Source organism: Fannyhessea sp., from assembly GCF_986145555.1.
Map to the genome: position 1 here is coordinate 1 of NZ_CFRCNA010000005.1, position 57,671 is coordinate 57,671.

Annotated in this window: 48 protein-coding genes, 1 tRNA gene and 1 pseudogene (1 of these 50 running past the window's edge); 38 read left to right on the forward strand and 12 right to left on the reverse strand. The window is 43.8% G+C overall.

Translation table 11 applies throughout. From position 1 onward, the window contains the following. The 7 genes and pseudogenes from AC5GD6_RS01700 to AC5GD6_RS01730 form a co-directional block, all read left to right on the forward strand. Positions 1-420, forward strand: a pseudogene (locus AC5GD6_RS01700) (PRC-barrel domain-containing protein); the annotation flags it as partial. An 85-nt stretch (positions 421-505) separates the two neighbouring features. Then, positions 506-1,324: a ribonuclease PH gene (gene rph / locus AC5GD6_RS01705; protein ID WP_491846099.1), complete on the forward strand. Its 819-nt coding sequence runs from the start codon at positions 506-508 to the stop codon at positions 1,322-1,324. Positions 1,325-1,416: 92 nt separating this feature from the next. Further along, positions 1,417-2,061: an RdgB/HAM1 family non-canonical purine NTP pyrophosphatase gene (rdgB, locus tag AC5GD6_RS01710; RefSeq protein WP_416437160.1), complete on the forward strand. Its 645-nt coding sequence runs from the start codon at positions 1,417-1,419 to the stop codon at positions 2,059-2,061. A 325-nt stretch (positions 2,062-2,386) separates the two neighbouring features. After that, positions 2,387-3,124, forward strand: a complete 738-nt coding sequence (gene nagB / locus AC5GD6_RS01715) for a glucosamine-6-phosphate deaminase (RefSeq protein WP_061103130.1) — start codon at positions 2,387-2,389, stop codon at positions 3,122-3,124. A 308-nt stretch (positions 3,125-3,432) separates the two neighbouring features. Continuing rightward, positions 3,433-3,726 carry a Veg family protein gene (locus AC5GD6_RS01720; protein WP_006303335.1) on the forward strand — a complete coding sequence of 98 codons (294 nt, stop codon included), beginning with the start codon at positions 3,433-3,435 and terminating at the stop codon, positions 3,724-3,726. 18 nt (positions 3,727-3,744) lie between these two features. Next, the gene (locus AC5GD6_RS01725; protein ID WP_491846100.1) at positions 3,745-4,785 is read left to right on the forward strand and encodes a 4-(cytidine 5'-diphospho)-2-C-methyl-D-erythritol kinase; all 1,041 of its coding nucleotides are present in this window, start codon (positions 3,745-3,747) and stop codon (positions 4,783-4,785) included. Between the two features lie 57 nt (positions 4,786-4,842). Next, positions 4,843-4,919, forward strand: a tRNA-Pro gene (locus tag AC5GD6_RS01730). A 220-nt stretch (positions 4,920-5,139) separates the two neighbouring features. Here the strand turns inward: AC5GD6_RS01730 and pbp4b are convergent. From pbp4b to AC5GD6_RS01745, 3 genes are all read right to left on the reverse strand, one after another. After that, positions 5,140-7,212 carry a penicillin binding protein PBP4B gene (gene pbp4b / locus AC5GD6_RS01735; RefSeq protein WP_276790966.1) on the reverse strand — a complete coding sequence of 691 codons (2,073 nt, stop codon included), beginning with the start codon at positions 7,210-7,212 and terminating at the stop codon, positions 5,140-5,142. A 240-nt stretch (positions 7,213-7,452) separates the two neighbouring features. After that, positions 7,453-8,043, reverse strand: coding sequence for a PTS sugar transporter subunit IIA (locus tag AC5GD6_RS01740; protein ID WP_276790967.1), 591 nt, complete (start codon positions 8,041-8,043; stop codon positions 7,453-7,455). Then, entirely contained in the window at positions 8,036-8,911 is an 876-nt protein-coding gene (locus tag AC5GD6_RS01745) for a MurR/RpiR family transcriptional regulator (protein ID WP_061103092.1), read from the reverse strand. Before AC5GD6_RS01745 ends, AC5GD6_RS01740 begins: the two co-directional genes overlap by 8 nt. Positions 8,912-9,154: 243 nt before the next feature. On the opposite strand from AC5GD6_RS01745, the gene murQ reads away from it, so the two are divergent. The 3 genes from murQ (at position 9,155) to AC5GD6_RS01760 (ending at position 12,689) form a co-directional block, all read left to right on the forward strand. Continuing rightward, the gene (gene murQ / locus AC5GD6_RS01750) at positions 9,155-10,066 is read left to right on the forward strand and encodes an N-acetylmuramic acid 6-phosphate etherase (protein WP_276790969.1); all 912 of its coding nucleotides are present in this window, start codon (positions 9,155-9,157) and stop codon (positions 10,064-10,066) included. 102 nt (positions 10,067-10,168) lie between these two features. Continuing rightward, on the forward strand, positions 10,169-11,614 hold the full coding sequence (locus tag AC5GD6_RS01755) for a PTS transporter subunit EIIC (protein ID WP_491846101.1): 1,446 nt from the start codon (positions 10,169-10,171) through the stop codon (positions 11,612-11,614). Next, positions 11,607-12,689 (forward strand): MupG family TIM beta-alpha barrel fold protein, encoded by a 1,083-nt coding sequence (locus AC5GD6_RS01760; protein WP_491846102.1) that lies wholly within the window; start codon positions 11,607-11,609, stop codon positions 12,687-12,689. The genes AC5GD6_RS01755 and AC5GD6_RS01760 overlap by 8 nt, the downstream gene beginning before the upstream one ends. A 15-nt stretch (positions 12,690-12,704) precedes the next feature. Here AC5GD6_RS01760 and AC5GD6_RS01765 read toward each other — a convergent pair whose 3' ends face one another. Together AC5GD6_RS01765 and AC5GD6_RS01770 are read right to left on the reverse strand one after the other, a co-directional pair. Beyond that, positions 12,705-14,444 (reverse strand): amino acid ABC transporter ATP-binding/permease protein, encoded by a 1,740-nt coding sequence (locus AC5GD6_RS01765; protein ID WP_491846103.1) that lies wholly within the window; start codon positions 14,442-14,444, stop codon positions 12,705-12,707. Then, positions 14,444-16,222, reverse strand: coding sequence for an ABC transporter ATP-binding protein/permease (locus AC5GD6_RS01770; RefSeq protein WP_491846104.1), 1,779 nt, complete (start codon positions 16,220-16,222; stop codon positions 14,444-14,446). Before AC5GD6_RS01770 ends, AC5GD6_RS01765 begins: the two co-directional genes overlap by 1 nt. Before the next feature lie 334 nt (positions 16,223-16,556). Here AC5GD6_RS01770 and purE point away from each other — a divergent pair, with 334 nt between their 5' ends. The 10 genes from purE (at position 16,557) to purD (ending at position 27,067) form a co-directional block, all read left to right on the forward strand. After that, positions 16,557-17,114: a 5-(carboxyamino)imidazole ribonucleotide mutase gene (purE, locus tag AC5GD6_RS01775; RefSeq protein ID WP_201775011.1), complete on the forward strand. Its 558-nt coding sequence runs from the start codon at positions 16,557-16,559 to the stop codon at positions 17,112-17,114. Continuing rightward, positions 17,098-18,276 (forward strand): 5-(carboxyamino)imidazole ribonucleotide synthase, encoded by a 1,179-nt coding sequence (purK, locus tag AC5GD6_RS01780; protein ID WP_311438957.1) that lies wholly within the window; start codon positions 17,098-17,100, stop codon positions 18,274-18,276. Before purE ends, purK begins: the two co-directional genes overlap by 17 nt. 80 nt (positions 18,277-18,356) lie before the next feature. Next, a complete protein-coding gene (gene purC / locus AC5GD6_RS01785; protein ID WP_491846105.1) occupies positions 18,357-19,073 on the forward strand; it encodes a phosphoribosylaminoimidazolesuccinocarboxamide synthase in 717 nt (238 codons plus the stop codon). Positions 19,074-19,098: 25 nt separating this feature from the next. Then, positions 19,099-19,422, forward strand: a complete 324-nt coding sequence (gene purS / locus AC5GD6_RS01790) for a phosphoribosylformylglycinamidine synthase subunit PurS (protein ID WP_491846106.1) — start codon at positions 19,099-19,101, stop codon at positions 19,420-19,422. 10 nt (positions 19,423-19,432) lie between these two features. Continuing rightward, the gene (gene purQ / locus AC5GD6_RS01795; RefSeq protein WP_311444167.1) at positions 19,433-20,116 is read left to right on the forward strand and encodes a phosphoribosylformylglycinamidine synthase subunit PurQ; all 684 of its coding nucleotides are present in this window, start codon (positions 19,433-19,435) and stop codon (positions 20,114-20,116) included. Then, positions 20,113-22,329 (forward strand): phosphoribosylformylglycinamidine synthase subunit PurL, encoded by a 2,217-nt coding sequence (gene purL, locus AC5GD6_RS01800; protein WP_491846107.1) that lies wholly within the window; start codon positions 20,113-20,115, stop codon positions 22,327-22,329. The genes purQ and purL overlap by 4 nt, the downstream gene beginning before the upstream one ends. Positions 22,330-22,343: 14 nt before the next feature. Continuing rightward, on the forward strand, positions 22,344-23,912 hold the full coding sequence (gene purF, locus AC5GD6_RS01805; protein WP_082139625.1) for an amidophosphoribosyltransferase: 1,569 nt from the start codon (positions 22,344-22,346) through the stop codon (positions 23,910-23,912). A 51-nt stretch (positions 23,913-23,963) separates the two neighbouring features. Further along, positions 23,964-25,016 (forward strand): phosphoribosylformylglycinamidine cyclo-ligase, encoded by a 1,053-nt coding sequence (purM, locus tag AC5GD6_RS01810; protein ID WP_491846108.1) that lies wholly within the window; start codon positions 23,964-23,966, stop codon positions 25,014-25,016. A 3-nt stretch (positions 25,017-25,019) separates the two neighbouring features. After that, the gene (purN, locus tag AC5GD6_RS01815; RefSeq protein WP_353585270.1) at positions 25,020-25,616 is read left to right on the forward strand and encodes a phosphoribosylglycinamide formyltransferase; all 597 of its coding nucleotides are present in this window, start codon (positions 25,020-25,022) and stop codon (positions 25,614-25,616) included. A gap of 86 nt (positions 25,617-25,702) precedes the next feature. Next, a complete protein-coding gene (gene purD, locus AC5GD6_RS01820) occupies positions 25,703-27,067 on the forward strand; it encodes a phosphoribosylamine--glycine ligase (RefSeq protein WP_491846109.1) in 1,365 nt (454 codons plus the stop codon). A 115-nt stretch (positions 27,068-27,182) separates the two neighbouring features. On the opposite strand, the gene AC5GD6_RS01825 is transcribed toward purD, so the two are convergent. The 3 genes from AC5GD6_RS01825 to AC5GD6_RS01835 all read right to left on the reverse strand — a co-directional run bounded on the left by AC5GD6_RS01825 (position 27,183) and on the right by AC5GD6_RS01835 (position 30,776). Next, on the reverse strand, positions 27,183-28,583 hold the full coding sequence (locus AC5GD6_RS01825; protein ID WP_491846110.1) for a Y-family DNA polymerase: 1,401 nt from the start codon (positions 28,581-28,583) through the stop codon (positions 27,183-27,185). A gap of 195 nt (positions 28,584-28,778) precedes the next feature. Next, positions 28,779-30,071: a class I SAM-dependent rRNA methyltransferase gene (locus tag AC5GD6_RS01830; RefSeq protein ID WP_311444164.1), complete on the reverse strand. Its 1,293-nt coding sequence runs from the start codon at positions 30,069-30,071 to the stop codon at positions 28,779-28,781. A 96-nt stretch (positions 30,072-30,167) separates the two neighbouring features. Then, positions 30,168-30,776 (reverse strand): YfcE family phosphodiesterase, encoded by a 609-nt coding sequence (locus tag AC5GD6_RS01835; protein ID WP_491846111.1) that lies wholly within the window; start codon positions 30,774-30,776, stop codon positions 30,168-30,170. A 348-nt stretch (positions 30,777-31,124) separates the two neighbouring features. Between AC5GD6_RS01835 and dnaK the strand changes: the two genes are divergently transcribed. The 5 genes from dnaK (at position 31,125) to clpB (ending at position 38,429) form a co-directional block, all read left to right on the forward strand. Next, complete coding sequence (gene dnaK / locus AC5GD6_RS01840; RefSeq protein WP_491846112.1) at positions 31,125-33,038, forward strand: molecular chaperone DnaK; 1,914 nt, start codon at positions 31,125-31,127, stop codon at positions 33,036-33,038. Between the two features lie 79 nt (positions 33,039-33,117). After that, positions 33,118-33,957, forward strand: coding sequence for a nucleotide exchange factor GrpE (locus AC5GD6_RS01845; protein ID WP_416454376.1), 840 nt, complete (start codon positions 33,118-33,120; stop codon positions 33,955-33,957). Positions 33,958-33,999: 42 nt separating this feature from the next. After that, positions 34,000-34,983: a DnaJ C-terminal domain-containing protein gene (locus AC5GD6_RS01850; RefSeq protein WP_420027731.1), complete on the forward strand. Its 984-nt coding sequence runs from the start codon at positions 34,000-34,002 to the stop codon at positions 34,981-34,983. Further along, positions 34,958-35,383, forward strand: a complete 426-nt coding sequence (locus AC5GD6_RS01855) for a heat shock protein transcriptional repressor HspR (protein WP_006303304.1) — start codon at positions 34,958-34,960, stop codon at positions 35,381-35,383. The genes AC5GD6_RS01850 and AC5GD6_RS01855 overlap by 26 nt, the downstream gene beginning before the upstream one ends. 256 nt (positions 35,384-35,639) lie before the next feature. Continuing rightward, complete coding sequence (clpB, locus tag AC5GD6_RS01860; protein WP_491846113.1) at positions 35,640-38,429, forward strand: ATP-dependent chaperone ClpB; 2,790 nt, start codon at positions 35,640-35,642, stop codon at positions 38,427-38,429. Between the two features lie 25 nt (positions 38,430-38,454). Here the strand turns inward: clpB and AC5GD6_RS01865 are convergent, their stop codons facing one another. Next, positions 38,455-38,961 (reverse strand): hypothetical protein, encoded by a 507-nt coding sequence (locus AC5GD6_RS01865; RefSeq protein ID WP_491846114.1) that lies wholly within the window; start codon positions 38,959-38,961, stop codon positions 38,455-38,457. A gap of 233 nt (positions 38,962-39,194) precedes the next feature. On the opposite strand from AC5GD6_RS01865, the gene AC5GD6_RS01870 reads away from it, so the two are divergent. From AC5GD6_RS01870 to AC5GD6_RS01895, 6 genes are all read left to right on the forward strand, one after another. Beyond that, a complete protein-coding gene (locus tag AC5GD6_RS01870; RefSeq protein ID WP_006303301.1) occupies positions 39,195-39,623 on the forward strand; it encodes an Hsp20/alpha crystallin family protein in 429 nt (142 codons plus the stop codon). 243 nt (positions 39,624-39,866) lie between these two features. After that, positions 39,867-41,396 (forward strand): tRNA lysidine(34) synthetase TilS, encoded by a 1,530-nt coding sequence (gene tilS / locus AC5GD6_RS01875; RefSeq protein ID WP_491846115.1) that lies wholly within the window; start codon positions 39,867-39,869, stop codon positions 41,394-41,396. A gap of 76 nt (positions 41,397-41,472) precedes the next feature. Beyond that, the gene (gene hpt, locus AC5GD6_RS01880) at positions 41,473-42,024 is read left to right on the forward strand and encodes a hypoxanthine phosphoribosyltransferase (protein WP_491846116.1); all 552 of its coding nucleotides are present in this window, start codon (positions 41,473-41,475) and stop codon (positions 42,022-42,024) included. Between the two features lie 30 nt (positions 42,025-42,054). Then, entirely contained in the window at positions 42,055-44,208 is a 2,154-nt protein-coding gene (gene ftsH, locus AC5GD6_RS01885) for an ATP-dependent zinc metalloprotease FtsH (RefSeq protein WP_491846117.1), read from the forward strand. Between the two features lie 154 nt (positions 44,209-44,362). Beyond that, a complete protein-coding gene (locus AC5GD6_RS01890; RefSeq protein ID WP_491846118.1) occupies positions 44,363-45,550 on the forward strand; it encodes a pyridoxal phosphate-dependent aminotransferase in 1,188 nt (395 codons plus the stop codon). Positions 45,551-45,763: 213 nt separating this feature from the next. Continuing rightward, positions 45,764-46,591 (forward strand): phosphatase, encoded by an 828-nt coding sequence (locus AC5GD6_RS01895; RefSeq protein WP_484828547.1) that lies wholly within the window; start codon positions 45,764-45,766, stop codon positions 46,589-46,591. Positions 46,592-46,607: 16 nt separating this feature from the next. On the opposite strand, the gene AC5GD6_RS01900 is transcribed toward AC5GD6_RS01895, so the two are convergent. Beyond that, complete coding sequence (locus AC5GD6_RS01900) at positions 46,608-47,387, reverse strand: exodeoxyribonuclease III (RefSeq protein WP_491846119.1); 780 nt, start codon at positions 47,385-47,387, stop codon at positions 46,608-46,610. A 185-nt stretch (positions 47,388-47,572) separates the two neighbouring features. Here AC5GD6_RS01900 and folE point away from each other — a divergent pair, with 185 nt between their 5' ends. From folE to mgtA, 4 genes are all read left to right on the forward strand, one after another. Beyond that, positions 47,573-48,190 (forward strand): GTP cyclohydrolase I FolE, encoded by a 618-nt coding sequence (gene folE, locus AC5GD6_RS01905; RefSeq protein WP_491846120.1) that lies wholly within the window; start codon positions 47,573-47,575, stop codon positions 48,188-48,190. Positions 48,191-48,234: 44 nt separating this feature from the next. After that, the gene (folP, locus tag AC5GD6_RS01910; protein ID WP_276777335.1) at positions 48,235-49,665 is read left to right on the forward strand and encodes a dihydropteroate synthase; all 1,431 of its coding nucleotides are present in this window, start codon (positions 48,235-48,237) and stop codon (positions 49,663-49,665) included. A 1-nt stretch (position 49,666) separates the two neighbouring features. Next, complete coding sequence (locus AC5GD6_RS01915) at positions 49,667-50,275, forward strand: hypothetical protein (protein ID WP_276777332.1); 609 nt, start codon at positions 49,667-49,669, stop codon at positions 50,273-50,275. Between the two features lie 308 nt (positions 50,276-50,583). Further along, entirely contained in the window at positions 50,584-53,481 is a 2,898-nt protein-coding gene (gene mgtA / locus AC5GD6_RS01920; RefSeq protein ID WP_491846121.1) for a magnesium-translocating P-type ATPase, read from the forward strand. 77 nt (positions 53,482-53,558) lie between these two features. Here the strand turns inward: mgtA and AC5GD6_RS01925 are convergent, their stop codons facing one another. Then, positions 53,559-54,353 carry a type III pantothenate kinase gene (locus tag AC5GD6_RS01925; RefSeq protein WP_416437188.1) on the reverse strand — a complete coding sequence of 265 codons (795 nt, stop codon included), beginning with the start codon at positions 54,351-54,353 and terminating at the stop codon, positions 53,559-53,561. 108 nt (positions 54,354-54,461) lie between these two features. Beyond that, on the reverse strand, positions 54,462-55,322 hold the full coding sequence (panC, locus tag AC5GD6_RS01930; RefSeq protein WP_464359979.1) for a pantoate--beta-alanine ligase: 861 nt from the start codon (positions 55,320-55,322) through the stop codon (positions 54,462-54,464). A gap of 364 nt (positions 55,323-55,686) precedes the next feature. Between panC and rpmE the strand changes: the two genes are divergently transcribed. The 3 genes from rpmE to prmC all read left to right on the forward strand — a co-directional run. Then, complete coding sequence (gene rpmE, locus AC5GD6_RS01935; protein ID WP_006303286.1) at positions 55,687-56,142, forward strand: 50S ribosomal protein L31; 456 nt, start codon at positions 55,687-55,689, stop codon at positions 56,140-56,142. A gap of 209 nt (positions 56,143-56,351) precedes the next feature. Continuing rightward, positions 56,352-57,416 (forward strand): peptide chain release factor 1, encoded by a 1,065-nt coding sequence (gene prfA / locus AC5GD6_RS01940; RefSeq protein WP_006303285.1) that lies wholly within the window; start codon positions 56,352-56,354, stop codon positions 57,414-57,416. An 8-nt stretch (positions 57,417-57,424) separates the two neighbouring features. Beyond that, positions 57,425-57,671, forward strand: the 5' portion of a protein-coding gene (gene prmC / locus AC5GD6_RS01945) for a peptide chain release factor N(5)-glutamine methyltransferase (RefSeq protein ID WP_491846122.1). 1,334 nt of this gene lie beyond the right edge of the window; only the first 247 of its 1,581 coding nucleotides appear in the window; the start codon lies at positions 57,425-57,427; the stop codon falls past the right edge of the window.

Consider the following 57,671-nt stretch of genomic DNA (forward strand, 5'->3'; position numbering starts at 1 on the left):
ATGGATGTTGTATCGCAGGACAAGCAGATGATTGGCCATATTAGCGACGTGACGCTTAACGCTAGTTCGGGTGCTGTTTCAGAGTTTATTATCGACGATGGAAAAATTGCCTCGCGCTTAGTTGGACACATTAAAATTCCTTTTAGTGGTTATGAGTCGTGTGAAAAGGGACGTGTCGTCGTAAACACGCAAGGAATATCAACCGAACTTTCTAAAGGGTTGGCAGCTGACGCAGGTAAAAAATATGCCGAAGCAAAATACGCAGGTAAAAAGCTTGCCCAACGAGTTAATAACAAAATTGATGAGGTAAGCAGCTCGCAAGAATATACCAATGCGGCAAAAAGTGTAGGCCGTCAGATTAAAAAGAGCCGCTCGATGTTCGGCGACTTCTTAGATGAATACAAAAAAGCCAGTAAATAATGTATAGAAAAGTGGTTGTATACAAATAAAACACGTTTTTGCGCAGTTACTACTGGTGTCCGCAATTTTTTTAAAGTGAGCATATATGAATACAGATAATTTTTTAACGTCACCATTGCCAGAGGGTAAACCCTTGGCGGCGCGCGATCAAACGCACGCGCAAGCCATTTCGCAAAAATCCAATAGCGTACACGCGCGTTCGTATGGAAGATCTGCCTTTGAGGCGCGCCCCTGTACGCTTGAGCGCCAAGTTATGAAGTATGCCGATGGTTCGTGCCTTATTACCTGCGGAGATACGCGCGTGCTTTGTAGTGCAACGGTCGAAGACACGATTCCTGCTTGGCGAAAATTATCTCACCTGGGATGGGTGAGCGCAGAATATGCTATGTTGCCCGCTTCGGCAAAACGAAGAACACCGCGCGAATACAAGGGGAGAAAAGGCCGTTCGATGGAGATTGAGCGTTTGATTGGTAGAAGTCTTCGCTCGGTTGTTGATTTTTCTAAGTTAGGCGAGCACACCATAACTATTGATTGCGACGTGCTGCAGGCAGATGGCGGTACACGCACTGCGTCAATTGTGGGCGCGTGGGTGGCCTTGCACGACGCGTGCCGTAAGATGGTTGAAGCCGACAAGATTTCGCGTTGTCCACTTACGGGGCAAGTTGCTGCAATTTCAATGGGCATTGTGCATGGGGAACTGCTGGTTGACCTTGATTATCCCGAAGATAGCAATGCAGATGTTGATCTCAACGTTGTTATGCGCGACGACGGTGGACTTGTTGAAATTCAAGGTACTGGTGAGCGTGCAACTCTTTCGCGCCACGATCTTAACGCACTGCTTGATGCAAGTGAACCTGCGCTTACTAAGTTATTTGCACTGCAAAAATCGGTTACCAATTTTTAAGCGCTTGTGCTGATTTTTAGCGAGCTCACTGCCGGGTTAATTCTTTGTTAGGATAAGATATATCCTTGTGAATTTGTTGCAAAGGAGCTTGTATGGCAAGCGTTGTTGACTTTGATCCAAAATCTACCATTGTTGTTGCAACGGGCAATGCCCATAAAGTTATCGAGATCGAAGCAATCCTTAAGCATGTCCTTCCGCAGTTTTCTTTTGTGGCGCTTCACGACTTGGGCTCTTTTGATGATCCTGTTGAAGACGGCGCTACTTTTTATGATAACGCGGTTATTAAAGCACGTCATGCCCTTGATGCGGTTGGCTGTATGTATGCGCTTGCCGATGATTCTGGCATATGTGTAGATGCTCTGTCAGGTGCACCTGGTATTTATTCTGCGCGTTATGCGGGCGAGCACGGCAACGATAAAGCTAATAATAAAAAATTATTGGAAGCCTTAAAAGATGTAGACGATGCTCATAGACGCGCGCATTTTCACTGTTCTATTGTGCTCATAAAGCGCGAATGCGACTCTTCGGTTGAACAAATTTTTAGAGGCGAAGGCAATTGCTTGGGCTATATTGCTCATGAAGAAATTGGCGCGCAAGGTTTTGGATATGATCCGCTCTTTTTACCCGATGCAACTCAGGAAACGCATAGATCTATGGCGCAACTTTCTGCCGACGAGAAAAACGCAATTTCTCATCGTCGTCGTGCGCTCGAAGATTTGGCGCTTAAGCTCCAATAGCCCGTGTTGGCTGGTTCGTGCTTTTTGCAATTGTAGTGCGAGCGTTCTGCAATCACGCTGTGCTTTGCAATCAAAGCGCACGTGTGTTTATGGAAATCTTCACAGCTCAAGTGCCTTTCGTTCGCAACTGGTATTAAATAAAATACCAGTTAAAAAGGATTTTCTGTATAATTTAATACCAGTTACTCATTGTTGTTAAATTTTTTACCTACTTGCGCGACAATAAAAATATACAAGGCGTTTTGCTGAGCCTTTGGCGCTCGCGATCTTTGCTGTTAAAACCTTTGTTGCTTGTCAGATTTGCGCGTTGGTTATGGAGGACCTCATGAAGATTATTCGTACGCTCAATTACAATGATATGAGCCGTAAAGCTGCTAATGTTATTTCCGCCCAGGTCATTCTTAAACCTAATTGTGTTTTAGGCTTGGCAACGGGCACCACTCCTATAGGCACCTATAATCAGCTAGCACAGTGGTACAAAAAGGACGACATCGATTTTTCGCGCGTTTCTACGTACAACTTGGATGAATATCGTGGTCTTTCTCACAGTGATGTGCAAAGTTATCACTATTTTATGCGTAAGAATTTCTTTGACCACATAAACATTGATATTAATAACACGCATGTTCCCGACGGCTCTAATTTAGACGCCGAAAGCGCCTGCCGCTCTTATGACGAGCTGGTCAAGAAGGCAGGCTATCCCGATTTACAGTTGTTGGGTATTGGTCGTAATGGTCACATTGGTTTTAATGAGCCCGACGATCATTTTTCGTGTGGTACGCATTGTGTAGACCTTACCGAAAGTACCATTAACGCAAACAGCCGTTTGTTTGAGCATAAGGAAGATGTTCCTCGTCAAGCATATACAATGGGTATCCAAACCATTATGTATGCTCGTATGATTTTGATTATTGCAAGCGGCGAAGATAAAGCCGATGCTGTGTATAACATGTGCTATGGTGCTATCAATCCAAATTGTCCTGCCTCTATTTTACAGTTGCACAATAATTGCGTGGTAATTGCCGATGAGGCCGCGCTAAGTAAGTGTCCGCGCACTATCTAAGCAGCAACGTTAATACAGGCTCTATGTAGTAATACTACGGTTTTTTTGCGTAAATGCACAAACTGGAATATAATACTAGTTTGCGCTGTGTCGCTATGTACGAGTTTGCACTGTGATTACAAGCAAAAAGAACCTGATGTAGTGATTGGGTTCTTTGAGCTTTGTGTATTCCCATTATCTGGTACTTATTTAGGCACGCGCAACACCTAATGTTAGCGTGTGTATGTTTTCTTAACGCAAGTTTGTTACGGCGACTCTTTAAGACAACAGCACATCCAAAGCGCTACCTGTATTGAGTGGAGGCATGTATGGATAGTTTAACACCTTCTAGTCTACGTGTTGAGGATATTCGCGAAAAATTAAAAACACTTGAACAGCAGCGCATTAAAGTTCGAGCTAATATGGGTAGATCGCGTGTGGTCGATCGTATGGGCATGCTGGTAGGAGTTCATCCGTCACTGTTTGTAGTAGAAACCGAAGAGCGTCGTGGTCGCGTTGAGCGCCAATCGTTTCAATATGTTGATGTACTCACGGGTGCGGTTGAGCTTTTTGACGCCGATACGGGAGAGCGCCTGTTTGACTGCGTTGTAGAAGAATTTTAGGCGCTGTAATCGTTTTGTATGAATAATTCGGTTACTTGCGGCGCATCGTATCAAGACGCTGCGCCTGCTTACGCAAAAATCAATCTTCACTTAGGAATATATCCGCATAACGTTGGTGAAAGTGGTTATCATCGCGCCGACTCGGTTATGGCTGCACTTGAGCTGGCGGATACGGTAACTCTGAGCTATAACGAGCATGCTCAACAAAATGCGGTTGTCATGGATGCAGGGCCCGATGTTGCCATGAAGGATAATACGGCGTTTCGCGCGCTTGAAGCTATGTGCCAAACATTTCATAAACAGCCAGCATATACCGTAACTATACAAAAACATATTCCAGCGCAAGCTGGTTTGGGCGGCTCAAGTTCAGACGCAGCAACCACTATAAAGTTGCTGTGCAAATTTTGGGGGATAGATGCCCTTGACGCGCGCGTGGTGCGCGTGGCGCAATCTATTGGTGCAGATGTTGCCTTCTTTTTACACCCTATTCCTGCGTACTTAAATGGTGTTGGAGCAACACTGCAAGAATCTTTTGAACATGTGCCCTCAATTCCCTGCGTTATTGTTCGTCCTCAGGCAGGAGTGAGTACTCCTGTTGCATATCGCCTTTTTGATGAATATGTTCAGGCCGAGGCGGAGGCAAAGTCGAGGGCGGAGCTAGAGCCGTGGTTAGAGCTTAAGACAAGGTTACAGCCAGTATTAAGCCAAGAGTTACGCCCAGAATTAAATCCAGAGGCAGGAATACAATCGTTTATGCCTCAATCGCCCGATAGGATTATTCAGGCTTTGCGTGCGGGCGATGTTTTGACACTTAACGATCTTTTGTATAATAACTTAGCTGAGGTCGTTATCCAACACGTCGCGGATATTCGCGAAGTTTTGGCGTGGTTGCGCACGCAGCAAGGCATTTCTCATCCTTGCGTGACGGGTTCGGGAAGTGCGGTTTTTGCCTTTGCTCAAAGTTCTGCTATTTGTGATGAAATTGCTCAAAAGGCTTCCAAAATGCGGAATTGGTGGGTATATTCTACTAAGACACTTGGATTAAATCGCGTTTTTTGATACAGTAAGCACGCGTGTACAGCTGTTTAGCGTGCTGTATCATGCGTTTTGTTTTGTCGGGTTGTGGCTCAGCTTGGTAGAGCGCTCGGTTCGGGACCGAGAGGTCGCTGGTTCGAATCCAGTCAACCCGACCATTTTTTCTCCCCGTAAGATAATAGGTGCATGTGCGGTAGTGAGCGCCGCTTTTGGCATTAAGCGTAAAAAGCAAGCTCGTAAAAATACCAAGTAATTGTTAACTTGTGCGTTTATGGGCGAGTAAAAGCTATAAACAACTTATATGGTTTTATGTGCCCCCTTACACAAATCATCTTGTAAGGGGGCACAGTTTTTGCGGTTTTTCTGCATATATCAAGCTTATTTAAGGTGTGACAACCTATCGCTCAAAGCCTGATATTCATCCGAATCTCTATCAGTATTTAAGTTCTCTAGAGTCTTGGTGCATAAATCAAGCTCTTCCTTATCTTTTGTTTTTTCTACATGAGCAACCATGGCTTCATAAACGGCATAGGTACTTTGGACAAGTGGATGTGACGCATCGAGACTTTCCTTTTCTTCAGCTTTTGCTAACAATTTACTTTTATCTTGCGCCATTTCAGGCAATAATGAGCCCATTGTTTTTTGCAAATCTGTCTTATTGGTTGAAAAGCCCATTTGTAATAATTCAGGAACTACACCCAGTGTAGAGCTTACATAATTATTACCGTTGAAGCTGTTTGGATTCTTTTCTTTATTCGTAACAGGTGAATTAATCTTATTAGTTAGAAAGACCACTACAAGATTTTGTTCGGGATTAATCATGGTTAGTGTTCCTGTCCAACCTTGATGACCTATGGTATTCGAGCTGGACTGCGTGCCAAAATACCATGCACGGCTATTGCTTGCTTCTCGCCACCAACCTAAACCCCACCTTGCACTTGCAGCGTCTTCTTTTTTGGGTGCGGTAAATGTATCAATGGTGTCTTGTGAGAAGAATTTATGAGTATCCCAACCACCTGTGAGCATTACATTTGCTAGTTTTGCTAAATCAGTTGCGTTTGCAAATAAGCCTGCATGACCGCTTATACCACCCATAGCGTAAAATGCTTTTTCATCATGAACTTGACCTTGCAATGTTTTGGTGCGCACGCCGCTAAATTTAATAGCTCCATCACGCGTATTTCCATTGAGCTCGGTTGCTGCACAATCATCGGGTGAAAATCCGTGTTCAAGAGGATTATATGTTATGTGCGTGAGATCCATTGGTTTCCAAAAAATTGTTGAGAGAAAATCATTTAGGTTTTGACCAGTTGTTTTTTCTACGATAAGCCCTAACAGCATGTAGTCAACATCTGAATAAACGGTTTTTGTTCCTGGTTTATACATGAGCGGTGTTTTGCAAATGGATTCAAGGGTCTTTTGTTTTGTCTCAGACGTTCCGTCAGAACCAGAGTAGAGTACGTTAGTGACGGCTGGATTTGGTTTCTGTTCGCTTTGGTCAAAAGCATCATTGTGATATTGAGGATCTGCAGGAAAACCGGCTTGGTGTCTTAAAATATCGCGAACCGTAAGTTCTTGTTTCCACTTCTTGTTATCCTCTAAGCTTGGATTTTCACCTTTTTTGTAGGTGATGTTGATTGTATCATCGGCAAACTTTTGTCCTATGATATCAACAATTTTTGAATCAAGGTTAAACTTATCGTGTGTTACTAAGTATTGAATTGCATAATTTACTGCATACATTTTGGTGTTAGACGCTAAGTCATAAAGCGTGTCATTGGTAACATCTGGTGCTGTTGTGTTTGCTGTGCCATCTTGGTTGTATGAGTCTGTTTTTCCCCATGCGTTTTGATAAATGAGTTTTCCGTCTTTAATTACTGCCATTTGAGCAGAAGTAAACCCATGGTTAATATCAGATGTAACTATGTCGGATATAGTATCAAAAACAGATGGTTCAATTCCCACGTCTTCTGGTGCATAACCTGTGAGAACGGTAGGATAGGGTATGTGTACTTTAACGGTGCTATTTTTATCATTAGGGGATATTCCAGTTATTTGTAAGGTATTTATTCCGTCGATCGTTTTATCTGAAATATCAATTTTGTTGGTTTCGCCAGCTTTTATATCGTCTGTACTTATTTTTTTATTGTTTACAAAAAGTTCAAAATGCGCAATATCCTCAGAAGGCTCTACGTATATTACTCCTTGATCTTTGAAACCTTTAAAAGAATACATGCTGTTAAGCGCAAGTGTGTCATCTACTGATTTTTGCCAATCAGGAAACGTAATGTCGGCTTGCCATGTTCCTTGTGGTAGTTCTTCTTGAGTGACATTTGCCTGTTTTGCTTGTTGTGTTTGAGAGACTGGAGCATTCAAAGAACAGCCACAAATGCCTAGACCAATCGTTGCAATGAACATTGTTGATAAAGAAACATAGTGCATGGTATTCATACATATCCTCCTTTGATATGAAATGAAAAATGTGTTAAGTCCTCCCGCGGATGACCGAGAGGACTTTTACATATTGGACATGTCGCTATGTACAATTTTCATTATATGAAGAACAACATGGCTCGCAACAAAAATGCGAGCTTGTGAAAAAGAGTTTCAGAGTCTGAAATGACCGCTTTCAACCAGCCTACAGCCCAGCTCCCAATCAGTTTCCAACCCAAACGGTGTAAAACAGCCCTTCTAGGCAACGATAGAGTCTCCTTGATTTACTGAGCCACTCTTTTTGAAGCTGATGGTCTGCTGTTGTGCGTCGGTAATAATAGTCATAATACTCATATTATACGTTTGGGAAAGTTTCTTAACATCAACTTCTACCATTGGTTTTCCTGCTTTGACTGTATCGCCTTGGTGCACGTCCAAAACGCGCAAACCCTCACCATGAGCTTCAACCGTATTGATACCTATATGAACAAGTATCTCAACTCCATCGGGGCGCGTAATGCCAAAAGCATGCCCCGTTGGGAATAAAGCAGATATGCTCCCATCGGAAGGCGAGCACACCGTAATAGTGTCTTCACGAGGGACGATGGCACATGTTTCGCCTAGCATTTTCTGTGCAAAAACAGGATCGGGAAGCGTGGTGGCGTCAATGAGGTTGCCCGAACAGCAGGCAATAATATCGGTGTTCGTGCTATCAGAAACGCTGTCATGTGTTACATCTGGTGTTGCTTGTGCGCCTGCGCGCTCATTACAAGATGATGCTTCAGGTGAGTACTCCAACGGATTTTTGCACGAGCTGGTTTTAATCAAATGTTTAAACACATTAAACATGGTGCTCTCCCTCCCTTTCGTTCTTTGGTATGTGTTTGACAATACGTGTTTTACTTAAATAGGTAAAGTTTTTCTCGTAATCGCTTACCGCAAATGCCGTATATAAGATATCAATAATGTTGAGCTGCGAAATTCTGCTACTCATTGCAGCGCTTCTAAAAAGAGATTCATTACTGGTGGTATAGAGCAAAACATCGGCCAGTTTTGAAATGGGTGACTCGATACAACGTGTTATCGCAATAATAGGAGTATTATTGTGCTTTAATATTTCGGCGCATGTTAGTGTTTCTGCTGTTTGTCCTGAATATGAAATTACTATTCCTACGTCTCGAGAGGTGCTATTACGCGCTGTTATAAGCTGAAGGTGCCAGTCATCGTTAATTAAACAAGTTTTATTTACGCGCAAAAATTTGAGATTAGCATCCTTGGCTGCAATAAGAGAAGCACCAAGTCCAAACAACAAAATGCGGTCGCACGCTTGTAAAAGCTTAACGGCTTTTTCAATAGTTTCTGGATCAATTAAACGCAGCGCATCATACAGAGAGTGAATATTTTTGAGCGTAATTTTTTTGATAATGCTTTCGGGCGTATCGTTTTGTTTGATGTCTTTGGTATCAAGAGGAAGAATAAGCTTTTCGGTTGCAAGTTCTCGAGTAAGTTCGGTCTTAAATTCTTTAAATCCCTCAAAGCCAATAGACTTACACATTCTAACCACTGCAGCCGGAGATACAAATGAGCGTGCAGCAAGTGCCTTTACCGACAAGCGATTACTTTCATGAGGGCATTGCAACACGTATCGAGCCACAGCTTTTTCTGCAGGGTTTAGGAATCCAATATTTTCTCGTAAACGAATTATAATATTTTTCATAGGATATTACCTGCGCTTTCTTATAATCGTAATCGTATCACGCCTTATTGGTGCTGTACAATTTAAAGTCCGAAAAATCATAAGTTGAAATAAAGTTTCACGCTTGCGCGCAAATCTTGAAATAAAGTGAAGTCTTAATACACTTAAAGCAAGGAAGGCGTGCGGTGCTATTTATGAGCGCAATACTTATTACGCACAATCATTTATTACGCCAAGTACGTCAGCACATAATTTTTTGAAAGGATGCATGACGTGGACATACAGTTAGACACTATGACAACCGAAACGCGTAATCCTCGGACAATGGAACTTGATCAAATGAGTGCCTTGCAGATCGCGTCCATTATGAACGAAGAAGATGCGCGCGTTCCTCAGGCAATTCGTCCTGAACTTAAAAAAATCGCTTTAGTTGCGCAACGTGGTGCTACGGCCATAAGTTCACATCATCGCATTTTTTACATGGGAGCAGGAACAAGCGGAAGGCTTGGTGTGTTGGATGCAGCTGAGTGTCCTCCAACATTTGGTGTTACAAAAGATGTCGTTATCGGCCTTATCGCAGGTGGGGAATCGGCTCTTATCGATGCGGTAGAAGGCGCCGAAGATTCACGAGAGTTGGGTGCTTTAGATCTTAAAAATCGCAATCTTACCTCGGACGATATAGTTGTTGGTCTTGCGGCAAGCGGACGTACTCCCTACGTTATTGGCGGTCTTACGTACGCTCGCCAACAGGGATGTTTTACAGCTTCAATTACCTGCAACAAAGATTGTGAAATTTCGCGTCTTGTTGATGTTGCAATTGAGGCAGTTGTAGGGCCAGAAGTTCTTACAGGCTCAACGCGTCTAAAATCGGGAACTGCTCAAAAGCTTGTGCTCAATATGATTTCTACCACAGCTATGATTTTATCTGGAAAAGCATATCAAAACCTTATGGTAGATGTTTTACAAAGTAACGAAAAACTTAAAGTTAGAGCCAATCACATTGTTACCGAAGCTACTGGTGTTGATAGCCAGACCGCTGCTCGCGTTCTTCAAGAAGCACAAGGCAGCTGTAAGTTGGCGATCGTGATGATTTTGGGTTCATTTACACGCGCGCAAGCAGAAGAAAAGCTTTCACGTGCGCATGGACATGTTCGAGAAGCTCTTGCGCAAGCATAGCTTGATCAGTTGCAAACGCTTATGCATACCTACTATAGAGTGTTTGCAATATTGGGTGATAAGGGTATTAAAGAGTGTAAAGCTCACGAAAGGGAGGCTGCCATGACCAATGAGGAACTGGTACAAAATGTATTAGTGCATTTGGGAGGTAAAGAAAATGTACGTTTGGCAACAAACTGTCAGACGCGTTTACGTGTTGAAGTTGCAGATGATGCCAAAATAGATGAGGATGCACTTAAAAATGTTGAAGGCGTGCTTGGCATTGTTCACGACCGCACAAATTATATTGAGATTGTGGTTGGACCTGGTAAATGCCGTAAATGCGCTGATGTCTGTGCTGCTATGGGTATTGCAACTTCGGAAGAAGGCTTATCTTGTGATAACGACTGGAAAGCCAACAAAAAAGCTGTTAAGTCGCAGCAAAGTGACTCTCGCATAAGATTGATCCTTAAAACTTTTGGCGAAATTTTTGTTCCTCTTATTCCGGGTGTTATTGCCGCTGGTTTGTGTGCTGGTCTTTCGTCTCTTATTCAGCAGCTTAACCCTGGATGGAAATCGGACATGTTCTTTTCGGTGTTGATTCCATTCTTAGGACTTATTAACACGTCATTTTTGGCTTTTCTAACAGCATGGGTAGGCTATCGTGCTGCTGAAAAATTTGGAGGAACTCCAATTTTAGGTGGTATGCTGGGTATGATTACTGGTCTTCCAGCAATTAACGACATCTCTGCTGTTGTTGGTTTGTTTAATAAGGCTCAGCCGTTGGATGCCATTTTGCGCTCTGGTCGCGGTGGTGTATTGGCTGCTGTTTTGGGCGTATTTCTGCTTGTTAAAATCGAAAAGGCTATTCGCGCTAAAATGCCCGATTCTTTGGATATCGTATTTACTCCAGTTTTAACGCTGATTGTTACCTTGATCCCTTATATTTTTGTTGTTATGCCTTTATGCGGATTTATTTCTTCGGGTATTTGCATGGGATTACAACAACTTTGCATGAGCTCGTCAATTGTTGTACGCATTATTGCTGGTTATATTTCAACTGCCCTGTTCCTTCCTTTGGTTGCTATGGGTATGCATCACGGTCTCGTTGCCATTTACTCTATTCAGCTTGAACAATTTGGCTATGTTACTTTGTATCCTGCGCTTGCTATGGCTGGTGCTGGTCAGGTTGGTGCCGCAATTGCAATTTATCTTAAAGCAAAGCGCGGTGGCAATAAACGTATCTGCAACGTAATTAAAGGTGCTTTACCTGCTGGTTTCTTAGGAATTGGCGAGCCTTTAATCTATGGCGTTACCTTACCTATGGGTCGTCCTTTCATTTCTGCAGGTCTTGGTGCAGGTTTTGGTGGCGCGCTTGTTATGGCTTTGGGCGTTGCGGCCACAACTTGGGGTCCTTCTGGCTTGCTTGCGTTGTTTGTTATGACCGCGGGTGAAGGTGGTGCCATTGCTTCGGTCTTAACTTATGGTGCTGGTTTGGTTGTTTCTTATATCATGGGATTTGTAATTACAAATATTATGGTAAAGAATGAGGAAGCCGCAAATGCATAAAAATCCACTTGGATGTGCGATTTCTTTAACCGAATATAATAAAACCAAAAAACTGCCTGCCGCTCTTTGTGCGGCAGGTGGTGTTTGTGTATTTATCTCACTCCATATAGAAGAAGAATTTTGCTCATCGTATACGCAGCAAGTTAAAGATTTATGCGCTTTGCTCTGTTCAAAACACGCGCGCATTCTTGCAGATGTTTCCCCAAAAACGCTTGAAATTTTTAAGATGAGCTCTTTTCTTGAGTTAAAGCAAACACTGGGCTTGTGGGCCTTGCGTATCGACGATGGGTTAACTCCACAAGAAATTGCCGATTTGGCCAAAACGATGCCTATCGTTGTAAATGCTTCTACCATATGCCCTGATGACGCGCAATTGATTGTGCAATCTGCTCAAACTTCGTCAAATCCTTTGGTATATGCAATGCACAATTTTTATCCGCGTCCGCTAACTGGCTTGGATAGTGCGTTTTTTAATGAGTGCAATGACACCTTAAAACGTTTGGGTATGCATATTATGGCGTTTATCCCAGCGGATAAAGTTAAGCGCATTCCGCTTCGAGAAGGCTTGCCCACGCTTGAGCATCAGCGTACGCTTTCGCCGTATGTGTCTTTTGCTCAAATGAATATACGCTATGCGGTTGACGAGGTTTTTTGCGCTGATCCCGAAATCTCTTCTCATGAACAAGCGCTGATAGATACCTTTATACAACAAGATATGCTTGTGATACCAGCTAAGCTTCGCTCAGGTTATGAATATTTGTATCGTAAGATTTTTACCTGCAGAAAGGATAGTCCTTCCTGGCTTGTGCGTTTTGAAGAATCGCGCCGGTATGCCTCGGATCAATCAAATGGTTTGCACTGTATTGAGCCCCTTTGTACAACTTTTCGCAAGCGTGGTTGTATCACGATGGATAACAAACATTTTATGCGCTATCAGGGTGAAATTGAACTTTTGCGTAACGATTTTCCAGCTGATGCGCGCGTGAATGTTATTGGGCGCGTAGACGAGCATTATGTAGAGCTTATTGATCTTATTGGGCGAGGAACACGCTTTATGCTTGTGCCTGCGCAATAGTTTGTTTGTTGCTCGTTATACAAGCCTTCCACTCTCAACATGATAGATCTTATCTGCGCAGTTAAGCGTAGACGTTCTGTGCGAAATAAGTACAACTGTTCGTTTTCTTTTAATTTGATTAATACTTCTAAGGATGTGTGCTTCATTAAGCGCGTCCAAATTGCTGGTAGGTTCGTCAAGCAGCAACATTGAGCCTTGATGTAAGAATGCACGGGCAACACCTATGCGTTGACGCTGCCCACCTGATAGTGAGCTTGAGCCTTGGGTTAATACCGTTTCATATCCGTGAGGCAAGCTCATAATAAAATCGTGCAATGAAGCTTGTTTACAAGCATGAACAATTTCATCAAAGCTTGCTGTTGGACGCGCAAGTCTAATGTTGTCTTTTATACTTTCACGAAAAAGATACGTATCTTGCTCAACAAGCGCCTGTCCAGAACGTAAGCTTGTTGTTGTAATATCTTGGATGGGCGCTTGGGAAATAGTGATAATACCTTTTGATACATCCCAAAATCGCATTAAAAGCCTGCATAATGTTGATTTTCCCGAGCCACTTGCTCCTGTTATGCCCACAATGGATCCCTGTGGTATATCGCAGGATATGTCCTCTAAAACCGGATTTTGATGCTCGCTCGTGTGCGTATACGAAAAACTCACATGTTCAGCGGCTGCATTGTCGCACGAAACACAAGATCCATTTACAACCTGGTGCACTAAGGGCGCCTCGTCCAGCAACGACAACACACGTTCTCCAGCGGCAAGAGTGCCTTGTAATGTTGAACCAAGCTTCGCCAATGCGAGCACGGGTCCAAAAGAAGAAAATAACATGCCTGTGGCAATTATGCCGTCAAGGGGCAGAATGATTTCATGAGTTACCAGTGCGTATGTTAAGGCAAGTTGAGACAAACTACACAACATAACTACTGCATGAGCCAATGATGTGCCACACCCCGTTTGAGCAGCTGTAATCTTTTGAACTTGGAGGAGCTCATGTGATTTTTGTATCATGTGCTCTTTTCTAACGTCCCTGGCTAAAAACTGACGTGCAACACGAACTCCCTGTATATTTTCGAGCACGCAGTTGCTTAATGTGGCAGTTTTTGAACGAAGCTGCTTTCCAAGGCTGCCCATGCGTCTGTATGTCCACAGAGGTAACAAAATACCAGTTACGGCGTAGGAAATTAACGCAACCAATCCACAAAGGGGATGAATACAAGCTAAAAGTATGGTCATGATTGTGCTCACGATAAGAGCAATGAAAATCGGAGATATGGTGTGCGCGTAGAACACCTCAAGCAACTCAACGTCAGAGGTAATAAGTGAAATAAGATTGCCAGCATCAGAAGAACTTAATTTAGCAGGAGTAAGCTCTCTCATTTTGCCAAAAACTTTGTCACGAATATCGGCAAGCAGCTTAAAAGCTATGTAGTGGTTACAAAGTTGTTCAAGATAACGCAGTGCTCCGCGCATGAGTGCAAGGCCTATAAGTATGGCAATAATTAACGCAAGCGATGTCTGCGTCGAGTACACCCCAAAGCTAGAGCTTGGAAGGTGAAGCGCCATCCCCAAACCAATAAGGGCGCCTACAGGGATAAAAATAGCGCACAAAAATCCAAGAATACCGCATACGGTTGCTGCTGCAACCACGCCTATAAATGAATGTATAAGCTTTAACATGGCAGGTATGCATGAAAGTGCTGTGCGTTTGCGCTGGTGTATAGGCGATGGATTTGTTGTATGTTGTTGCACGCTCATTATGCCAGCTCTCCTTGTCGAATTTGTTCAAGTTTTTGTTGAGTTTTCCACATTGTTTGATATGCCAAGCAATGAGCCAACAATTCAGTATGAGTACCTTTTCCTACCAGTTTGCCTTTATCTAGTACATAAATGCAGTCAGCAGGTACAACATTTACCAATCGATGCGAAATAACCAACACGCCCTTGGTAGTTGCAAGTTCTTGTATAGCGTGATTGAGGTGTTCTTCTGATTCAACATCTATGCTGTTGGTTGCTTCATCAAAAATGTAGTATGCGCTGTTATGCAAAAGTGCACGTGCAAAGCACAAACGCTGCTTTTGACCACCAGAAAGATTGGCCCCTTGCGTTTCTACATGCATTTCAAGTCCGCCGTGTGATTGGACAAAATCAGCAATGCGCGCCTGTTTGAGCACATGCCAGAGCAGCTCGTCAGAGGCACTTCTATCTGCTAACAACAACATTTCTCGTATCGTGCCGCTAAATATATAATTCTCCGCCGAGACGGTGGTTATTGCGCGCGATAAAGCGTTTGTGTTTATATCATTGATAGAACGGCCATTGAGCATGATGCTGCCGGAAAAATGAGGGTATGCACCTGCAATAAGATGTGCGATAGTTGATTTTCCGCTTCCACTTGCACCAACAAAGGCGCTCATTCCATGAGTTGGAAGCGTAAACGATACATCATGTAAAACGTTTACAGGTGCTTCATTGTTGGCATTGTTCTGCAAAGGGTATGCAAAACTTACGTGATCAAATGTAATGGTGCATGCGCCATTCATAGGTGATTTTTGCGCAAACACAGGTAAATCGTGTATTCCGCGCTTTGTTTCGGGCGTATTCAAAAACGTAAATATTTTGTTGCTTGCACTCATACCGTTCATGGCAATATGAAAATATGAGCCCAGCGTGCGCATGGGTATAAAGAACTCTGCAGATAATAGGACGATAAGCAAAAATCCAAATACGTCAAGCGACCCGTTTAAAAGTTGGAAAAATGCCACGCTCATGCCAGCGACAGCTCCTCCAAATGCTGCCACATCCATCACCATAATTGAATTCAGCTGCATTTTAAGCAGGCGCATGGTTGCACGCCGAAAATCCTGCGCTTGTTCGTTCATGGTTTCATGACGTGCTTTGTCGGCATTGTATATTTTAAGCGTTACTAAACCTTGTAAATTTTCGAGAAAAACATCGCCTAAATTTGTATAGGATTTCCAGTATGCGCCCATAACGCGTTTTGCAATTGATTGAATAACCATAATAATTGCAGGTATAAGAGGCACAAATACTAAAAGCGCGGCTGCTGCAACTATGTTTACAAACGCCAGTACCACAAATAACGTAAGAGGTGCTAAACATGCATACACAAGTTGCGGCAAAAATTTGCCAAAATATATCTCTAGTTGCTCAGTTCCTTCTACGGTAGTTTGTATCAGTTCTGCTGTTGAAATATTTTGTGCTGACGCTACGTCTAAGCGAGCAAGTTTTTCATAAATCTTTGATCTTAAGACAAGCTTAATGTCGCGAGCCGCGTTAAATGAATAAAGCTCTGTTGCGTATGATGAAGCACATTTTAATATGATCGCCACCGCGCAAACACCTAAGCAAGCATATACAGCGATGCTTGTGTGCGCAAGCATAGCTGCTAGGACGTATGCTAGTGTGGCCGAAAAGCAGATGGTAGCAATAAGACCCATATATTGTGCTGCTACCGTTTTTGCAATTTCTTTTTTTGCTTGTGGAACTAATGCTAAAAGTCGTTTGTCTACCATGATTTTCTCGCTTTACGGTGTGGCGTACTTGAGCTGGCCTGCGGTTTTATTTTAAGAGTTCACAAAAGCTCCGTGCGATTTGTGCCTATCGCTATTGTACAAAATATTGCAAGAGCGCGTATGTGTAGATTTATTGTTATAGATATCCTAACTATTAACTGTATGTTTCATGCATTCTAAACGTACGTAAAACTCGTTATATTGTGAATGTAGGACATGAGTCGGGCGCGCTTTCGCCTCGTTGTGTGCATAAGCGCACGTAGGTATCATGTTTTACAGAGCTATACCTTTTATAAAGCGTTTCATTTGGTACGTTCAGAAAGGAAGTTCTGGTATGTCGGATGTACGTGTTTTGTCTCGCGACAAAACTAAAGCATCGTTTGTTTCGGCAACTAACGCAGGCGCGCAGCCTTGCGTTGCGGTGGTTATGGGCAGTAAGTCCGATTGGGAAACCATGAAGTTAAGTTGCCAAATTCTGGAAGATTTTAATATCCCTTATTCCAAGCAAGTAATTTCTGCACATCGCATGCCGCTTGAAATGCGTGAATTTGCAGTTGCAGCCCGCAAAAATGGAATTAAGGTTATTATTGCAGGCGCTGGAGGAAGCGCACATTTACCAGGGATGATTGCAGCTCAAACAACACTTCCTGTTTTGGGCGTTCCTGTGCAAACTCATGCACTCCACGGCATGGATTCATTGCTGTCAATTGTGCAAATGCCAGCAGGGATTCCGGTTGCAACGCTTGCAATTGGCGCGGCTGGTGCAAAAAATGCAGGACTTCTTGCTGCGCAAATTCTTTCAATTACAGATCATCAACTTGCAGAAAAGCTCGCTGCCTATAGGCACGAGCTTAATTTATCTGCGCGTGAAATGAGTGAGAATCTTGACTAACACAATAGATACAGTCTCATCGCCTGCTAAACAAATTCTTCCTGGTCAAACCATTGGAATCATAGGCGGCGGTCAACTTGGTCAAATGCTTGCTCAATCTGCAAAAGAAATGGGCTATCGCGTAGGTATTCTTGATCCGCTAAAAAATTGCTCTGCAGCTCAGGTAAGCGATTTTCACTATCAAAATGAGTATAGCGATGTGGAAGCACTACGTTCATTTGCCCAAGCATGTGATGTTATTACCTATGAGTTTGAAAATGTTGACACTGGTGTGCTTGACACCTTGCAACACGAGGGAGCACTCTATCTGCCTCAGGGAACAAAACTGCTACGCGCAAGCCAGAACCGCCTCGATGAGAGGCGTTTTTTGTTGGACGCGCATACCATAGTTGCTCCTCATGCGCGTGTTGCTACTCCGCAAGATTTGAAGGAGGGGATTGAGCGCTTGGGCATGCCGTGTGTCCTTAAAACATCTCGTTTTGGATATGACGGTAAAGGTCAGGTAGTCATTAGATCGAAAGATGATATAGACGCAGCTCATAAGCTTATTGAGCAACAGGTATGTTTGTTAGAAGCGTGGATTGATTTTGTGTGCGAAATTTCGGTTATGGTGTGTGGCGATACATTTGGCACCATGGCACTTTTTGAGCCGTCCGAGAATATTCATAAACACAATATTCTGCATGCCTCTGTGGTACCAGCGCGTATTTCAGAACCTATTCGCGAGCGTGCACGTGCTGAAGCGCTCAAAATTGCCCATGCAGCGCATCTTGTTGGTGATTTAGGCGTTGAGATGTTTGTATTACACGATGGCTCCATCATGATAAACGAACTTGCACCCAGGCCGCATAATTCTGGTCATTACACCATTGAAGCCTGCGATTTTTCGCAATTTGATCTACACATACGAGCCATCTGTGGCATGCATATAGCCCAGCCACATCTGCTTTCACCTGCTGTTATGATGAACGTTCTTGGTCAGCACGTTGAAGGCACCTATAACAGTATGAATGAGCACGCTAACTGGCATTATCACCTGTATGGCAAGGGCGAGGCTCGTTATGCACGCAAAATGGGGCACGTTACCGCATTGTGCAAAGACACTACGCTACAGCTTAAAGCGTTCGATGAATGCGGTATTTGGACAAAAGATAATGTGTAGCCATAGGTTACTGCTGGTAAAGATGGTACATGTAGATGGTTAGTAGGTAAGACAAAACGTACAGCGAGAAAGGATTGTACATGCAAAAGGGGAAACTATCTTATGTGGGAAAAGCAAAAGATATGTACGAAACCGATGACCCTCGTCTGCTTTGGATGGTCTATAAAGATCAGGCAACTGCAGGTGATGGTGCTAAAAAAGAGCAAATAGCTGGTAAGGGTGAGCTCAATCAAAAAATTACGCGTCTTATTTTTGCATATTTGTCTGATCACGGCATTAAAACCCATCTCAAAGAGATTATTTCCGATACAGAAGAGCTTGTTGAAAAACTTGATATGTTTGAGCTTGAAGTTGTGTTAAGAAACCTCGCAGCTGGAAGCATCGTTCGACGTCTTGGTATTGAAAAAGGCACCGAGTTTAAGGGCGGCATGATTGAGTTTTACTATAAATCTGACGACTTACATGACCCGCTGTTAACAGACGATAATTTGATGTTTATGCACTTGGCGACCCCTGCTCAGCTGCAAGAAATTAAACGTCTTACCCTAGAAGTGAATACACTGCTCTCAGAACTTTTTAAGCGTGCTGGTTTAATATTGGTTGATTTTAAGCTCGAATTTGGTACAAATGCCGATGGAGAAGTTGTATTAGGAGATGAGTTTTCTCCCGATAACTGCAGACTTTGGGATGTACACACGCACGAGAGCTTTGATAAAGATATTTTTAGAAATTCCAACGAAGATATGATTCCCTTCTATAAAGCAGTTTACGAGCGTCTTTGTTCTGCTTTGTCTTAAACCCAACTAAGAGATAGGTTGTTTGATGTATAACGTAGAAATTTATGTAAGTTATAAAGAGTCCATTTTAGATCCTCAAGGTCAGGCAATTAAAAAGGCTGTACATCAGATGAATTATGTTTCGGTAGAAAGCGTGCGTCAGGGAAAATATTTTGAGATGACACTTGACGATACCGAAGAACATCCAGTGAATGTTGTTGAAGAAATTGCCGACAAATTGCTTGCAAACGTTAACACCGAAAGCTTTGTGTATACCATTTGGCATCGTGACAGCGCAACTGGAGAAACAACGTTAATTGCTGATACAAAATGCACGCAAAACAATTTCTCAGCTGCGGATACACACTAAAGGAGCGGGTATGAAATTTGCCGTTATTCAATTTTTAGGGTCTAACTGCGATATGGATATGCTTTGCGCGCTCCGTGATATTTTGGGCGAAGAAGCACAATACGTACCTGCTTCACAAACTTCACTTGAAGGATTTGATGCGGTTATGTTGCCGGGAGGTTTTTCGTACGGCGACTATCTACGAAGCGGCGCAATTGCTCGTTTTGCACCCATCATGTCAGAAGTTAAGCGCTTTGTTGAAGAAGGAAAACTTGTTTTAGGAACTTGCAACGGTTTTCAGATTCTTGTTGAGGCAGGCTTTTTGCCTGGTGCATTTTTGCGCAACACTAACTTACATTTTGTTTGTAAGTGGCAAAAATTAAGAGTGGTCAACAATACAAGTGCATTTTCCTCGGCATTTAAGAAGGATCAAATTATCACGCTTCCCATTGCTCATGGTGAGGGTAATTATTATTGCGACGAGCAAACGCTTGCATCTATGCGCGCTCACAATCAAATAATTTTTACCTACGAAGGCGAAAATCCTAATGGCTCCGTTGCAAATATAGCAGGTATCACCAATGAGCGTGGCAACGTAATTGGCATGATGCCTCACCCCGAGCGTGCTGTTGAGGAGCTTTTAGGCGGCAAAGACGGTCTTTGTGTATTTAAATCAATGGTTGCAGCATTTAAGAAAGACGAGGTACATGCATGAGTTCCTATGGTAAAGAGCCTACGTGTGAAGAAATTCGTCAAACAAAAATATATAAAGATTGGGCGATGTCCGAAGAAGAATACGATCATGCGTGCAAGATTTTAGGTAGATTACCTAATTATACGGAATGCGGTTTATTTGCCGTTATGTGGAGCGAACACTGTTCATATAAGAATACAAAACCAGTATTGCGTAAGTTTCCCACAAAAGGCCCTCGTGTAATTCAAGGACCAGGTGAAGGTGCAGGTGTTGTTGACATTGGTGATGGATTGGCTGTGGTATTTAAGGCCGAGAGTCACAATCACCCGTCTGCAGTTGAGCCTTATGAAGGAGCAGCTACTGGCGTAGGCGGTATTTTGCGCGATATTTTTAGTATGGGTGCGCGCCCCATTGCCGTTTTGGATTCGCTTAGGTTTTCCTCGCTTGATAACGCTCGTACGGAATATTTGTTCAAAGAAATTATTCATGGTATTTCGGGGTATGGCAATTGTATTGGTATACCAACCGTTGGCGGCGAAATTGCTTTTGATGAATCATATCAGGGAAATCCGCTGGTTAACGTTATGTGCGTTGGTCTGATGAAAACGTGCGACTTAAAGCTTGGTCGTGCAGCTGGAGCTGGAAATTCTATCATTTATGTAGGCGCAAAAACTGGTCGTGACGGAATTCACGGTGCAACGTTTGCAAGTGAGGAATTTGATACCACTAAAAAGTCTAAGCGTTCTGCTGTTCAAGTAGGAGATCCTTTTATGGAAAAGCTCCTTTTGGAAGCGTGCTTAGATATCATTACAACTTGTCCTGATGAGTTGGTAGGAATTCAAGACATGGGCGCAGCCGGCCTTGTTTCTTCTAGTTCGGAAATGGCTTCAAAAGCGCATATGGGCATGGAACTCAATCTCGATTTTGTTCCTCAGCGTGAAACATATATGACACCATACGAAATGATGCTCTCCGAATCGCAGGAACGCATGCTTTTATGTGTTGCAAAAGGCCATGAAGATAAAATTATTCAGATTTGTAAAAAGTACAGCTTGGATGCGGTAAAAATTGGTGAAGTTTGCGAAGGACACCAATATAAGCTGTATCACAAGGGCAAGCTGGTTGCTGATATTCCTGTTGATGCATTAAGTGAAGATGCACCCGTATATGAAAATGAGTCGCGTGAGCCTCAGCGTATTGCGCAGGCGCTCCAAGAGCAGTATACGCCTTGCTTTACCGATGCAATTCAGACGCTTAAGAATCTGTTGGCGACTCCTACCATTGCTTCTAAAAAGCGTGTATACGAAACCTACGATACCATGGTGCGTACGTCTACGGTTGTGGGGCCAGGCTCATCAGCTGCGGTTATTCGTGTTCGTGGGACTAATAAAGCACTTGCCGCTACCACCGATTGTAACGCGCGCTATATCTATCTTGATCCTTTTGTGGGAGGTCAAATTGCTGTTTGCGAAGCTGCGCGCAATTTAGTGGCAACGGGTGCTCAACCTTTGGCAATTACAGATTGTCTAAACTTTGGAAATCCAAAAGACCCCGAGATATTCTACGAAATTAAAGAAAGCGCACGTGGCATTGGTGATGCTTGCTCTGCTCTTAAAACGCCTGTTGTTTCGGGAAATGTATCGCTTAATAACGAGACAAATGGCCACGCTATTATGCCAACTCCTATGATTGGTATGGTGGGCTTGATCGAAGATTTATCGCATATTACTTCTTCTCATTTCAAAACAGCTGGTGATGTAATTTATACGCTTGGCGCAACGCACGCCGACTTTAACGGATCTGAGCTGCAAAATCTTGAGTGCGGACGTGTAAGCGGAAAGCTTTTTGCCTTTGATCTTGAGGCGGAAATGCACAATCAAGAGCTCATTTTGCATGCAATTAAAGATGGCTTTGTTTCCGCATGTACCGACGTGAGCGAAGGTGGACTGGCAGTTGCTTTAAGCGAGTGCTGCTTTGAGCATGGCGTTGGAGCTACGGTTGCGCTTGATATGCATACGCCGTGCATATTTGCCGAAACACAATCGCGTTTTGTTTTAAGCGTTCCTGCAGATAAGCGCTCTGTCTTTGAGCAGGCTTATGGAGCTCAATTTAAGCAGGTAGGCTATGTAACCGAAGAAGCAGAGCTACGTATTACAACATTGGATGAGCAGTTGAGTGTTTGCATAGACGAGCTTAAGTGCTGCTGGGAAACAACTATTTCGCGTCACATGTAGGAGCAGGAGATCATATGACCGAAACAACTTTTATGCATGAATATGACGCGCAGGCAGGCGAACTTGTAAGCTGCGATTATCAAGACATTGCTCGTGATGAGCCGCATGAAGAGTGCGGTCTCATTGGTGTGTACCATCACTGTGATGCAAGCCTTTTGAGTTTCTTTGGACTTATTGCATTGCAGCATAGAGGTCAGGAAGGCGCAGGTATTGTAAGTTTTACTCACCTCGGTAAAGATGGAGCGGCACAGCCGCGTGTTTATCAAAAACGTGGTCTTGGTTTAGTAAGTGAAGTTTTTTGCCAACGTAAGGATTTTTCTGAGCTTCCAGGCGATATTGCATTAGGACATGTTCGTTATTCAACTTGTGGCGATGCGTCAATTAATAATATTCAGCCATTTGTATTCAGATTTTCGGATATAAATGTAGCGCTTGCGCATAATGGCAATCTTGTAAACAGCATAACACTGCGAAAACGTCTTGAAGACCAAGGAGCTATTTTTAACTCTACCAGCGACTCAGAGATTTTAATGCATCTTATTCGTCATAGTTCAAAAAGCTCGTTTCACGAGCAGGTAAAAGACGCACTTTTGCAGGTAAAAGGTGGATTTACCTATATTTTAGCAACGGATAATGAGTTGATTGGCGCCTGTGACCCCTGCGGTTTTAGACCTTTGGTTGTAGGAAAACTGGGCGATGGTGCATATTGTATGGCAAGCGAATCGTGCGCGCTTAATCAAATTGGTGCATCATTTTTATTTGATGTTGAGCCTGGTGAAGTGGTATTTATTAAAGACGGTCAGGTTACGCGCGAATATTATACCAGCCACCATCAGCAGGCAATTTGTGCGATGGAGTATATCTACTTTGCGCGACCCGATTCAGTTATTCACGATGTATGTGTTCACACGGCGCGCAAACGCTCTGGCGAAATTCTTGCGCACGAGGCTCCGTGTCCGCAGGCCGATTTGGTGATAGGTGTACCCAATTCTTCGCTTTCCGCAGCTATGGGCTATGCTGAAGCGTCGGGTTTGCCTAACGAAATGGGGCTCGTTAAAAATCAGTATATTGGCAGAACGTTTATACAACCTACTCAGGCCGAGCGCCGGCGAGGCGTACGCATGAAGTTGTCGGCGGTGCGCAAGATCGTTGAAGGTAAAAGCATCGTGATGGTTGATGATTCAATTGTGCGTGGCACTACCTCGCGTTTAATTGTTGCGCTGCTCTTTGAAGCTGGTGCGCGTGAAGTGCACGTACGCATTGCGAGTCCTGCTCTTAAATATCCGTGTTTTTATGGAATTAATATTTCGGATACGCGTGAGCTTATTGCAGCAGGTCACAGCCTTGAATACATTAGGTCCTTTATTGGAGCAACATCACTTGCGTATTTAAGTGAGCAAGGTCTTATTAAAGCGATTGATCTGCATGTGGATGCTCCGTATCAGGGTTTGTGCATGGCGTACTTTAACGGTGATTATCCAACACGCTTGTTTGATTACGAGCAGGATTACAAAGCCTCACTTGCCGAGGTAAATCAAGTGCCGCTTAAACATGCTTCGCATATTACCGATCGTGTTCAATAACACAGGCATGCATGTACGATGTGTTTTGCATTCCAAATGGAAAGGATTCTTATGAGCCAAAATGCATATTCTCAAGCAGGTGTTGATGTAGAGGCAGGATATGAAGCCGTATCTCGTATAAAAAAGCATGTTCATGCAACATATCGAAAAGAAGTTTTGGGCGATCTGGGTGGCTTTGCTGGTTTGTTTTCGCTTAAAGACTTTCACTTTGATGATCCCGTTTTAGTTTCGGGAACCGATGGTGTTGGTACCAAAATCCTGTTAGCAAAGCAACTTAATCGACTCGATACTGTTGGTATAGACTGTGTTGCTATGTGCGTAAACGATGTTCTTGCACAAGGCGCTGAACCCCTGTTTTTCCTCGATTACATAAGCGTGGGCAAAAACTCGCCTGAACGTATGGAAGCATTGGTTAAAGGCGTGTGTGAGGGATGTAAACAAGCAGGTGCTGCGCTTATTGGCGGCGAAATGGCAGAGATGCCTGGTTTGTACGAATCTGATGAGTTTGATTTAGCAGGCTTTTGTGTGGGCATTGCCGAGCGTCGTGCACTTTTGCATACATCGCTGGTGCACGAGGGTGATGTACTTGTAGGATTAGCATCTTCGGGTATACATTCAAATGGATTTAGTCTTGTTCGCTCTATTTTAGGTCAATCGCTCTCGCAACATCCTGAGCTTTTGGAGCCTACTAAAATCTATGTAAAAAGCGTTCTTCCGCTTGTACGGCAAGGGCTTATTCACGGGATTTCTCATATTACAGGCGGTGGATTTGTTGAAAACATTCCGCGTATGTTGCCGCGTGATTTGCGAGCTTATATATACGATGGATCATGGGATAAACCAGCCGTCTTTAGCATGCTTCAAGAGCAGGGTAATCTTGAGTACGCCTCGATGTTTGAATATTTTAATATGGGCATTGGTCTTGTCCTTTCTATTAGTAAAGACGATGTTCAAAAGGTAATGGATGCTCTAAAAACCGCAGGTGAACAGGTATTTGTGATTGGTTGTGTAGAGAAAGCTGATTCCATAGAACATGGCTCATCTGTATATTTACAAGATAGACCACAAATTGTTATAGACGCCAAGACCTCTGAGGAGCACTAAGTTATGAAACTTGCTGTTTTTGCATCGGGTTCTGGAACAAATTTTGAAGCTATCTATGATATCTGCTGTCGTCAAACGCGTGTTTTAGAAATTGCGCTTCTTTTTTGTGACAACCCAAATGCATATGTGTGTACGCGCGCTAAAAAATTAGGCGTTCCGCTTGAGGTTTTCTCTCCTTGTGATTTTGCAACGCGTGCAGATTACGAGCAAGCTCTTGTTGCACTTTGCAAGCGCTATAAAATAGATTTTGTGGCATTGGCAGGCTATATGCGTATTTTACATAAACCTATGTTGGACGCATTTCCTCAAAAAATCATCAACATTCATCCTGCGCTTTTACCTTCTTTTCCAGGAGCTACAGCTATCGCAGATGCTTTTGCTGCAAAAGTAAGGATTTCAGGGGTAACCGTTCATTACATTGACGAGGGAATAGACACAGGAACAGTTATAAGTCAAGTGCAAGTTCCTCGCTTTGACAATGATACTCTTGATAGTTTTGAAGCGCGTATTCATGAAGCAGAGCATTTGTTATACCCTTCTGTTTTGATAAAAATTGCCTGTAAAAGTACGTTTGATACTGATGAACTCGTGAGTGCGTAATATATCGTGTACGAAGCACACGAAGCACACGAAGCACACGAAGCACACGAAGCACGAGAAGCACGAGAAGCACGAAAGGATGTCTCATGGACATATTGGTTGTAGGTTCTGGTGGACGCGAACACGCCTTAGCACGCTCGTTTGCGAAATCGCCTCACGTGACACACGTTTTTTGCGCACCTGGTAACCCAGGCATGTGCGCTGAAAAAATATCATGTGTCCAAATTTCTCAAGATGACTTTAAGGGATTAGCTGATTTTTGCGTACAACATAACATCGACTGGACATTTGTTGGACCCGAGTTGCCTCTCTTTTCTGGCATTGTTGATTATTTTGAGGCACGCGGGCTTAAAATTTTTGGCCCAACTCAAAAAGCCGCACAAATAGAATCATCTAAATCATTTGCTAAAGACTTGATGGAAGCGCATCACATTCCTACGGCAAAATATTCAGTTCACACATCTTATGAAAGTGCATTAGATGCTGTAAAAAGACACTGTGTTACCTCGTCTCATTTTGCCCCTATTGTTATTAAAGCCGACGGTCCAGCAGCAGGTAAAGGTGTTATTATTGCGCGTACGTTACACGACGCCGATCAGGCTCTTCAGGAGATATTTACACTTCATGAGTTTGGAAGCCAAACAAAAGTGGTTCTTGAAGAGTTCCTTGAAGGTCCTGAATTTTCGTTCTTTACCCTTGTATATGGCAATAGTCGTATCTATTTACCCTGCGCACAAGATTTCAAGCGCCAAGGTACAGGAGATACTGGCTTAAATACAGGAGGCATGGGCGCGTATACGCCTGTTCCCTTCGTAACGCCTGAACTGGTTCAGCAAACTATTACAACTATCGTTGAACCTACCTTATCGGCCCTGCAAGAACAAAACGCTCAATTTAACGGAGTACTGTATACGGGACTTATGCTTACGAGCTCTGGTCCTTATGTTATAGAATTTAATGCCCGTTTTGGTGACCCCGAAACGCAGGTTATTACATCGGTTTTGGATGAAGATACTGCATTGATGATAGCCGAGTTGCTCAGTGGCACAGATACCAAACGCTTTGCCAAGGCACATGGCTCATGCGTAGGCGTTGTTGTTGCTGCTGATGGTTATCCAAAATCTTATATAAAAAATATTCCACTCACGTCATTTAGTAATCCTCCTTCTTCGATTGAATTGATTTATGCTGGAGTAAAGTCGGCTACAACGTTAGATACACAAACAGATGTAACACCATGTGAAAAGTTAGAACTAGAATCACGTGCAAAGTTAGACGTAAATCAAGGTGATCTGCTGTCTTCTGGTGGTCGTATTCTTATGGCGCTTTCACAAGGCTCTAGCATTGCACAAGCCCGAAAGCACGTGTATGACTACCTCGATTCGTTAGAGCTCCCACATATGTTTTACCGTTCAGATATTGCACTTAAAGCTCAAAACAACAATGCATAGTGTGTTTCTACTATCAAATGCATAGAGTGTTTTAACGTCTTATGTTGCAATAACATGCGGTGTATCCAACAACATGCACGCTTTATACAAAACGAGCAGAGTGTATATAACGTGTTTATGCATGATGGCCTCCAATTTGTTGGTTTCTCTGTCTTCCTGTTGCGTGTGGCAATAAGCTTGTCCCTCGCAACAGGGAGTTTTTACCATATTTATGTTTAACGGCAAGTGTGGCATAGGCAAGTTTATATTCGTTAGTGTGCGTTTCATCTCCTTCAAAAAGTGTTGGAGTAACTTGTGCTTGGGGCTTAAGATTTCCCAGCGTAATGCAAATTTTGCGTATAAGGCGATCTTTATCAACGCGTGTGTCCCACAGCGTATCAAGAATTTGTTCTAGTATGCTGCGTGATGCTGTATGGTATGAAAGCGTATGAGAACAGTGAAGTGTGTACTGACGACTTTTGAGATAAACAGAATCAATACCGTTTACCTGCGCTAAGGGTGTGTTAGTATACATAACTTCAAGGGTAATGCACGAGCATGTATTTCTTTCTTCAATAAGACGAAGACATGAGTCATAAATCATTTCTTTACAAATACTTTTTGCTTCTGCTTCGCTATAATCGCGCAGAAGTACCTGTCCATTTGATATCGACTGATGTCGCGGCTTGTATGCCTTGATTGAACTTATGGTGCAAAAATCAAGACCCCAAGCATGTTGGATAAGCGTGTGTGCGCCTATGCCAAATTCTCGCAACAGAATTTCATTGGAAATGCCACATACGCCATGCAGATCGAACACGCCATAATGTGCAAGTTTTTGAGCGGTGCTTGATCCTATGCCCCATATATCTGTCAGCGGTCGATGACGCCATATATCACGATAAAAGAGTGTTTTGGTAAGAATCCCCATATGCGTGTTATTGTGTTTTGCGATAATATCCATGGCAATTTTTGCAAGAAACATATTGCTTCCAATACCCGCTGTTGCACAAATATGTTCTTGCTCATATACGGTGTCGATAAGCATTTGCGCAATTTGTTGTGACGACATGTTGTATCGTTTGATATACGGTGCAATATAGATGAAACACTCGTCTATTGAGTATGGAAAAATATCGCACGGTGCACAAAATTGTTCATAGATAGAGCGTATACGTGCAGAAACATCAACATAGTGCTGCATGCGTGGTTTTACTTTTATATACGTTATGTCTTTGGGAATCTCGTATACTCTACAACGATTTCGTACACCTTGTGCTTTAAGCGCAGGCGTAACGGCCAAGCAGATGGTTCCTTCTCCGCGATCGGGATCGGCAACTACTAAGTTGGTTGTAAATGGATTGAGTCCTCGATCGGCACATTCAACTGAAGCGTAAAAAGTTTTGAGATCAATGCACATATACGGTAGGGCATCTATATGCTCATGCGCTGCTTTTTGCGCATATAGATCTTGTGTTGCTTTGGTATTTGCTTGGGATGTGGCATTAAAAGGAATGTATCCTGCAAGTGTGAACACCGAGACTCCTTAGAACAAAAGTTCGTAAAACATGTGTTCTAGTATAGAACGCATGTACGATAAAAGCAAGTCTCAATACGTGTTATATGTGTGTGCAAATATACCTACAAGCCATGTGTTTGCCAAACACTGACACCTTGGCATAATTTCTTGGGTTATACCTCGTCTACGTGCACATATAATTATTTAGCCGCGCTAAATAATTTGAAAAATGAAAAAATCCAAATAATGAGTTTCGGGCATACCCCATATAATAGGATGGTCGCACGCCTGTTGCCGCGCTTCAATTTGTCTGAGCGTAACGTGGGCTTGTTGTGCTGCACTTTGAAGTACGTCTTGCAAAAGTTTTGTTGACATAAAGTGACTACAGCTACACGTGGCTAGATATCCGCCACGTGGCAGAAGTTTCATAGCGTGGTAATTGATTTCTTTGTAGCCTCGCATAGCCGAAGAAATGGTGCTCCTACTTTTAGTAAACGCAGGGGGATCAAGAATAATCACATCAAAAGGGCCGCCTTCGGCATGTGCATAGGTTTTATCCTGCGCCAATTTACGCAGATAGTCCAGGACATCTGCACAGCTACAGTGTACGATATGCTCAACATGGTTAAGACGCGCATTTTCTTGAGCCAGTTTAAGCGCAAGCTCGCTAATATCAACCGCTCGAACAGTTTTTGCTCCTGCAACGGCTGCATTAAGGGCAAATGGTCCAACGTGTGAGAAGCAGTCTAGCACTCGTTTACCTGCACATATGCTACGGATTGCCCGTCTGTTGTATTTTTGATCCAGAAAAAATCCCGTTTTTTGACTGTTTTCTACATCAACAGAAAAAGCTATTCCATTTTCGTGCATAATAAGCTGCGATGAAGTGGGCACGCTAAGCGCAGGCGCCAATTTGGTATACCAGCCTTTATAAAGTGCTAGGCCTTCTTTGGTTCGCACAGGCGAATCGCAGCGTTCATACAACGCACGGATGTCCTCGCCAGCCTCGTGCAAAACTTCAACAACAAGTCGATAGAGCAGATCCTTTATACGCTCAACACCAACGGTGGTAATTTGACATACCAAAACGCTTTCATATCTGTCGACGATAAGCCCAGGGATCCCGTCTGCTTCGGAAAAAATAACGCGGCAGCAGTGTGTATCGTCGGTATGAGGAAGGCTTTGTTCTTTCATGCAGCTTACGCGGTATTGCCATGCCCACATAATGCGACGTTTCCAAAACGCTTCGTCAAAACGATCATTAGCGTTTGTACTTACCATACGCAGACGAATGGTACTGTTTTGAGAAAGAAACGCCGTGCCTCGATACGTTCCGTTTTCTTCGCAAACATCTACCAGCGAAGCATTTTCCACCGTTCGTGTAGTCTTATCACGTGCCTCAATTTTTATAACCTCGTCAGCATAAACCCAGCTAAATCCATCTTTAAGCGCACGAGTGGCCTTTTTGGTAATAGTGGCTACGGGGTATGTTCTCATTTGTTTCATCGGCGCTCCTTGGATGGGTCTGTTACATGCGTGTGAGGCAATGTTTAATAATTCAAGCAATACTCATAATCAACGGTTTATCCATCAAGACAAACGTTATGCATTATCCCAAATTCGATGCGTAAAAACACCGTCTTCATAGATACCATAACTATGCGTGCCGTCTTTAGGAAGGCCAACGCTGCCTGGATTAAAACACCATATACCTGGGTATGTTGTGCTTTCCTCGTTAATTTTTTTGTGAGTATGGCCAAATATCAACGCGCTTCCCTGCGGAAGAGGAGGCATATGATCACAAGAATTATGAAAGCCTGCTCCCCATTTATGTCCGTGCGTGCAAAAGAGTGCGCGACCTTGTATGAGCTTGCCGTGCTCGTTTGCGCGCTGAATTTTGGTACCAATATCGCTATCAAGAGTTTGATCCCATAAAATGTTATATTCTGCTAAACAAGGAAATTCCAAAACCCATTGGTCTACCTCTGCTTCGCAGTTACCGCACACTACAATAAGCTGTTCTTTAATTGAATTAAGCATAGCAATAACTTCTTTATGATTATAATCAGCAGGAAGATTATTACGCGGACCGTGATAGAGCAAATCGCCCAACAATATAACGCGATCAGGTTGATGTTGGTCAAGCTCATCAATTAAGCGGCGACACCATTGAGCGGCACCATGAATATCCGATACAATAACGAGCTTCATAAAATCATCTCCATAAATTTGATGAGTGTGCGCACGCAAATTAACACACACAACTTGTATCAAGTGTACTACAACTGTATTGTGACCTGTGCAAATACAAAACGTATTCAAGAAGAAACTCTCACGCGCCTATGCTCAGATATGAAGGTGCAGCGTATAATATCTATGATATGTGGAGATATAAAAAATCTAGTATGAATACACTTAGATTATGTATAGTATTCATATATAGAGGGAACAATTCTGATAGTGCGTGAGAAACGCACCTTTAACGAAATGTAAAACATGCACGATATCCATACAAAGCGTATGCGTGCTTGTGCATGTCATGATGAAAGGATACCAGCTATGAGTAAAGTATTGGGAATCGACCTTGGTACCACAAACTCGGCAATGGCAGTGCTTGAGGGTGGCGCACCTACTATTATTGTAAATGCCGAAGGCGATCGCACCACACCGTCAGTTGTGGGCTTTCGTGCCGAAGGCGACCGTATTGTAGGAAAAGCTGCTAAAAACCAAGCAGTTACCAACCCTACTAACACGGTATTTTCTATTAAGCGTTTTATGGGTCGTCGTTTTGACGAGGTTAGCTCAGAGATTAAAACTGTTCCTTATTCCGTTAAAGGCGGTACTGGCAATCGTGCTGTTGTAACCATTAACGGAGAAGACTTTACCCCTGAGCAAATTTCGGCCATGGTGCTTTCTAAGATGAAGGCTGATGCCGAGAAATATTTGGGAGAAAAAGTTACCGAAGCTGTTATTACCGTTCCTGCTTACTTTAATGACGCGCAACGTCAGGCAACTAAAGACGCAGGTAAAATTGCAGGTTTGGACGTTAAGCGTATCGTAAACGAGCCTACGGCTGCAGCACTTGCATACGGTTTGGATAAAAAAGATATTGACCAAAAAGTTCTCGTATTTGACCTTGGTGGTGGTACGTTTGATGTATCGCTGCTTGATTTGGCAGATGGCGTGGTAGAAGTTCTTGCCACTAATGGTGATAACCACCTAGGTGGTGACGATTGGGATCAGCGTGTTATCGACTGGTTGGCAGATAAATTCCAGTCGGATAACAATATTGATTTGCGCAAAGATCCTATGGCTCTTCAACGTCTTAAAGAGGCTGCTGAAAACGCAAAGAAAGAGCTTTCGAGTGCTCAACAAGCAGACATTAACCTGCCCTTTATTACTGCTGATGCAACTGGTCCTAAGCACCTCAACTACACACTTACCCGCGCTGAGTTTGAGCGCATTACGCGCGACCTTCTTGAGCGCTGCAAAGAGCCTGTTACCAAGGCGCTTCGTGATGCAAACATCTCAATCTCTGATGTAAACGAGGTTATCCTCGTTGGTGGATCATCTCGTATGCCTGCTGTTCAAGAGCTTGTTAAAACTATTACAGGCAAGCAACCTAACATGAGCGTTAACCCCGATGAGGTAGTTGCTGATGGTGCAGCGGTTCAAGCTGGTGTTCTTACAGGTGATGTTTCGGGCATTTTGCTTTTGGACGTGACGCCGCTTTCTTTGGGTGTAGAAACCTTGGGCGGTATGATGACCAAGATGATTGATCGTAATACAACCATTCCTACCAGCAAAACCGAGATTTATTCAACTGCTGTTGACAATCAAACATCTGTTGAAATCAACGTTTTACAAGGCGAGCGTCAGCTTGCACACGACAACAAGAGCTTAGGTAAGTTTAGCCTGACTGGCATCCCTGCAGCTCGTCGTGGAGTTCCTCAAATTGAAGTTACCTTTGATATCGACGCAAACGGTATTGTAAAGGTTACTGCAAAAGATAAGGGAACAGGCAAAGAGCAGCAGATTACCATTTCTGGTTCAACAGCACTTTCTGATGATGAAGTGGATCGCATGGTTAAAGATGCTGAATCTCATGCTGAAGAAGATAAAAAGCACAAAGACGAAATTGAGGTACGCAACCAAACAGATTCGCTTGCATACTCAACCGAGCAAACTTTGAAGGATTTGGGTGACAAGGTTCCTGCTGATCAGAAGAAAGCTGCTGAAGATGCGGTAGCTGAAGCTAAGAAGGCACTTGAAGGTCAAGACATCGAAGCTATTAAGGCTGCTGGCGAAAAACTGCAGGAAGTTGGCCATAAACTTGCCGAGATTGTGTATTCAAACGCACAACAAGCAAGCGCACAACAGCCACAAGGCGCGGGCACAGATGCGCAACAAAAGCCTCAAGATGATGTTGTTGACGCAGATTATGAAGTTGTAGACGACGACAAAAAGAACTAAGCGTTATACGCATAGCTAGTAGCCGGGGCAGTACACAATTTCTGTACTGCCCTCTATACCATAAGGAGGTAGAACGTCTATGATGCCTAATGATGAAAAACAGGATTTCTCGCACGAAGGTGCAGCAGACGCATCTCAACAGATGCCTCACAGTCATCACGATACCCCATCTGCGCATAAGTCTGATGATAAATCACCTGATCAAGCTTGTAGTTCGTGTGATTCTGCTGCGCACGTTACAGAACATGTAGATGCGTGTTCCGATGAGGACGCTACCGTAGCCGCAGCTATTGCTGCAGGTGAAAAAGCTGCGCGTGAAGACATTAAGGCAGACTTTGACAAGCTTAAAAAAGAGCATGACGAGCTTTCTGGGCAATTAGAAGATTTACAAGACACACTTGACGCAAAGTCCAAAGAGGCAGCGGCGGCAAATCAAAAATTTATGCGCCTGCAAGCAGATTGGGATAATTACAGAAGACGTACGGCTCAGGAACGTTTGGACGAGCAAGCCCGCGCAGCAGAAAAACTGGTTCTAAGTCTTTTACCTGTTATTGATGACATGGAGCGTGCAGCTAATCATGCAGCTTCGTTGGATAACAAGGATGATAACTTTACACAGTTTTTAGATGGTATTTCCCAAGTTCACGATAAAATGCTTGCAATTTTGGCAAAAGAAGGCGTTGAGGTTATTGATCCTGCAGGTAAAGCCTTTGATCCTTTGATTCATCAAGCAGTGGGCAGACAAGAAAATAAAGATGCCTATGCCGATACAGTTGCCGATGTATATCAAAAAGGTTATCGCATGGGTGGAAAAGTAATTCGCAATGCTATGGTTACGGTGACGTTCGGAGGCCCTGCTCGTCCTGCAGATACTCAAGACGACGCAACCAGCTCAGATGGTGCTTCTGAACAAGCATAGTGTGCTCAACCTTTGAATTGTTGAAAGGAGGCGCTTGTCAAAATGGCGCAAAGAAGTTATTACGATATTTTAGGCGTACCAAAAAGCGCCACCGATCAAGATATTCGTCGGGCATTTCGTAAATTAGCAGCAAAATATCACCCTGATGCTGGCGGTGACGAAAAAAAATTTAAAGAGATCAGCGAGGCTTATACAACACTTTCAGATAAAAACAAGCGTCGTGAGTATGATCAGATGTTGCAATTTGGTGGAATTGGCGGTTCGGGTTTTGGACCCTACGCTTCTGCTGGGCGTGGCTCGTCATATGCGTATACAGCCAATATGGGCAACTGGAATGATGTTTTTACTAACATTCGTAATGGTAATGGTGCGTTTTCAGATTTTGATTTTTCAAGTATTTTTGGGAATGCAGCAGGCTCATCAGGCTATACGCAACGCAGCGCAAAGGGTAGAGATCTAACATTATCGCTTACACTGAGCGCGCAACAGGCATATAACGGTTGTACACAGCGCGTACGCTTTACAATTCCATCTACTAAAGAAAGCCAAACGTTAGAGGTAAAAGTTCCTGCTGGTGCTCAAAATGGTGGCAAGCTGAGGTATCGTGGTCGAGGAGAATACGGTATCGGTACCGGCGAACGTGGAGATCTTGTTATTACCACTTCTGTTTCGGATGATCCGCTTTTCCATCGTGATGGTGCAGATGTTCATATGGAGCTTCCTATTAGTATATATGAAGCTATATTAGGCGCCCATATAGACATTCCAACCCCTGATGGTACCGAGCTTCGTCTTAAGATTCCTGCAGGTACACAAGACGGTAAGACATTTAGATTCAAAGACTTAGGCGCATGTGTGCCTAAGAAAAAAGGTGCACGTGGCTCGCTTTTTGTTAGTGTGCGTGTAAAAATTCCTACGTATCTTTCTGCAAAAGAGCGTGAAACTTTTGAGCGTTTGCGTGATAATGATATGCAAGACTACAGAAAGGACGTGCGTGAGCATGGAGACGCGTGGAAAAAGCGCTAAAGATAAGCCGTTATACATGATCAGTGTTGCAGCCGAACTTACTGGTATGCATCCGCAAACACTTCGTGTCTATGAACAAAAAGGTCTCGTAAATCCTGGTCGTTCGCGCGGAAATACGCGTTTGTATTCTGCTAACGACATAGAGCGCTTAAATCTTATCAGCAAACTCACCGATGAAGGTATTAATCTTGCAGGTGTGGTTCGTATTTTGGATATGCGTGAGCGCTCCGTTGCTCGTGATGAAGAAAACGATGCATTGCGCAAACGCATACGCGCGCTTGAGGATGAAGTCCACGAGCTGCGTATGCGCGAGCGTATAACCGCGCTTGCTCGCTATGATTCTAATAATCCCGAAACAATTATGCGTGGTTTATTATCTGGAGATACTCAAGACGCGTGATATAAACCATTTGGTGTGCGCGTAAGCTAAAGCTAGACTTTACTGTGTTCTATTCGCGGGTAGAACACGCCTTTTCCTTTTATTTTTTGCGTAATTTCTTACTTGTAGGATATGTGTAGACCTATAAATCTAATATGAATACACTTAGATAATGTATAAAGTAAGACTTAAGGGTAATACTTCTTAACAGAGATTGAGCCATGCGCCCAATCGTATAAAACAAACATTCGTAAATTTCATGAAAGAGGTGGTATGTATGCAGCTGTCTATGTGGTCCACTACAGCTCAGGAGTTGCTCCAACAGGCAATCGCCGCAGCTCAAACAGCACATGCATCGCAGGTGTTGCCGCTGCACGTTTTGGATGCGCTTCTTTCATCGCGTGAAAGAAATATATCTGCCATTATCGAGAAAATTGGCGGTGACGCCGGGGCTATCGAGCGTTCAGTGAAAGAGAAGCTTGCTAAGTTACCAGCAATAACAGGGCAAACTGTTCAAACTGAGCTAAGCAATCAGCTCATTGATGTGGCAAATAAAGCCGAGACATATGCTCATAAACTTACCGATGATTACGTTACAACCGAGCATATTCTTTATGCGCTTGCGTCTACATCTGGTGATGCACAAAAAATCTTGCAAGACTTTGGCATTACTGCACAGCGTGTTGCAAAAGTTTACGAGGAATTGCGCGGAAATGATCGCGTAACCTCTGCTGATAGCAAGCCTCAATTTCAGGCGCTTGAACAATACGGCAGAAACGTTTGTGCACTTGCTCGTGCTCACAAGCTTGACCCCGTTATTGGCCGTGTTGAAGAGATTCGTAGGACAATTCAGGTCCTTAGTCGTCGTACTAAAAATAATCCAGTACTTATTGGCGAGCCTGGTGTTGGTAAAACAGCAATTGTAGAGGGCTTAGCCGAGCGCATAGTTGCAGGTGATGTTCCGTCAAGCATCAAAGATAAAGAGCTTATCGAGCTTGATATGAGCGCGCTTGTCGCTGGAGCTAAGTATCGCGGCGAATTTGAAGATCGCCTTAAAGCGGTGCTTAAAGAAGTAGAAAAGTCTCAAGGCCGAATTATTTTGTTTATCGATGAGCTTCATACGATTGTAGGAGCAGGGGCAACAGATGGTGCAATGGATGCCGGTAATATTTTAAAGCCCGCACTTGCACGTGGCGCGCTTCATGCAATAGGAGCCACAACGCTGGACGAGTACCGTAAATATATCGAGAAAGACCAAGCCTTGGCGCGTCGTTTTCAAACGGTGTTGGTAAAAGAGCCTTCCGTTGAGGACACGGTATCAATTTTAAGAGGCCTTAAACAAGCTTATGAGCAACATCATCGTGTTCGTATTTGTGATGCTGCGTTGGTGAGTGCCGCAGATTTGTCTAATCGCTATATTAGTGAGCGCTTTTTACCTGATAAAGCAATAGATTTGGTTGACGAGGCAGCCTCTCAGCTTCGTATGGAGCTTGATTCGATGCCAGCGGATATAGATGCAAAGCAACGCGAACTTACTCGCATGCAAATTGAGGAGCAGGCGCTTAAAAAAGAGGATGACGATGCTTCTAAGGAACGTTTGAGTGCGCTTCAAAAAGAAATTGCAGACGCGCGTGAAATTCTTACAACTGCACGTGCAAAATGGTATAACGAAAAACACGCAATCGATAAGGTCCAAGACCTTAAATCAAAGATTGAACACTCAAAACGTGATATGGAATATGCCGCACAGACATCGGATTTGGCTCGCGCATCCGAGTTGCGTTATGCAACGATACCCGAGCTTGAAAAACGCTATCAAGAAGCCGAAGCCGCTTTGCATGACAAGCAGGAAAATGGCGGCTTGCTTAAAGAAGAAGTAACACCTGAGGAAATTGCAGCCGTTGTTTCTTCGTGGACAGGCATTCCTGTTGCAAAGATGATGCAGGGTGAAATGTCTAAATTGCGCGGTTTAGAAGCTGTCCTGCATAAGCGTGTTATCGGACAAGACAAGGCTGTATCAGCTGTTGCGGCGGCTGTGCGCAGAAGTCGTGCAGGGCTTGCAGATCCCAATAAGCCATTGGGAAGCTTTTTCTTCCTCGGCCCTACTGGTGTAGGAAAAACCGAGCTTGCTAAAACGCTTGCCTCTACGCTCTTTGACGATGAACGTGCTTTAGTTCGTATTGATATGAGCGAATATATGGAGAAGTTCAGCGTCCAGCGCCTCATTGGCGCGCCTCCAGGATATGTAGGTTACGACGAAGGTGGACAGCTCACCGAGGCTGTACGCAGACATCCCTACTGTGTTATCTTGCTTGACGAAATGGAAAAGGCACATCCTGATGTGTTTAATATCTTGTTGCAACTGCTTGACGATGGACGTCTAACAGATGGACAAGGTCGTGTGGTGAGCTTTAAAAACTCAATCATTATTATGACCAGCAATGTTGGAAGTCAAATTATATCGCAAGCAACGCAGGCAGGTTCATCGCTTACATCTGAAGATGTTAAAAATCGTGTAACGCAGGCATTGCGCGACACGTTTAAGCCAGAGTTTCTTAACCGAATTGACGATATTGTTATGTTTGACTCTCTTAATGCTGCAGCTATCGAGAAAATTGTTGATCTTCAGCTTAAATCAGTTCGTGAGCGACTTGCACACGAGCGCATGAGCCTCGTCTTAACTGACGCGGCACATAAGCAACTGGCAACTCAGGGCTTTGACCCTGCATACGGCGCGCGTCCCCTTAAGCGCCTTATTCAAACACAGGTGGTAGATACTATTTCTTCGCTTATTATTGATGGACGTGTTCATGAGGGAGATACGCTTGTGGTAGATGTAGATGCAGATCACAATTTTATAGCTCATCCAAAAATGTCTGACGCTCATACAGACCCCGCGCGTGAAGCTTCAACACAAAAAGGATCTTCTCGTATTGCGCAGAATATATCTTCTCGCAGGGGAGACACCACTATCAGAGCCGAACGTGAAGACGATGACGGCTATGACCCGTATTCTGACCGCGCACCTTCGCAAGAAAAACTTTTTGAGAAAAATCCTTGGGATTAGTGAGAAGTACTCTTAACGAATGACGTTAGTGGATGATGTAAAAGAGAACGATAATAATTGCCACCACGATAAGCGCAGATAAAAACAAAAGTTTATTCATTCGTTGTTGTTGGATGCGCTGTTGTGGACGGAAAATGGAACGCTTGTTGCGTGGAATTTCAAGATAGTGACCGTATTGAGATTTATTTAAGATCTCGGCATCCTTTCTTGAGATTCTGCGCTGACGGCGCTTAAGAGAAGAAGATTTTATAGTGCGAGAGTCAATGCCAGTAACGTCGAGATTATCAACTTCATCTTCCTGCAAGTCATTAATGGCTTCTTGTGTGTGATGTGGCTTGGTAGGACGTACATAAGGAGCAGGGCACTCGTCTTTGGTATTGTTGGTATAGGTAAAAGGATCTTCTACATAATCTGCAGTTGCGGCGCTGCGCTGTATAGGCTCCTTAGATTCACAAACGTCTTGGGCACTAGACATGTGTTTTTGTTGCGCACGATTGTCACTACCTGATATACCGTGTAAATCTTCTGTCATACAGCACCTCCGACAGCATTTGTTTTCTCACATTATTTATACCATAATACGCGCTTGAACGCGTAACTCTTTTAGGATTTTACATTTCAATACCTAACAATAGTAGACTTAGATTATATATGTGTAGCAATTATAAAAATATATATGAGGTTGTATAATATCTGTTAGTACGGGTACGTACCTATATGAACATAAGAGGTTGTATAACCTCATCGTTTTAAGGAGTGATTCATATGGCTACTTTGGTTCCTTACAATCGTTTAGAGACACTTCGTCGTGCATTTGATCCTTTTGGTGACTTCTTCCAGGAGCCTGTAGAACTTTCAAATTTGTCCGATGCTCATACGTTTAAGATGAATGTTGAAGATAAAGACACTTCCTATGAAGTTACTGCTGAGCTTGCTGGTGTAAAACGCGAGGATATAGATGTCGAACTTAATGAAGGTCGTCTGTCGATAGCTGTAACTAAGCAAGAAAGCGAAGAGGATAAGCACAAGAATTATCTGTACAAAGAGACATCTTCATGGAGTGCTACGCGTGGTGTTTATCTAAAAGACGCAGCAACACAAGGATTAAGTGCTCGTTTAGCCAATGGCGTGCTTACCATTACGGTCCCTAAACAGCAAGAAAAAGCAAACGTTACTAAGGTTTCAATCGACTAGCTTATTCGCGTTTGACAAGAGGTGTATGAGTGACGACCATATGCTTATACGTGCGGTATCACGTTGTGTGATATCGCACGTTTTGTTTGGCACTTTTTGTTTTACTGTGATGAACAGGCGTTGTTCATATAATACGGTTACAATATTTTTCTGCATACTATCATCTTATGTATTCAGGTTGACACTGCACATGACATTGCACCTATAAGCAAACATACAAAGCGCAGTTTTGAGGAGGTATACGTGCCAAGCGTTCAGGCTCGTTTTGCTCATACAACATCTTCGAGGTCTCAAGTGGAAGGATCTTCATCTGCACCGGTGCTTTTGATGGTCTCTGGTGGAGCCGATTCGTCGGCATTAACCCTGTTAGCTGCAACATCGCAACTTGATCTTGAGGATGGTCGAGGTTGTGCGCCAATTGCAAAAGAGCGTCTGCACATTCTTCACGTAAATCACGGGCTGCGCGGTGCATCCGCTCAAGCTGATGAGGAATTTGTACAAGAGCTTGCCTCTCATTTTGGCATTGTTTTTCATGTCGTACATGTAGATGTTGCTCGTCTTGCTGCACAAAAAACCTTGTCAGGCGAGAAAAATATAGAAAATGTAGGTCGTATGGTGCGCTATAAAGTGGCCTTTGAATTGATAAAAAAACTGTGCCAGCAAACTCATACGCGCGTACAGGATGCCCGTATTCTCACTGCTCATACAGCAAGTGATCGGGTAGAAACATTCTTTTTGAATGCAACTAAGGGGTCGGCACTGTCTGGTTTGTGTTCAATTCCTCGCCGTCGATCAATTATTGTTCGTCCACTTTTGGATACAACGCATGAAGAGCTCTGCGATATGCTTACCCAGCACGGTATGACCTGGTGCGAAGATCAAACCAATCACGATACGCATTATGCACGTGCATATATGCGCCACGTTATTGTTCCCAAGCTCAAGCAAAAAAATCCGCATTTGATTGAGCGAATTTGCTCAACTTGCGATATCTTGCGCGATGAAAACAACTATATGGATAACGTAGCGCGTCGTCATCTTGAGTCGCTTATAAGAAGAAAAACGGAAAGCGTATTAGTGCTTGATGCGCTTCGTTTAAGTTCAGAAGATGTGGCTCTCGCGCGCCGTATGGTGCGTCTTGCACTTATGCAGATGGCGTGTGATATTCGTCTTGATACCGCACACATTGAAGCTATTTTGCGCTGTGTTGCTGCTGGTATTGGCTCTTTAAGCCTTGCAAATTCTTTGTCTGTTCGTGTTGAACATGGCATGCTTTTTATTCGCTTAACCGCACATAAAGAGTTGCTTCGCCCTGCATGGATGCGTGTACCAGGCACGCTTTCGTGTACGCGCAATGCCGTGCCCTATACTTTAGCCGCGCGCATGTACGCGTGTCCTGCTCATATGCAACCCGAAGATTTTGCGCAAAAGCTTTCGCAAAGAACACAAGGTACCCATATAGTATGTGATGCCGAAAGCCTTGGGTTTGCACGGGATTCTCACCCGTCTTTACAGGGAGCTATGTTGTGGGTAGACAACGCACAGCCTGCAGATGTTATGTGTCCTTTTGGCATGAGCGGAAGATCCAAAAAAATTAGTGACCTCTTAAATGAGGCGCACATTCCCCTTGAGGAGCGCCCTCTCATTCCTATTGTTCGCCAAGCTCCCGAAGGAAAAATCGTGTGGGTTGCAAGCATTCGCTCAGATGAGCGTTTTCGTTGTACACCTCGTACTACAGTGATGCTAGAATTAAGTTTTACTCCTGCAAAATAACATTGGAGGAGCATTGGTTTTAGGTGTTCATACTCTGTGGATATGTTCACGTGTAAAAAGTTAGGAGCTATATATCATGAGTGAGCTTCACCCCGATATCGAGCGCGTTATTTTAAGTGAAAACGATATTAAAGCAATCGTAAGCCGTTTAGGTGCCGAAATTTCTAAAGATTACGAGGGTAAAAATCCCCTGTTCATTGCAGTTTTACGTGGAGCATTTATCTTTGCGTCCGATTTGTTACGCGCTGTTACCATACCGTGTGCTATTGACTTTATGGCCGTGTCAAGTTATGGAGACGGAGTAAAAAGCTCGGGTGTTGTGAAAATCCTTAAAGACCTTGATACCAAAATTGAAGGTCGTGACATCATTATTGCTGAGGATATCCTAGACTCAGGTCTTACACTTAAATATCTCATCGGGCTGCTTCGCGCTCGCAAACCAGCTTCAATTCATGTTGCGGCGTTTTCAGTAAAAGATATCCCCAATCATAAACCGGCAATCGAGCCACGTTACGTAGGCACACATGTTCCTGATTCCTTTATTGTGGGCTATGGCTTAGATTATGCCGAGCGTTACCGCAACTTACCCTATGTTGGCGTACTTAAGCCTCAAGTTTATTCACATTAAACGCTATAAGAACGTATAAGGAGTTTGTTCGTGTTGGAAAACAGACCAGATCAGAAAGAATCGCCTACGCCTGCGCCTGAGCAAAATTCGCAGACAAAACCTTCTCAACAGCAGGTCATCAAAAGTGCAGATGTTCATGACAATACTTTGAAACATAATGAGCCTGTCCAAACGCCTGAACGCGGAAATGCGTCTCAGCAAGAGGACATGTCTCACGAAAGTCGTTTCAAAAACCTTAATTTAGATGATTTAAGTGTTGATGAACTTAACGATATTATTGACGCGTTTTCTAAAAATAAGTCACCCCGACGCAAGCGTATATGGATTATTTTTGCACTACTTTTAGCTGCATGGCTTGCGTATTGTGCCTATAATGCCTTTTTTGCTTCGCCTCAAGATACCCTTACAACCAATCAGTTTGTTGAAGCGGTTAATCAAGAGCAGATCACCAAGGTTGTTTATAAAACTCAAGACAGCAGCATTACAGGCGTTTATACTAATTCCAATGACACTTCGCGTCATTTTAAAACCTATTACATAGGGCACGATAGCCTGCAAAAGCTCATGCAAGATCACCCAACAATTGCGTTTAGTATTGACACGTCAGACGATTCCATGATCAAAACGGTAATCTCGGCAATTGTGCCAACGGTTTTAATTGTTGCAGCGCTGTTCTTCCTTATGAATTCGATTTCCGATCAAAATGGACGCGCGATGTCGTTTGGTAAAGCGCGCGCTCGCGTTGGAGAAAAAAGTCGCCCCAAAACAACTTTTAAAGATGTTGCAGGTATTGATGAAGCTGTTGAAGAGCTTAAAGAAGTGCGCGACTTTCTTAAAGATCCTAAGCGCTATAAAAAATTAGGTGCCAAAATTCCGCGTGGCGTACTGTTAGTGGGCGCGCCAGGAACGGGAAAAACGTTGCTTGCAAAGGCAGTAGCAGGAGAGGCAGGAGTGCCGTTCTTCTCTATTTCGGGTTCAGATTTTGTTGAAATGTTTGTAGGTGTAGGAGCTTCTCGTGTTCGCGACCTCTTTAAGCAGGCAAAACATGCAGCTCCTTCCATTATTTTTATCGACGAAATTGACGCGGTTGGACGCCAGCGTGGAGCTGGAGTTGGCGGTGGTCATGATGAGCGCGAACAAACGCTTAATCAGTTGCTGGTAGAAATGGATGGTTTTGCAGAGAGCGACGCAGTTATTCTTATTGCTGCAACCAATCGTCCTGATATTTTGGATCCAGCACTTTTGCGTCCTGGTCGTTTTGATCGACGTGTTCAAGTTGATCCTCCCGATATCAAAGGCAGAAAGACCATTCTTGAGGTTCACGCTCAAAATAAACCACTTGCGCCCGATGTACAGCTTGGAGCGCTTGCAAAACTAACGCCTGGATTTACGGGCGCCGATTTGGCCAATCTTTTGAACGAAGCGGCGCTTCTTACAGCGCGTCGTCATAAGCAGATAATTGGTATGAACGAAATAGAAGAGGCCATGGAGCGCGTGATAGCTGGTCCAGAAAAGAAGGGTCGCGTTATGACCGAAGAAGAAAGACGCACCATTGCCTACCACGAAAGTGGACATGCTCTTGTGGGCCATATTCTTAAACACGCCGATCCTGTACATAAAATTTCAATTATTAGTCGTGGCTCTGCGCTTGGCTATACGCTTCAATTGCCCGAGCAAGATAAAGTGCTTGAAACTAAAAATGCTATGTTAGATCAGTTGGCAGTTATGCTGGGTGGTAGAACTTCCGAAGAGCTGTTTTGCGGAGATATCACCACCGGTGCAAGCAACGATCTTGAAAAGGCTACTAAACTTGCGCGCAAGATGGTTATGCGCTATGGCATGAGCGACGAGCTTGGCGCTCAGGTGTACGGCGAGGCACAACATGAGGTATTTTTAGGTCGCGACTATGCCCACGGCTCTAATTATTCTGCCGAAACGTCTAAGCGCATTGATGATGAAGTTGAGCGTATGATGCGTCGTGCGCACGAACGCGCTGAACAAGTTTTAGCTTCACGTAAAGAATTGGTACGGACGATGGTTGACGTGCTGCTTGCGCGCGAAACGGTTGAAGGTGAGGCCGTTCAAGCTTTGCTCGATGGTAAGTGGGAACACTATCTTCAAAATCACCCTGAATATATGGAGAACGACATAGACCAAAACGCGGACACAAGTGCACGTGCTTAACCGCGTTATGTACGTATAACTTGTAGTTCATAACACTTTTGTGCCTATGTGCTTGAGACGCCGCAATGCTTTGCTGCTTGCGGCGTTTTTTGTAGTATGATTACCATATCTGCAACGCATACATACCGCAGATTAACAACGAGCGAGGAACCATATGGATATTAACCAAACATGTTATCAAGCAGGCTCATCAAAATCATCTATTCGCGAACTTGCAGCATTTGCTCAAAAGAGAAAAGCAGAAATAGGAAACGAGAATGTTTTTGATTTCTCAATTGGCAATCCAAGTGTTTCGGCTCCTGCATTGGTCAAAGCTTCTATTCTTAAAAATCTTGAGCTGCCTTCATTAAACCTGCATGGGTATACACCAGCTTCGGGACTGTATGAGGCTCGCCATGCCGTTGCGCGCGCGCTTAATCAAAAATATCATACCGATTACCATCCAGACGATCTTTATCTTACCTGTGGTGCTGCTGCATCGGTATCTATTGCGTTGCATGCGGTTGTTTGCCCAGGTGATGAAGTTATTGTTATTGCTCCTTTTTTCCCTGAATATAGTGTATGGATTGACGCTTGCGGTGCTCGCGAAGTTATAGTTTTAGCCAATCAGCACACCTTTGATATTGATTTTGAGGCACTTTCTGCTGCGATTTCTCCTAAAACTAAAGCAATTATTATCGACTCGCCCAACAATCCTGTAGGCGTTATTTATCCAAAAGAAACGCTTGCTCGTCTTAATGAGCTTATAAAAAACGCTATGAACACGTTTGGTCATCCTCTTTATGTCATTTCTGATGAGCCTTATCGCGAACTGAGCTATGGGACATGTGTTCCTTGGGTTCCCGATTATATCCAAACATCTATAGTGTGCTATTCGTATTCAAAATCACTGTCTTTACCTGGTGAGCGTATTGGATGGGTTTTGGTGCCTTCGTCTAATCCATATCACGATAAGCTTATCCCGTCTGTAGCAGGAGCAGGTAGACGTTTGGGATTTGTGTGTGCTCCAGCACTCTTTCAGCGAGTTCTTATCGATTGTGCGCAAGAACCTGCACCAGTTGAGGCGTATAACACCAATAGGTGCGAGCTCATGCATATTCTAGATGATCTGGGCTATTGCTATATTAAGCCGCAGGGTGCTTTCTATCTGTGGATGCGCGCGCTCGAAGATGATGCCGAACATTTTTCTTATGTGGCGCGCACGTTTGAGCTCATGCTTGTCCCCTCAAATAGTTTTGGTTGCAAAGGATGGGTTCGTATTGGTTATTGCGCTGATCTAGACACTATTAAGCGCTCACGAAAAGCTTTTGAGCTTCTCAAGCGCGCCTATGACAATGAGTGAGTTTATGTGAAATAGAGGTATGCGCAGCTACAAACACATGCCGCTGTAGCTTACAATACGTCGTAAAGGCACCCTTGCTGCATAAAGCTTTGCGCACCGCTTAAGTGCTCCATACACCGCATACCGAAATTTATCGTTTGAGCTTTCAAATTTTGTTATGCTTAGCATAAGACTTTATTTCGTGTTCGCCCCCATGCATAAAGAGGTGTATGTATGATACGGATTGCATGTGACACTCATTCTCATACGCTTTTATCACGTCATGCCTTTTCAACCATTCAAGAAAACGTGCACGCAGCTGCCATAGCTCGTTTAGAGTTGTTGGGCTGTACGGATCACTTTTCTTCGATGATCACCAAAGAAGTTAACCTTGAGCGCGCGCAAACGTATGATTTGCGTGATTTTCAGCATTTTATTAACTATTCTGCATGGCCTTCAAGCTGGGAAGGTGTTCGTGTATTGCATGGCTGCGAAGTTGATATTGTAGACATGGAAGGCCACATTTTTGGCGAAGATATTCCCGTTCGCTATCAAATTGGTGGTCGGCTTTACGATCATGTTGAAAGTTTGGCAGATAAGGTTTGCTCGCAGTGTGATTATGCGCTCGCGTCGCTGCACAATGTAGATTTTGCTCGCCAGGCTTCTAAGTCCGAGGTCACGCGCATGTATATGAAAGCCTTGGATAATCCGTACGTGTTAATTTTAGGCCATACGGGTCGTTATGGTGTTGATTTTGATATTAAAGAGCTTTGCGCGTATGCAAAGGAAAAAGGCAAACTTATCGAGATAAACGAGGCAACGCTTGCTGGATATCCAACCAATACCTGCAAAGAAATTGCGCTTTGTTGCGCAGAAACTGAAACTATGATTGCCACGGGCTCTGATTCTCACATTTCGATGCATATCGGTCAATTTTCGCACGTTAAAAAGCTTCTGGAAGAAATTCATTTCCCCCAAAAGCTCATCGCAACAACCGATTCGTCAACATTTTTACGTGTTATGCACCATGCGCTTGGCACACAAGAACCCACAAACAACTAGAGTTCTTATGCGCTTGTTACAACTCAAGCTCAAGGCCTACAGGACAATGGTCACTTCCATATATCTCGTTATAAATGGTACTTGAGGTAACCGTGTTGGCTATTCTGTTTGAAACAAGAAAATAGTCGATTCTCCAACCTGCATTTCTTTCGCGCGAACGCATACGATAGCTCCACCAGCTGTATGCTCCTTCAAGCGTGGGGTGTGCAGATCTAAAGGTGTCGGTAAATCCTGCACCTAAAAGGCTCGAAAAGCCTGTGCGCTCTTCATCAGAAAAGCCTGCGTTTTCGTGATTTGACGCTGGGTTTTTAAGGTCTATTTCTTGGTGCGCAACATTAAAGTCACCGCAGGTTATAACAGGTTTTTGGGCATCTAAACCTACCAAAAATTCGCGATACGCCTTATCCCATTCCATGCGCTCATCCAGGCGTGCAAGCTCGTTTTTAGAGTTGGGCGTGTAAACGTCTACAAACCAAAACTTTTCAAACTCCAAAGCGCAAACGCGCCCCTCGTTATCTGCTGCCTTACAGCCTATGGTATGAATGGTTGATAAGGGCTTTTCACGAGAAAACACAGCTGTTCCCGAATAACCTTTACGCTCAGCATAGCTCCATGTTTGTGTATATCCATTCAAATCAAGATTTACTTGTCCTGCCTGTAATTTTGTTTCTTGAATGGCAAAAATATCGGCATTGAGTGTCGAAAAAATTTCTAAAAAACTTGGTTCTTTTTTAAGCGTCGCTCGAAGCCCGTTTACATTCCACGATACAAAACGATACGGGTGTTTTTGTGACATATGCGATCTCCTTTATATTGCGCCGTGTACTTTGTGTAGTATAGAGGTACCTACATGCTGTACGCGCTCGACATTTTAGGTCTTGCATGGTACGTGCGCTTGCATGGGTAACATTTCTTAAGAGGAAGTATTGCCCAACTGTGTACCATATTACATGTTTGCTTAAAAGGATAGAAGATATTCATATGAACAAGAAATGCTCCGATAGTGTTTATGCTCCAGGTTTATCTGCTGATATGGATGAGCAGCAGTTGAATAAAATCCAAGATGGTGTCCGCCTTATTTTAGAAGGTTTAGGAGAAGACACCGCGCGTAGCGGCCTGCTTGATACGCCGGCACGTGTTGCTCGTGCGTTGCACGAGTTTATGCAGCCAACGCGTCTATCTAATCAAACTATTTTTGAAAAATCTTTTAATGCGCAATGCAATGATATTGTTGTGGTAAAAAACATTGCATTTTCTTCGTTGTGTGAGCATCACCTTTTGCCGTTTTACGGTGTAGCTCATATTGCATATTTACCAAGCACCGATGGTCATGTGTGCGGTTTATCTAAACTTGCACGTATTGTTGATAAATATGCTCATCGCCTACAAATTCAGGAAGGCCTAACCCAGCAAATTGCCGAGGCAATTATGGATGGTACGCACGCACAAGGGGTATATGTATGCATGGACGCAACGCATACCTGCATGTCGCTTAGAGGCGTCTGTAAACGCGAGAGCACCACGCGCACACAAAGCACGCTTGGCGTGTTTACCAACATGGATAAAAAACAGGAAGTTATGCGGTTATTATTCGGGTAAAATAGAGGAAACCGATACAATTCGCGCATTTGGAGGGCTTATTTATGCTACGTCAAGATTATTCCGTTTGGCATTGCGGACAGCATGATATTTCACTATCACGTCCTCGCATTATGGGTGTATTAAACGTCACGCCTGATTCTTTTTCAGACGGTGGAGAAAATCTCGACGCAACAAAAGCCATTACTCACGCATTGCGCATGCTCGACGAAGGTGCAGACATTATCGACGTTGGGGGAGAGTCAACGCGGCCTGGACATACGCCTGTGAGTGCCGAAGAAGAAGCACAACGTGTGGTGCCGGTTATTCGGGGAATCTTAGAGCAAGCGCCCCAAACTGTAATTTCTATTGATACACGTCATGCGTCCGTAGCAAAAATGTGCGTTCGTTTGGGTGCTTCTATTATCAACGATGTTACGGGCTTTTCGGATCCCGAAATGATTAAAGTAGCTGCTCAAACCGATTGCGGCTGCATTATTATGCATTGGGAAAAATTTAGCAACCAGCCCATGCGAAAATCCGTTCAACTCGATAGCGCGCGCCCTGTACGCGAACGTATTGTTCCTCAAAGTTCGCGCCGTTTCACGCTTCCCGATGAAGGTCCCATTATGCGCTCAATTATGGGATTTCTAGGAGATCAAGCACGCCTTTTAATGCGTGCGGGTGTTAATCACAGCAGAATTTGTATAGACCCAGGACCAGGCTTTGATAAAGACGCCAACGAAAATGTAGTTATCCAGCGCGCTATGCACAAGCTTGTTTCTATGGGGTATCCTGTTTTAACTGCTGTTTCTCGTAAAAGATTTGTAGGAGCGGTATCTTCGGTGGCAGTTGCTAATCGTCGCGATAGTGCAACGATGGGTATATGCATCGCTGCAATTGCTGCTGGTTCTCGAATCGTGCGCGTCCACAACGTTAAAATGGCAGCAGAAGTTATCAACGGTTATTGGTCTTGTGCGCAAGCCGATGCGCGTCAGGCATTTATTGCGCTTGGTTCCAATACGGGCGATTATATGGCAAATCTTGCCTTGGCGGTAAAACGAATCAACGAGATTCCACTTACAGGCGTTGTGCAGGTAAGCCATGTCTACGAAACCGAGCCAGCGTATGGCATTGCAACAAAAGTTGCAAACGCAGTGGTTGAAGCGCGCACCGAGCTTGCACCGCTTTGCTTGCTTGATGAGCTTATGGCAATTGAAAAAGAACTTAAACGCACACGTTCACTCAAGTCGCGCACGCCACAGCCGCGTACCATTGATTGCGATTTGTGCTATGTTGAAGGCGAAACACACGCAGGTCAAAAGCTCACTTTGCCTCATCCTCGCCTTGCCGAGCGTGATTTTGTGCTCGTGCCCATGGAAGATTTAATGCACGATCCAGCTCGTTTTCTGTCTCATGCAGGAATTGAGGTTCTTCCCCCCGAACAAAGAGTTGGCCATGTTATAGCAGACTTGGGCACCGTTGATTGGGAGTAGTATGAGCTGGGATAACACTAAAGACAGGCCTTCTCATGAGCCGTTTTGTATTGCGCACGTACGTATACGGCCACAGGTTCCACAACATCTTATAAGTGGATTGCCTTGGATCTGCTCGTTAGGAATATACGACGCGTGTGCTCGCACGCTTAATCCTCAAGTACATATTTGTTGGCCATATCGTGTTGAAGTTGAATTATATTACGAGCGCTTAACCTTTGATATTGTACATCACGGCGGATGTGATGAAGGTGGCGTGTTTGTTGATCTCGATATTATTTGCCAAGGTGATACGCCCACTGTTCAGGCACTTCCTGTTGATTTTGACATCATTTTGCAATCTTGCCTTATGGATCGTATTACCGCATGGCAGCACGCGCTTTCAAAGACACCAGCTGTTGCAGGTCCGCTTGCTTTTGTAGCGTCGGAATATTTTGATCATGTTGATCATATGGGACATGCAATTGCAGTTCATCCCAAAGACGGAAGTGCTCCTTATACAGCCACACTTGCTGGAGTAGACGTATGGGGTAGAGCTGTAGTAACGCTTAACGATGCAACCGAGCGCACCTTAGCCCCCGAGCAAGCGTCATTGCGCGCAGTTTTATAAATTTTAGAATTTAATCTTGCAAATTATTTTTAAGTAAGGTATAACGAGCGTGAGTTTGTTTTGCGCTCCATAAGTCTTGTGGTGCGCCGTGCGAGCCTTGGTGGGCGGCGCGCGTATGAACAGACTTAATTTGTACATCAACTATAAGGAGGTGGGATGTATGGACGCACACAGTACAGGTCACAGTAAGAGCAAAAGTCATAGTTGCTCTTGCGGTCGAAGTAGACGTATAAATAGTTGCAAAGAAGTGCATATATCTCATCTTTGCCTGATGGTCACATATACATGTGACACAGGAGTTGATGCTTATGAAGAACATCTGGAGCACTGTCAAACGCATTGATACGCGTAAGACCTTATCGTCATCTCAAACATTTTCATCTCAAGATACTCATGCGATTATTTCAAAACGTAGGCGTTTTGATGGTAGTGGTTCATCTCAGAAAAATACGGTAGACGTTTCGCACGAAGAGCGTCTTACGTTTGCGGCTACGCACAGTAAAACTGCGGTGCTGGGCTATGTGCAAAGCTCGCAAGAAGGCTTAACTGCGCGCGAGGTCATCAATCATCGTGCGCGTTACGGTACCAATTACATTACGCATAAGCGCGAAAAAAGCCCAGTTCATCAGCTTATAGAAGCGTTTATCAATCCCTTTACCGCTATATTATGTGTGCTGGCAATTATATCTGGACTTAACGATGTTGTGTTCCCGCTGTTTTCAATGTTTGGTCAAACACCCGATGATTGCAGCTACACAACAGTTGTCATTATTGTTGTTATGGTAACCATTTCGGGATTGCTGCGCTTTATTCAAGAGCTTAAGAGCAATAATGCCGTTCATCAGCTTATGGTGATGATTAAAACTACCTGTTCTGTTCTTCGTAAAGATGATACAGACCGGCCCACAAACGAGCAGCTTGCGCATCGCGAGACTGCTGCGCGTGAAATACCTTTGGACGAATTAGTTGTAGGAGATCTTATCTATTTAAGCACGGGTGATATGGTACCTGCAGATGTTCGCCTCATCGAAACTCACGATTTGTTTGTTAATCAGGCATCTTTAACGGGTGAAAGCGAACCTGCAGAAAAAATCGCCGCAACGCAAGCGCACCAAGCGAGTGTAACCGATTACGTCAATATTGCTTTTATGGGGACAAATGTTATATCTGGAAGCGGTTGGGCAATTGTGGTGTCTACCGGCATTCATACGCTTTTTGGAAGCATGACTCGTGCGTTGGATGAAAAAGACCCTCAGACAAGCTTTGCAAAAGGCGTTAACGCGGTAAGTTGGGTGCTCATTAGATTTATGCTGGTTATGGTGCCTATTGTATTGATGATCAATGGCTTTACTAAAGGCGATTGGGTGGCAGCATCGCTGTTTGCAATTTCGGTGGCGGTAGGTTTAACACCAGAAATGCTTCCCATGATTGTTACCACGTGCTTAGCCAAAGGCGCCGTTTTAATGAGCAAAAAGCAGACCATTGTAAAGAATCTCAATTCTATTCAAAATTTCGGTGCTATGGATATTCTTTGCACCGATAAAACAGGCACGCTTACTCAAAACGATGTTGTACTTGAATATCACTTAAACATTCACGGCGAAGATGACTTACATGTATTAAGAAGTGCATATCTTAATAGCTATTTCCAAACGGGATACAAAAATCTTATGGATGCAGCCATTATTAAGAAAACCGAGGAAGTAGAATCCGCTGATAAAGAGCTTGAGGATCTGTCAGAAGCGTACACCAAGCTTGATGAGATACCATTTGACTTTAAGCGTCGCCGCTTGTCTGTGGTTGTAAGGGGTTCCGAAGGCACTACGGTGATGGTTACTAAAGGTGCTGTTGAGGAAATGCTTTCAATTTGTACACAGGTGAGAGACGAAGACGCTGTGAAAGACCTTACAGCGGAAGTAAAAACCAAGATTTTACACATGGTATCTTGCCTTAATGACCGCGGATTTAGAGTCCTTGCGCTTGCGGTAAAAGACAATCCATCACCTGTTGGCGCGTTTAACGTTAGTGACGAATGTTCGATGTGCTTTTTAGGAATCCTTGCATTTCTTGATCCACCAAAAGAAAGCGTTGCCTCTACATTGGCAGCTCTTCGTAGTCATGGTGTAACTACCAAGATTTTGACGGGCGACAACACGCAGGTTACGCGTACTATTTGCAAAGCCGTAGGTTTGGAAGTGAGCTCCATTCTGGAAGGCAGCGATATTGAAGATTTAAGCGATACACAGCTTTGTGAACGCGCACAAACAACTACTGTTTTTGCAAAGCTTACGCCCGAACAAAAGGCTCGTATCGTGCGTGTTTTGCGCGAATGTGGTCACACCGTTGGGTATATGGGTGATGGCATTAACGATGCAGCTGCTATGAAACAAGCTGATATTGGAATATCGGTTGATAGTGCGGTTGACGTGGCAAAAGAGTCGGCTGATATCATTCTGCTACAAAAGGATCTAGGCGTTTTAGAGCAAGGTATTATTGGCGGTAGAAAAACGTTTGCCAATATGGTGAAGTATATAAAGATGACGGCATCTTCTAACTTTGGTAATGTGCTTTCGGTACTTATTTCTTCTGCAATGCTTCCGTTTTTGCCTATGCAAAGTATCCAGCTCATTTTGCTGAATCTTATTTATGATCTTTCCTGCACAGCTATTCCTTGGGATGGGGTAGATCGCGAGATGATCGAGCGCCCACGTGCGTGGAATGCGTCATCCATCGGTAAATTCATGATCTGTTTTGGACCTATAAGCTCAATCTTTGACGTGCTTACGTTTGCCGTTATGTTTTTAGTGATATGCCCGCTTTGCGTATCAGGCGGTATTGTATGGTGGGATTTACAAAGCGTATATAGCGGCGCGCAACTTGCAAATATAAGAGCTGCATATTGCATGCTTTTCCAAACGGGCTGGTTTGTTGAGTCTATGTGGAGTCAGACGCTGGTTATTCATATGATTCGTACGTCAAAGATACCGTTTATTCAAAGTAATGCATCGTGGCAACTTACTTTGTGCACTTCGTGCGCTATTGCTCTCTTAACGCTGATACCGTTTTCGCCGTTAGGAGCTGTTTTGGGATTATGCCCTCTACCTTTAATCTACTTTGCGTATTTAGCGATATGTGTCTTGTTGTACATGGTGCTCACAACGCTTTGCAAAAAACTGTACATTCACCATTATGGTGAGTTGCTCTAGGTTTAGCACGTATTTTTATGCACGATAATGCCTCTTTGTGTTGGGGTCATTATCGTGCATATATTATGGTGTACGTGTTATCGCGTATGCTCGCTATGTTTTGCGCGCCATGTCCTAATTTGGTAGATACCGCGAACGGTGAGATCAGGGTCTACGTTTTCAAATAAGGTGGTTGCACCAGCCACCATGTTTGCGCAGCCTCCCGTAGCTATGACATGGGCATCTGGTTCGTCAAGCTCAGCTTTTATTCTGCTTACCATACCTTCCACCTGTGCTGCAGCACCAATAATAATTCCTGATTGTATGTTGGTTTCGGTAGTAGTCCCTATGGTTGCCGACGGCACTACTAACGGCACGCTTGATAATTTTGCAGCACGTGCAAATAGGGCATGCGCCGAAAGCAAAAGTCCGGGCATAATAACGCCACCGCAAAATCTGCCCTGTTTATCAACAATATCAATATTAGTAGCAGTTCCAAAATCGACGACAATAGATGAGGGCCCATACGTGTTATATGCACTTACCGCATTGGCAACGCGATCGGCGCCTACCTCATGGGGATGAGGAACGCAGATTGGTATGCCACAGTCTTGTGTTGCATCAATAACGTAGACATCAGCGCTTTGAGAGATACGTTTCATCGCGTGTGACCATTGTTGCGTAAGTAAAGGTACCACGCTTGCAATTGCAACATGGCATATGTGGCCTAGGTCTACGTTTGACATACGAAAAAACCCATCCACATGCATTTGGAGCTCATCGGGGGTATTACTCGAAGTTGTAGTCATACGCCATAGATGAATAAGCGTTCCTTGCTCATTAAACAGACCAAGATTTGTTTGTGTATTTCCGACATCAATTGCAAGCAGCATGAGGCAAGTTCTTTCTCTAAGGGACGTGCTTATAATTTTATACAAGCATTAAAGGAACAACATCTTATGTAGGTAAGCCCTTATAGGTGGCACTTTGTGCGTTGAGTATTAGTTATCGCTTGCCCGAAAGATAAAGTTATCAATAAGACGAGTTTTCCCTATGTATACTGCAATCGCGCACAAAGCTGTTTTGTCTTGTTCAATTTCCGTAATTTTGGTAATCGTGTCAAAATCAACCATTTTAACGTAATCAATACGTGCAAGTGGCTCGGCTTCAATTATGTTTCGCATAGTGCCCACAATTTCTTGTGCATTACGAATTCCTCGCTGTGCCATATCTTGACCTGCAAAAATAGCTTTTGACAGGCAAAGTGCAGCCTTGCGTTCATCTGGAGAAAGATACGTATTGCGCGAACTTTTTGCGAGGCCATCTGCCTCGCGAATAATAGGGCATCCAATAATTTTTATATCAAAATTAAGATCCTTGACCATACGCTTAATAACAGATAACTGTTGTGCATCTTTTTGTCCAAAATACGCACGATTTGGTTGGACGATGTTAAAAAGTTTTGAAACTACGGTGCATACGCCTCTAAAATGAATGGGGCGTGAAAGGCCACATAATTCCTGCGTAAGCCCCTCAACACTCACATACGAGCACGCGTGAGGAAGATACATTTCTTCTGGCTTGGGATTAAATAAAAGGCTTGCACCTGCGCGTTCACAGCAGGCGCAGTCGCGCTCTAGATCACGAGGGTAACTTTCAAGATCCTCACCCACACCAAATTGTGTAGGATTTACAAAATCTGATACAACTACAAAATCATTTTCAGCTGAGGCACGTTTTATAAGACTTTCATGGCCTTCGTGGAGAAAACCCATGGTAGGAACAAGTGCAATTGTTTTGCCTTGTGCTTTTTGTTGAGCAATTATCTTTCTTACTTCGCAAATTGTGCTGACAACGTTCATGTGAACTCCTTTATGCGACACATCGTGTTGTAATAAAACTTGCGCACGTTATATGCGCGTACACTCATGATTTGCAGTAAGAGGATCTACTGTCTAAAATCGAGCTCATTTTACCATGTGAGGCCATCTTTAGAAACCTCATGCGAGGTATCGGTATCAGCGGCGTGCCTCTCGCACCACCACGCGCACCTAAACGTGGTGAAACTATGTGATTTAGCATGCCGCACACGCTAAAAATTAATGTTGGCGACAAATATACAAAACTCTGCTAAACTGATAAGGCTTTTTATCTTCATGTGCTAAAGCAGATGAAGATGACATCCAAGCCTGATCGGAAACCAGGCAAACAAGAAGGAGTCCTGTCATGAAGCAAGGTATTCATCCAAATTATGTAGAGTGCACAGTACGCTGCACGTGCGGCAATACATGGCAAACACACTCTACTAAATCTGAGCTTACTATCGATTTATGCGATAAGTGCCACCCGTTCTATACCGGTCAACAAAAGCTCGTTGACACCGGTGGACGTGTTCAGCGCTTCTCTAACAAATTCGGTGGAGCTGCTGCAGCTCAACTTAAGGCTGCTCAAGAAGCTAAAGAGGCAAAAGCTGCTAAAGCTGCAGAAGAAGCAGCTGCTCAAAAAGCTGCTGCCGAAGAAAAAGCTGCTAAAAAAGCAAAACGTGCTGCTGAGTTTGAAAAGCGCGCTGCAGCTAAAGCAGCTAAAGAAGCTGCAAAGCAACAGGCAGACGCTGCTGCTGCTCAAGATGCAGTTGAGCAAGCTGCCGATAAAACAGAAGACGCAGCAAAGGATGCTGAATAACAGCAGTTTTGCGCTCTGTTAACCTACCGAACTTACATATGCCGGTATCAGGAGCACCTATCTGAATAAGAAGGTGCTCTTTTTTCAGAGAAATTTTCTTCGTGAACTTGTAGATATTGCAAGCATCCATCTGTTATTGGGCATATAGTAGTTTGTACCTACTTTTGTACCTAACTTTATGTTCTTCGTTACAGCTTTGAGGAGCTCATATGCGTGACAAACTTGAAAAGCTCATTGCCGCTTATGCCGAGCTTGAAAAGAAAATGATCGATCCTGCAATTGTTGCCGATCCAAAAGAATATGCTCGTATAGCAAAAGAGCACGCACGCCAAGGCGATCTTGTTGCGCGTGCACGCGAATATCTTCAAGCACTTGATGACATTGAAGCAGCTAAAGAAATGCTTCACGATGCCGATGCAGACGAGCGAGAAATGTTGCAGGAAGATATTGCTGCAAACGAAGAGAAGCTTCCAGCGCTTGAAGACGAAATTAAGATCATGCTTATTCCGGGCGATCCCAACGATGAAAAAGATACTATCGTAGAAATTCGCGCAGGTGTTGGCGGAGATGAGGCAGCTATTTTTGCTGGTGATCTGTACAAAATGTACGAGCGCTTTGCTGAAAGTAAAAATTGGAAAGTTGAGATTCTCTCGTCGAGCCCTTCAGAAGTGGGCGGCTTTAAGACCATTGAATTTAAAATGCTGGGCGAAAAAGTATATTCTGTTATGAAATACGAGTCAGGTGTACATCGTGTTCAGCGCGTTCCAAAAACCGAAAGCCAAGGTAGAATTCAAACTTCAACCGCAACGGTTGCCGTTTTACCTGAGGCTGATGAAATTGATATTCAAATTGATCCCACCGATTTACGCATAGACACCTATTGCGCGTCAGGCCCTGGTGGTCAGTGCGTCAATACTACGTATTCTGCTGTTCGTATAACGCACCTACCAACAAATACAGTTGTACAGTCGCAAGATCAGCGTTCTCAAATTCAAAACCGAGAAGTTTGTATGCAAATGCTACGCGCTCGCCTGTATGAGATGGAACTCGAAAAACAGCAAGAAGAGCAGGGTGCTGCGCGTCTTTCACAAATTGGACACGGCAATCGTTCCGAGAAAATCAGAACGTACAATCAGCCGCAAGATCGTGTAACCGACCATCGTATTGGCTTTAATGCAACGTATAACGGTGTTCTGCTTGGAGATACGCTTATTTCTATCATCGAAGCCCTTGCTGCAGCTGAGCGTGCCGAAAAACTTGCAAAAGCCGTGTAAATAAACGTATGAATCAAACTGTCTGGACTATCAAATCAATTCTTTTGTGGACAACAGCCTACTTAACAAAAAAGCACGATGAACACCCTCGTTTATCAGCAGAAATACTGTTAAGTTCTGTTATGGGGTTTTCTCGCGTTGAACTCTATTTACACTATGATCAAGTGTTAGATGCAGATCAACTTAGCGCTATGCATCAGCGTGTAGAAGCGCGTTCTCAGGGAAAACCTCTTCAGTATATTACGGGAGAAATGC

What these genes read in the sequence shown, in the direction of transcription:
- AC5GD6_RS01845 (WP_416454376.1), top strand. Translation starts at nt 33,118, where the DNA reads ATGATGCCTAATGATGAAAAACAGGATTTCTCGCACGAAGGTGCAGCA.
- purN (WP_353585270.1), top strand. Translation starts at nt 25,020, where the DNA reads ATGAAACTTGCTGTTTTTGCATCGGGTTCTGGAACAAATTTTGAAGCT.
- AC5GD6_RS01765 (WP_491846103.1), bottom strand. Translation starts at nt 14,444, where the DNA reads ATGAGCGTGCAACAACATACAACAAATCCATCGCCTATACACCAGCGC.
- purM (WP_491846108.1), top strand. Translation starts at nt 23,964, where the DNA reads ATGAGCCAAAATGCATATTCTCAAGCAGGTGTTGATGTAGAGGCAGGA.
- AC5GD6_RS01895 (WP_484828547.1), top strand. Translation starts at nt 45,764, where the DNA reads ATGATACGGATTGCATGTGACACTCATTCTCATACGCTTTTATCACGT.
- rph (WP_491846099.1), top strand. Translation starts at nt 506, where the DNA reads ATGAATACAGATAATTTTTTAACGTCACCATTGCCAGAGGGTAAACCC.
- purF (WP_082139625.1), top strand. Translation starts at nt 22,344, where the DNA reads ATGACCGAAACAACTTTTATGCATGAATATGACGCGCAGGCAGGCGAA.
- AC5GD6_RS01745 (WP_061103092.1), bottom strand. Translation starts at nt 8,911, where the DNA reads ATGAAAAATATTATAATTCGTTTACGAGAAAATATTGGATTCCTAAAC.
- purD (WP_491846109.1), top strand. Translation starts at nt 25,703, where the DNA reads ATGGACATATTGGTTGTAGGTTCTGGTGGACGCGAACACGCCTTAGCA.
- AC5GD6_RS01770 (WP_491846104.1), bottom strand. Translation starts at nt 16,222, where the DNA reads ATGGTAGACAAACGACTTTTAGCATTAGTTCCACAAGCAAAAAAAGAA.
- AC5GD6_RS01835 (WP_491846111.1), bottom strand. Translation starts at nt 30,776, where the DNA reads ATGAAGCTCGTTATTGTATCGGATATTCATGGTGCCGCTCAATGGTGT.
- AC5GD6_RS01855 (WP_006303304.1), top strand. Translation starts at nt 34,958, where the DNA reads ATGGAGACGCGTGGAAAAAGCGCTAAAGATAAGCCGTTATACATGATC.
- AC5GD6_RS01900 (WP_491846119.1), bottom strand. Translation starts at nt 47,387, where the DNA reads ATGTCACAAAAACACCCGTATCGTTTTGTATCGTGGAATGTAAACGGG.
- AC5GD6_RS01925 (WP_416437188.1), bottom strand. Translation starts at nt 54,353, where the DNA reads ATGCTGCTTGCAATTGATGTCGGAAATACACAAACAAATCTTGGTCTG.
- prfA (WP_006303285.1), top strand. Translation starts at nt 56,352, where the DNA reads ATGCGTGACAAACTTGAAAAGCTCATTGCCGCTTATGCCGAGCTTGAA.
- murQ (WP_276790969.1), top strand. Translation starts at nt 9,155, where the DNA reads ATGCATGACGTGGACATACAGTTAGACACTATGACAACCGAAACGCGT.
- pbp4b (WP_276790966.1), bottom strand. Translation starts at nt 7,212, where the DNA reads ATGAATACCATGCACTATGTTTCTTTATCAACAATGTTCATTGCAACG.
- AC5GD6_RS01755 (WP_491846101.1), top strand. Translation starts at nt 10,169, where the DNA reads ATGACCAATGAGGAACTGGTACAAAATGTATTAGTGCATTTGGGAGGT.
- AC5GD6_RS01725 (WP_491846100.1), top strand. Translation starts at nt 3,745, where the DNA reads ATGAATAATTCGGTTACTTGCGGCGCATCGTATCAAGACGCTGCGCCT.
- purC (WP_491846105.1), top strand. Translation starts at nt 18,357, where the DNA reads ATGCAAAAGGGGAAACTATCTTATGTGGGAAAAGCAAAAGATATGTAC.
- purQ (WP_311444167.1), top strand. Translation starts at nt 19,433, where the DNA reads ATGAAATTTGCCGTTATTCAATTTTTAGGGTCTAACTGCGATATGGAT.
- panC (WP_464359979.1), bottom strand. Translation starts at nt 55,322, where the DNA reads ATGAACGTTGTCAGCACAATTTGCGAAGTAAGAAAGATAATTGCTCAA.
- mgtA (WP_491846121.1), top strand. Translation starts at nt 50,584, where the DNA reads ATGAAGAACATCTGGAGCACTGTCAAACGCATTGATACGCGTAAGACC.
- purL (WP_491846107.1), top strand. Translation starts at nt 20,113, where the DNA reads ATGAGTTCCTATGGTAAAGAGCCTACGTGTGAAGAAATTCGTCAAACA.
- AC5GD6_RS01740 (WP_276790967.1), bottom strand. Translation starts at nt 8,043, where the DNA reads ATGTTTAATGTGTTTAAACATTTGATTAAAACCAGCTCGTGCAAAAAT.
- AC5GD6_RS01850 (WP_420027731.1), top strand. Translation starts at nt 34,000, where the DNA reads ATGGCGCAAAGAAGTTATTACGATATTTTAGGCGTACCAAAAAGCGCC.
- AC5GD6_RS01915 (WP_276777332.1), top strand. Translation starts at nt 49,667, where the DNA reads ATGAGCTGGGATAACACTAAAGACAGGCCTTCTCATGAGCCGTTTTGT.
- AC5GD6_RS01865 (WP_491846114.1), bottom strand. Translation starts at nt 38,961, where the DNA reads ATGACAGAAGATTTACACGGTATATCAGGTAGTGACAATCGTGCGCAA.
- clpB (WP_491846113.1), top strand. Translation starts at nt 35,640, where the DNA reads ATGCAGCTGTCTATGTGGTCCACTACAGCTCAGGAGTTGCTCCAACAG.
- folP (WP_276777335.1), top strand. Translation starts at nt 48,235, where the DNA reads ATGCTACGTCAAGATTATTCCGTTTGGCATTGCGGACAGCATGATATT.
- purE (WP_201775011.1), top strand. Translation starts at nt 16,557, where the DNA reads ATGTCGGATGTACGTGTTTTGTCTCGCGACAAAACTAAAGCATCGTTT.
- purS (WP_491846106.1), top strand. Translation starts at nt 19,099, where the DNA reads ATGTATAACGTAGAAATTTATGTAAGTTATAAAGAGTCCATTTTAGAT.
- AC5GD6_RS01870 (WP_006303301.1), top strand. Translation starts at nt 39,195, where the DNA reads ATGGCTACTTTGGTTCCTTACAATCGTTTAGAGACACTTCGTCGTGCA.
- rdgB (WP_416437160.1), top strand. Translation starts at nt 1,417, where the DNA reads ATGGCAAGCGTTGTTGACTTTGATCCAAAATCTACCATTGTTGTTGCA.
- folE (WP_491846120.1), top strand. Translation starts at nt 47,573, where the DNA reads ATGAACAAGAAATGCTCCGATAGTGTTTATGCTCCAGGTTTATCTGCT.
- AC5GD6_RS01890 (WP_491846118.1), top strand. Translation starts at nt 44,363, where the DNA reads ATGGATATTAACCAAACATGTTATCAAGCAGGCTCATCAAAATCATCT.
- AC5GD6_RS01720 (WP_006303335.1), top strand. Translation starts at nt 3,433, where the DNA reads ATGGATAGTTTAACACCTTCTAGTCTACGTGTTGAGGATATTCGCGAA.
- dnaK (WP_491846112.1), top strand. Translation starts at nt 31,125, where the DNA reads ATGAGTAAAGTATTGGGAATCGACCTTGGTACCACAAACTCGGCAATG.
- AC5GD6_RS01760 (WP_491846102.1), top strand. Translation starts at nt 11,607, where the DNA reads ATGCATAAAAATCCACTTGGATGTGCGATTTCTTTAACCGAATATAAT.
- nagB (WP_061103130.1), top strand. Translation starts at nt 2,387, where the DNA reads ATGAAGATTATTCGTACGCTCAATTACAATGATATGAGCCGTAAAGCT.
- hpt (WP_491846116.1), top strand. Translation starts at nt 41,473, where the DNA reads ATGAGTGAGCTTCACCCCGATATCGAGCGCGTTATTTTAAGTGAAAAC.
- rpmE (WP_006303286.1), top strand. Translation starts at nt 55,687, where the DNA reads ATGAAGCAAGGTATTCATCCAAATTATGTAGAGTGCACAGTACGCTGC.
- AC5GD6_RS01830 (WP_311444164.1), bottom strand. Translation starts at nt 30,071, where the DNA reads ATGAAACAAATGAGAACATACCCCGTAGCCACTATTACCAAAAAGGCC.